Raw genomic sequence first — 50,061 nt, forward strand, 5'->3', positions numbered from 1 at the left:
TAACGCAAGTTAGAGTATGATCTTGCCCTGTCGCTGATATAAGCATTTTAAACACGCTTTAAATGTAAGCTGTTTATTATGTAGATTACCTTGAAACTGCTTTAAAGAAACCTGCGCTTATCGAGTTTAGGCATTATTGATAACTTAATGTAGGGCAATCAATGGTATCGGTAAATCCGAAGTCGCTTTTGGGTAGCAAAATGGTGAAAAGCGCTTACGGTCTTGCTGGGGCGACCTAAAGCATGGCGCACAAATTTTTATGGAAGCCGCTTTCTCAGAACGTTTTGCCGATGTAGAAGGAGATTACTCTGATAATGACCAGCACACCTTTGCAGTACCACATCCGTTTGCCAATGACCCTTTCCATATTAAGATGTTAATTACCGAATTAGACGCCATCATCGCGGCGCATTAACCTTTTGATGCGCTGAAAAATTAGCTTCTCTATTTTACGCTCTGATTGAATAGGCAAAAACTTGAAACACCTTGCTTGTGAAAAGTAGGCCTACAAATTGCTTTAATACTTATTAGTAATTCCTCACAATGTGTGAGGAATTATAAAATGTTGAGATACGTTAGACGAATAATGTAGTTCTTAACATGGAAAAATGTGAGGAAAGCATGCAGTACGATAGCCACAACAAAGTTGCTACGACAACCGTATTTTTACACTGGCTGGTGGGATTAACCATTATCGGGTTACTCGCTACTGGGATCTATATGTCAGAAAATGGCGTTTATACGCTTTATCCATGGCATAAGGCCATTGGCTTTATCATCTTATTTGTCGCGTTAGCCCGCGTTATATGGCGAATGAAGAACGGCTGGCCCAGCGCAGCTGGTGATTACAAACCTATTGAACACAAGTTAGCCACAGTGGTGCACTGGGTTCTGATTATCGCAACGTTAATGATGCCTATATCAGGTCTGATGGCCTCGGTACTCGGTGGGCATGGCTTATCTGTTTTTGGATTAGAAGTTTTTGCGCCTAACTATAGTGTTGATGACCCTGAAAAAACGCTGCCTATCAATTACGAGCTGTCTAAGCTGGGTGGAGCGATTCACTTCTATTTAGGATACATCGTAATTGTCGCTTTATCGCTACACATTGCTGGCGCTCTCAAGCACCATATTATCGATAAAGACGGTACGTTAAAGCGTATGTTAGGTAAAACAATTAGTGAATAATATGTGACGCACTTAGATACGCCGTACTATTGAGTGATTAATAGCGCGAAGATGAAAAAGAAAGCCGAGTTATCTGATAACTCGGCTTTTGTATGTTAGAAAGGCGCAAAACTACCTTTTTTATTGTTGGCCCCCGCGCAGTGAATTAGGCACAAGCGAAGAAGGCGCTAAAATTACAACGCGTAAGGGTATTGAAAGTAGAATGCTAGGAAAGTATTAACATTTTATTCTATATTTTCATCGTCGAGCCGGCATTGGTCGACAAAGATAAGATAGTCGTCAGGTGAGGCTATCTTATTTTGTTTTGCTTTATACATGGCAATATCAGCGAGTTTTATCAATGCATGCATATTGCTACTAGTATTAGGGTAGAAGGAGACACCAACGCTCATAGAGACCACAGTCGGCTTACTATCGTTATTAAAATAAAAAGGTTGTTTAACGCCAGCATTCACTTTCTCTATAACCCGTTTAACAGACTCTTCATCATCCGCTTGCAGTAACAACATAAATTCATCGCCGCCCCAACGTATAGCGACATCGTTTTTGCGTATTTTTTCTTTTAATTGCTCAGCAACAAAAATGAGAACCTCGTCACCCGCATCGTGACCGTAGATATCATTTACTGCTTTAAATCCGTTAAGGTCGATCAGAGCTAACGCAAACTGGTGTTCCTTTCTCATGAGTTTGGCTATGAGCTTTTCACCGCCATTTCGATTGTAGATACCTGTTAACGCGTCAAAATCTGCTTGTAGGGCAAGCTTTTGTAACTCTTGTCTACGGCTCGATATATCATTTAACGTAAGCTGGTAGTAACGTTCACCTTCTTCTGTGAGTAATGGGCTGGCAATAAGTTGGACCCAAATAGCACTATCATTTGAACTACTCTTTAGCTTGTACTCTCCTGTCGCAAACTCGTTTCGCGCGAAGGTTTCTTTAAGTGCAGCTTTCATTGCTTCTGGTGTTTCGAATAGTTCGCCTAACAGTTCGCCATAGCCTTGCTTTATTCCAAGCTCCGTCTTCTCTACCAAATCATTAAATGCGTCGTTTCGAAGCGCTATCGTACCATTCTCGGCCATTAATACTGTTGCAGTTTTGGCGTTCTCAAACAGCATTCTAAATCGCTTTTCAAGAAACTCTATTTCTTCTCTTAGCTGACGTTCCTGCGTGAATTGCTCTTCAACTTTATTTAGCAGTTGATTGGTGTCGTAAACGAGTTTACCTATTTCACTGCGCGAGTGATATTTCGGGATAGGGATCCTCTGCGATGTTCCAGGCGTGATTTGGTGTAGAGAGCGGCCAACTCGTAACATAGGGGAAATAATAATGTAGTAGGTGATTATCAACGCTACTATACCAACTACCAAGGCTTCAGCGTACAGTGAGTAGCTGTTGTCGATACTGGTTTTTTCTGCCTGGTTAATGATGTACTCGAAATTAGGATAAACGTTAACTTCAGCTACTGCCTCTTCCGGCATAAAGGGGTGCCTGACCACAAACACCCGGGATTCAGTGTTTTTGTTGATAGCTTCAGTTACATTTGTTTGGTAGTAAAGGGCGTCGCTTTTTATAGAGGCCGCTAGAATTTTGTCAGTTTTAACTAAACCATTAATGGCTTCTTTGGCTAAGTCTTCATCTTCTAAAAAAGCCGCGATGGATGCGGTTGCAGCTACGGTTTGATAAAGCTCTTCTATATCCCTGTTCGCTTCTTTTATCTCGTTTTCGTAAGTCACGCGATAAAAGAATTCAGCGGTAGTAAGCACTACCAACATTGCAGCTACGACTAAAAATAGCGAGAAACGAAAACCTAGACCTTGTATGTTAATCAAAACGATACACTACCTTCATACTGTTTGTCACAGTCGACTCATATACATAAGCTAGCGCCGACTCATCTTCCTCAAGCCTTAGCTTGATATCGTCAAGAGTTTGCTCTACCGCAGGAGGTTTAACGCGGCCAGAGAATTTAAGTCGTGACCAATACGCATTTACCCTTGCAAGGGGGAGACCTACCAAAGATTTATAGAACTGGCTTTTCAGTTCGGCATCTAATTCTACGTCTATCGGCGTGGCTTCTTTGCCATTTGGAAACGCTGAGTATTTACCCATAAATAGGTCAATTAAGCCTTTTTTGTCCAGTACCTGCACATCATTGTTAAGGTTGGTCACTACAACAATTCTCTCTTGTGATTGTGCCGCAGAAGCCGCGCTATACATAAAAAGCGCTAAGCCTATAATTAAGGGGAAGTGTTTAAACAAACTCATGTTCATTCCCCTTAAAAGCTAAAACTTAAGGCGAGGAATAAGGTGTGTGCTACACCGCCTTCATCGTCAACGACTAAACCATCACGGGCACGAAGCCCTGTCCCTCTAGCTTTTACATCAGTTCGTTCAACTTGTGCTTTAAACGCTAGGTTTTCTCGTAGGTCCCAGCGCCAGCCCACTGAGAATGTCTTCTGTCGGTGAGCCAGTGTGCTGGCCACTTCTTCAACAAACATCGCTAGTTGAGCGGTTGCAGGAATGATGGGAAATTCAGACTGTTCTTCGCTAAGAAAATAGGTATCAGTTTCTGCAAAAGAAAATAGACCGTAAAAGGTATGCGCACCGTAAAGATAACTAATATTTAGAAAACCATTATAAGAGGGTCTTAGTGCGACAGATTCTGAATCAATATGCGAAAGTTCACCGGACACTTCCCAGTCACCTAAATATCTGCTGGCATAAATAGAGGTATATTGAATAGTTGCGTCGCGCAGTCGCAGTGAATCTGAAAAGTCAGCCGCTCCACTCCAAAAAGGTTGTAATAACTCTACAGCAGCGCTGATTTGTGCTATATCGAAATTATCGTTATCAGCTTCAGTGCGTGTGTGTTTTAACGCTACGCTCCAATCAAAAGCGGTTAATTCAATGCCCAGCGTGCGCAAATTTTCAAAGGTGATAGGTTCAAAGTCCCTACTTGAAAAGTCGCTTTCTCCTTGACCCCAAAAACCCTTTACCGATAGGTTGAAGCTATCATAACGTTTTAAGTAACGAATATCTGCGCCGTCAAGGCTTCTAGCCGGGACAATGCCGTAAACTTCCGTGGGTACTTTTACCCAAGGGTAGGCTATAGATACGTCTCTGGTATCACTAAAATGAAAGATATCGGCTGCAAGTCTTCCTGCTCTGACCTGCCACGAAGGCGTTACGTCATAGCGCAAAAAAGCCATCTGCGTTATTGAGTCTATGTCCTGCTCATCTTGCTCTCGATAAACAAATTGCCCTACAAAGTCGAGATTGTTTGACAGGCTGTAATCAAGCTGCACGCCAATAAGGCTTAAAGGCTTAAACGCAAAGCCCCCCTTTTTTGCAGATTCTGCTTGTGAACGGTCGGTGCGAAATTGATAAGTGCGTGTATCTGCTGTGGCCGTTGCAAGCGTACCAAAGCCGCTAATCTTAAGTTTGCTTTGTTCTGCTGCTGCAACGTTAGCTAGCAGCAGGCTGAAGATGGCCGTGAAGAACAAGTACGGCTTTTTCATCATTGTATTACCCAATTTGAAATCTACGTTAAATGTTGCCGAAAAAGCATTGTTTTGACAATTTTACTTTAGTACAAGCATAGTATAGAAACGAGGAAGCTACTGAAAAGTTGGTGTTTTGTTTTGTAAATTAACAGAATGACAAAAAACAGTTCTCTTAGAATGAGATAGTCCTAAGTAACTGTGCCGTTCAGCTTTTCGTCCCAATACGGAGTACCACTAAAACGTTCAGCTAAGAAATCAATGAATGCACGAACCTTAGGCGCTAATAAACGGTTACTAGATACACTGCCCATAATGCACAATCGGTAGCGAGAGGGTAATCCAGCACTATTTGCACTAACTCGTCACTTTCTAAATAAGGGTAGCTGCACCACGTAGCGGTAAGGGTAATACCACAGCCTTGAATACAGGCGTCGCGCACCGCTTCACCATTGTCCATACGCAAGTAATTAGCCGTTTTAATAGAATTGACACCTTGGCTGGCTTTAAAGTCTCACACTTCTAAGCCGGTAAGGCTAACTATTTTGTGTTGTTTCAAGTCGGATGGCGTTTCTGGCTTACCGTATTTTTCATTATGGCTTTTCGACGCCACAATAAAGCGTTTATCATCAGCAAGCAGCGTTAGCACAATTGACATGATGATTCGTCAATCGGGTGCTGAATTAACCTTTTGCTCCACAATTACCTGATGGGGCCCTGGGAATGGACTTCGCGGGCACTGTTGAAGCTGTTGTTGAAGGCGTTACAGACTAAAAAGTAGGTGGGCTGTGCCGGTGGTCTTGGCGATTTACAAGGCTCACTTGCCGAGAAAATGTTGGCCGAGGTTGGTCCCGTAGCACACCTTTCGCCGCAGTAACCTTTACTGTGGCTTATTTTCATTTGTAACTTTTATCTAAAAGAGCCGGATCACAAAAGTCAGTGCTATCTACATAGTGTAAATGCTTTATAATTCTTCCTGCAAAGGAGAGATAAACGTGAACGAATATGCTCGGTTTTTCAATGGCTACCCTTCAACTGTTGTAGAACAAGCCCTACAGCTAATTTCGGACAATCGGTTAAAAAGCTACTTGTTGAAAAAATATCCCAAAGCCCATGATATAACTACAGATAAGCTGCTTTACCAGTACGCGACAGAATTTAAAAAGCAGTTCTTAAAAAATGCGCCACCATTTGGTCGGGCAGCATTTAAGAAACAAGGGGATATGGTTACCAATGCGTTAGGTACGCATACTTACCGTATGCAAGGTAAAACGCGCAAACACGACTTAGCCATTAACAACGATTTACTCTATGCACCAGAGCCTCTGTTAAAAGCACTGGTAGTTCATGAGCTGGCGCACTTTAAAGAAAAGGATCACAACAAAGCGTTCTATAAACTTTGTTGCTACATGGAGCCTGATTATCATCAGCTTGAGCTAGACTTGAGGTTATTCTGCGTGGCGGTGGCCATGGGCGATAATCCATATGTTTGATGTCAATAATCAGCCAGTATCTATTTGAAAATGTTATGTGCCGGACTACTGAGATGATTTTTCAAAGCTAATACCCTGAGCTGAGATACTGAGTTAACGTACCCTGTTAAAATACTGAGCTAATATATTGAGTTAGGGCTACCATTTACAATCGTTTGAGCCTAATGCTAATGCGAAGAAGTAGAGTGAAAGTAAAAAGGAGACTTGATGAGCATTGCCAAAATTATGTCTACTCGTGTAGTCAGTGTGCACATGGACGACAGCTTGCAGTCATTAAGAGAGCTATTCGCAGCAACGGGGTTTCATCACTTGGTTGTGGTTCACGATAATAAGCTTCAGGGCATTATATCTGATAGAGACTTAATGAAATCAGTTAGCCCTTTCGTCGACACGTTAAGTGAGCGAATGCTTGATCGCGCAACGCTTGATAAACGTGCCCATCAAATCATGACCCGCGAGGTGATTACGCTAAATCCCACTGATTCAGTATTCGCGGCCATTGAGCTGTTCAATACATATAAAATATCCTGCATTCCCATCATTGATAAAAATAAGCACCCGGTTGGCATGGTGTCGTGGCGAGATGTAATGAAGTTTATGCAAAGTAGGGTAGAGGCTAAGCGCTAGTTTGCCGCGTTTGCATCAATATCGGCGCGTTTGCGTTTATATCTGCACGTCTGTGTTAATAGTATAAACATAGCTAAAAAAGAAGTGGCCTCTCTACCATCGTACATAAATACTTTGATAAAGAGACCATTAGTTTCTGAGCCTTAGCTTTTGCGATAGCTAACTTTAAACATAAGGCTATAAAGCACGGGCACAGCGATAAGCGTAAGTACCGTGGCGAACGCCAACCCGCCCATAATCGTCACAGCCATGTCAGCAAAGAAGGCGTCGAACAGCAGCGGCGCCATGCCTAAGATGGTCGTGACTGCCGCCAGTGAAACGGGGCGTACACGACTGATAGTCGCCTCTACAATGGCTTGTTGAATGGCGAGTCCTTCTTCTATCTGAAGGTCTATTTCTTCAATAAGTACAATAGCGTTCTTAATAAGCATACCGAACAAGCTCAAAAAGCCGAGAAGCGACATAAAGCCAAACGGCATATCTGTACTAAGAAGGCCTGTAACAACACCTACAACAGCCATAGGTACCACAAGCCAAATGATCAGTGGCTGGCGAGCGTGACCAAACAGCAATACCGAGATAATAAACATGACTAAAAAGCCTGCAGGCAAGCCTGCGCCCAAAGCTTTTTGTGCATCGCTAGAGCTTTCAAATTCGCCGCCCCATTCCAATGAATATCCAGTTGGAAGTTCTATACCCTCAATAAGCGGGCGAATTCTAGCCAAGGCTTTAGCAGCCGTTTCATCATCACCGGGCTCCGCTTCTACGGTAATGGTGCGCACACGGTCGCGACGATGAATACGCATTTCTTCAGTCATTAGCTCTAAGCCTTGTGACACTTGGGTGAAAGGCACGTATTGGCGCTGTTGCGTAGACCATACTTGTGATTCGCGTATTGACTGCAGCTCGGTATCTTCTGCCTTGCCCATCTTTGCGATGATATTGTAAGCGTAGTCACCGTCTTGCACCGTACCTAGCTGAACGCCGCTACTTGCATATTGTATGGTTTGACTAAAATCATTGTGTGACACGCCAGCAATACCTGCGTTGTAGTTATCAAACTGCGTGTTGATGGCAAAACCTTTTTCTCGCCAGTTGTGTCTTACATCTTTAACTTTTCCGTCAGCAAATAGCAGGGCCTTAGCTTGTTCTGCTAATTCACGAAGCACTTCAGTATCTGGACCAGAAAACCTTGCTTCTAGCTTTGCACCAGATCCGGGCCCAAACTGCATTCGTTCCATGTAGAAGTTAGCGTCGAAATCTAGGTCGGTAAGTTTATTTCTAAGCTTCTCTTGAATAGCAGGGATGTTATCCAGTTTATTCGCCCGAACCATGAAAAAAGCATAGTTTTCGTTAGCGCTTTTAGGCGCATAAGTGAGGGTGAAACGGTCTGCACCCTGCCCAATAAAGGTGGTTACAGCCGTGACGTTTTCCATGGCTAAAATACGCGCTTCCGCTTCTTTTGCTATCACTTCAGTGGCACGAATGTCTCTGTCTTGCGGGCCCCAATAATGTACAAAGAATAGCGGCGCATTTGATGGTGGGAAAAAACCTTGCTTTACCATACCAAAGCTTCCATAAGCCACAATAGTGATGACAAAAAGTACACTAATAGTTACCCAGCGAAGTTTAAGTGCACCAAGTAATGCGCTTTTAAACCAGCGCTGCGATGCTGATATTTCGTTGCCTGCAGTCTGACCCATACCTTTGCGGTAGAAATACGCGCCGAGAACAGGCACTAAAGTTACTGCTAATACCCAGCTAATCATTAGGGAAACTAAGACTACGGCAAACAATGAGTAAAGAAACTCGCCGGTGGCATCGTTTGAAAGACCTATGCCTGAAAACGCCGCAATACCGATAACGGTTGCGCCAAGTAGCGGCCACTGCGTGCGCTTAACAATAAAGCTGGCTGATTCTTTAGCTGTGGAGCCGGTGGCCATGCGAAGCATCATGCCTTCAGCAACCACGATAGCGTTATCTACTAGCATACCCATGGCGATAACCATGGCACCAAGGGATATGCGCTGAAGCTGAATATCCATCAGCCACATAACAAGAATCGTACCTAGCACGGTAACAAGTAGCACTGAGCCAACTACCACACCCGAGCGCCACCCCATGAATAAACACAGGGTTAGAGTAACTACGGCGACTGACATGACAAGGTTATTAATAAAGCCGGTTACCGACTCATCAACCACCGAAGCCTGATCATAAATTGGCGTTAGCGTAATACCGACAGGCAGTTCTTGAAGCAGCTTTTCTACTTTTGCGTTAACACGCTCGCCCACATCAACAATGTTAACGTCGGTCAACGCTGATACTGAAAGCGTAAGTGCTTCTTCGCCGTTGTAGCGTACATGAACGGGCTGTATGTCGGCAGGCTCTAACTTTAGCGTGGCAATATCAGCAACCCGAAGGGAACGGTTTGTGCCAGGCACTACCACTGACAGATTAGATATTTCTTCTAGTCTGTCTGGCGCGCGCTCTACAATTAGGCGCACATTTTTTTCGTCAACTTTAATACGGCCGCCGTTGAACGGGCGCAGGTTGTCTTCAAAAAGAGAGGCGAGATCAGGAAATGAAATGCCTAAGCCCGCGAGTTGATAAGGGTTGATATAGGCCACTATCTGTTCTTTTTGAACGCCAGTGACATTTACTTTGGCAACGCCTTCTGTAGTAAGCAGGTCACGTCGAATAATTCGGGCGAATTCTCGAAGCTCCCGGGTATCGAAATCAGGTGCACTTAACGCGTAATAAAGCCCGTAAACGTCACCGAAATCATCAAATACCACTGGGTTTTGTGCACCCGTTGGCAACGAGCTTGCGGTGTCGCGAAGTCGCTTTCTCAACTCATCCCATATCTGTGGTAAGAGGTTACTGTCGTAAGTACTCTTAACTTCAACGGTAATTTCGGAAAGGCCCGGCGATGAAACAGACGTCACTTCTTTTAACTGCGGCATTTGCTGGATGGCAATTTCTAAGCGTTCAGTGACTTCACGTTCTACCTTTTCAGCACTGGCTCCAGGATAGTTGGTGTATACCTTTACCTGTTTGATGGTAAACGCAGGGTCTTCTAAGCGACCAATTTTGCTCATAGCCAAAATGCCGCCTAAAAGCAGGATGACTACCATTAGCCAAATATTGACGGGCTTATCAATTGAATAGCGTGCGATATCCATAAATTACTTCTCTCCTTGGTAAGGAAGTACTTTCATGTCTGCACGCATTTGTGTTGCTCCAGCAGCAACCACTTGCTGGCCAAGAGTGATTTCACCTTGGCTTTTACCTTCGATAATTGCTAGTTCATTTTCAATATGCTTAACATTTACAGCTCGCTTTGTTACTGCATTCGTTTCTTCGTTGTATACCCATACGGCAAAGCCAGAGTCCTTGTTACCCACAAGTGATCTTACAGGCACAACAAAGCCCTCTGGATACAGACTACCTTGTAGGCTGACTTTTACCACTGCGCGGGCGCCTGGCGTTAACGGTAGTTCTTCGCGAGGCTCCATGGCAAACACCACTTCATAAGTTTGCGACACAGGGTCGGGTTGAGTAGAGTGCTCTACATAGTTCACCGGGTACCACTGGCTGCGATTGGTGGCTAATGTGGCGCTGGCTTGTTTTATCCCACGGCCAATATTGGCAGTAAGTAAGCGCTCAGGAACATTTATGTTGAAGTATATTTTAGACACATCTTGCAGGCGAGCAATCGGCGTACCTGCGGCAACAAAACTGTTATTTTCAACAAGTCGTTGAGATACCTTTGCATCAAAAGGAGCATAAAGCTGTGTGTAGCTCAAATCTTGCTCTGCATTTTTTAAGTCGATAACCGCTAGTTCGTAAGATGTTTTTGCAGTATCCAGAGAGCTCTGTGCAACTAGCTTTTGAGCGAACATTTTCTCAATTCTATCAAGCTCTCGTTTAGCCTGATCAAGTCGTGTCGTAGACTCGTCCACGCGTCTTTCGAATGGTTTACGATCAATAGTGGCCAGTAACTTGCCTTTATTGATATCACTGCCTGTCACCAAGTCGGTCTGGATAAGGCGGCCTGAAACTTCAAAGCTTAAATCGACGGTTTTCACTGCCGATACAACGGCAGGGAAGGTGAATTCGTCAAAATCTGGAATGTTGCTAACCGTAGCGAGTTTGACATAACGAGGTGCAACGTTTGCTTGTTGCTCGGCAGGCTCTTCGGAAGAACATGCACTTAAAGTGGAAACCGATAAAACGCTTAAAAATAAAATGTGAGAGAATCGCATCATGGACATAGGTGTATGTAATCCATAGTCAGGGTAATTAAAGTATAGATGTGTAAACCAAGGTAGTGATGATATGCACAACGGCAGCAAAGATAGTCATTACCTAAAGTAAACTGGTGAGTGCATTTTAGTGCGGTCACATTGAAAAGTAAACTGTTCGGTGTAAAATGATCGGGTTAATGTAGCGGATAACTAATTTTGAGAATTTCCATATGGTAGGCAACACACGTACGCGTAGCGACATCAAACGCGAAGCCATTATTCAGGCGGCAACACAGGCATTCCAAGAGTTTGGCGTTAACGGCACAAGCATGGATAAGCTGGCTGAACTGGCAAATGTGTCAAAGCGCACTGTGTACAATCACTTTTCTACAAAAGAAGAGCTGGTGATGCATTTGGTTACGCAGCAGTGGCAAACGGCTATTTTAAATATTAATAAAAAGTACGATGCTACGCTTCCGCTAGACGAGCAGCTAGAAGACCTTATTTTGCAAGACATTGAGTTTATGGTGAGTGAATCACACCTCGATTTAGCTCGGGTTGCGATTGGCCACTTCTTCTACGAGCCGGAAAAGCTAAAAGATGAAGTTGCGCAATTAAAAGCCCAAGAGACGGCTATGCACCGCTGGTTAAAGGATGCCAAAGCCGACAATAAACTCGCGTTTGACGACTTGGATCGGGTTGTCGATGAAATTGATAGCTTAGTAAAAGGGCAGTGCTTTTGGCCTCAGCTGTTCAAAATTGAAGATTCCCTCAGCGATAACGATAAGAAGAGCTTAGCAAAACACACAGTGGCTTTGATTTTAAGCCGCTATGCTGTTGTGTAGTTGGCAGGCTATATCAATGAGTTTGTTCAAGGCTCTTTCAGTATTGAAGGGCCATTGAACTTTTACTTCCCAAACATTTTTTCCGCTTATCCGTCTTCGCGCTAACTTCACAGATCCCTCTTGATTCAAACGGACTACACTTCAGATGATGTAGCCAGTAAATACCTTTTCACTTAGCTGTTTGTTCTCCCTGTCGCTCGTCCTCCGACACCTGCAATATGCTCCTCTACAATCGTACGAAATATATTCACCTGCTTATTCTTTAGTCTATTTTGGTGCAATTTGAGTCTTATTCATCTAATAAATTAAGAAAATTTATAAAGAGTTTTTAAATTTTGTCGCTTTTGCTCTCGTCATTTGTTCTAAATTTTTATAATATCCCGACCAAAAATAACAACTATTATTATTTGCAATTGCAAAATTCGGCAGAAAGCCGGGTCGTGATAATAGGGTTTTACAGATTTTTAAAAGTAAACACACAACACTTACAGAACACTTGGAGAGCAATTTTGAAATTCAAACTTACGAGTATTGCTGCTGCGATAATTCTAAGCCCAGCAACTTTTGCTGCTGATATGGAAGATATTGAGAGACTAACGGTGAAAGGGAAGTACCTTTCGGTTAACCAGTCCAACTCAATTAAAAGCCCTACACCTATTATCGACGTGCCACAGAGCTTGTCGATTATTACGGCTGAAGAAATAACGGCTCGCGGTATTACTAGCATTGGACAAATTATTGACTACGCACCAGGTGTTAATACATCGCAAGGTGAAGGTCACCGCGACTCGGTAGTATTCCGTGGTGTGCGCTCTACTGCAGATTTCTACTTAGATGGTAACCGTGATGACGTTCAATACTACCGTGCACTTTACAATGTTGAACAGGTAGAAATTCTTCGTGGTCCAAATGCATTGCTATTCGGTCGCGGTGGTACGGGCGGTATCTTAAATCGTGTATCTAAGAAAGCGAAAACGAGCGATAAGTTTGTAAACTACAACGTATCTGCTAATACGTTTGGTGCATACAACTTACAGTTAGACACCAATGTTGACACGGGCGATAAGTCGGCCCTGCGCATTAACGCCATGTACGAAAGCTTAGATAATCATCGCGACTTCTTTTACGGAGATCGTTACGGCTTCAACCCAACGGCACGCTTTGAGTTAAGCGATGACACAATTGTTGATGTGTCGTATGAATATATCGACCACGAGCGCTTTATTGACCGCGGTGTGCCAACAGCCAACGGCGAGCCAGTTGAAGCGTTTGAAGAAATCGTGTTTGGCGATCCAGATAACAATTACCAAACATTGGGCGCTGACGTGTTCCGTGCAAACGTTGAGCACACTTTCTCAGATAACCTGAAAGGTAACTTCAACGCTTTTTACGGTGACTATGACAAAGTTTACTCGACCTTTTATGCGGCAGGTTATAACGCTGAGACTGAGCAAGTAACGCTAGACGGATACGTTGATACTACGCAGCGTGAAAACATGATCTTGTCTTCTAACCTAGTTGGCGAATTTGAAACGGGAAGCATTGGGCACACGGTTATCTTCGGTGGTGAGGTTATTAATACCAAGTCAAACCAAGATCGTTACAACCCTGTGTTTGATTCCACTGACGGTGATAGAGAAACGTTTAATATTTCACGTCCGTTAAGCTTCCGTGGTTTAACTGGTACAAATGCTGAAGGCGTAACAGTTACAGCAGACTTCTCTGACTTGAACGACGATACGCATGTAGACTTGGATGTATACTCTTTCTATGTTCAAGATGAAATTGCACTATCAGACAACTTCGACCTTGTACTAGGTGCACGTTTTGACAGCTTCGATATTGAAGTATTCAACGCGGACCCTGAAGTTTTAGAGACACGCAGCAGAAAAGACGAAGAAGTGTCACCGCGTGCAGGCCTAGTGTATAAGCCACAGAAAAATATCTCTATATACGCTAGCTACAGTGAGTCATTCTTGCCACGCAGCGGCGAGCAATATGCGAATATTAATGGCGACGCAAACGCGCTAGATCCAGACACGTTCACGAACCAAGAAATTGGTGTTAAGTGGGACTTCAACGACAGCATGAGCTTTACAGCAGCTATCTTTGAGAACGAGCAGACGTCATTGGATAACGACCCGAATGACCCTGAAAGCTTTGTTGAAGTTGACTCAGATGTATCTGGTTTTGAGCTACAGCTGCAAGGTTATATCACAGACAAGTGGTATATTACTGCAAACTACAGCAACCTTGACGGCGAAAACGCAAGTGGCGTAGAGCTTCGTGAGCTGCCTGAAAATACGATGTCTGTGTGGACAACCTACGAAGTGAATGAAGTATTTGGCTTCGGCATTGGTGCTACATATCAGGACGAAAGTAAGGTATCGACAAGTGCTTCATCGCCTGTACTACCTAGCTATACGCGTGTTGATGCGTCTGCTTACTACACGCTTAGCGACAAAATGCGCCTTCAGTTAAACGTTGAAAACTTGACTGATACGCTTTACTTCCCGAATGCACACTCTACGCATCAGGTAACAGTAGGTGCGCCAATTAATGCGCGTCTATCACTGATTGGTTCTTTCTAAATTAACCGTCAGTTTTAAAATATTGTTTAAAAGCCATTCGCGAAAGCGAGTGGCTTTTTTTATCTTTGCACTTTGTATTTAGAGGCTTTGTGCTCTATTCGCCTTGCTTTGCAAAGTCGATAAGTGTCTGTCCATCCATACGATAGCCTAACCATTCACTCTTTGGTTTAGCGCCAAGTGACTCGTAAAAATCGATAGCTGGTTTGTTCCAATCTAAAACGCTCCATTCGAAACGCCCGCAGTCGTTTTCTACCGCTGTTTTAGCTAAGTGTTGCAATAACGCTTTCCCTGCACCCAGGCCACGTGATTTTGGTGAAACATACAAATCTTCAAGGTAGAGACCATTGCGTCCTTGCCACGTTGAGTAATTAAAGAAATACACAGCGAAACCAATAGGTGCGTCATCGCTTTCACACATTACACAATGCGCGGTTGCGCCTTCTCCGAATAATGTTTTTAATAGCGCTTCTTCATCTGCTTCTACTTCATGCTCTGCTTTTTCATAAATAGCAAGTTCCAGAATGAACTGGCGAATTTGTGAAATATCCTCAGGCGTGGCGGGTCTTATTGAAATGGCGTTGCTCATGGTGACTCCCATCATAAATAATCAAAAAAAATGAGCCAATAAAGGCTCATTTTAAAACAGTTAGGTGTTTGTAGCTTTTCTCAGCGATAAAAGCTAGTCCATCGATGCACTTGGCTGAGGTACATGTGTGTGTGAAGTACTATTGCCGTCGTTATCCTTAGTAGGCTTTTTGCGTACAATCTTGCGCTTAATAAACGTAAACGGACCACGTAAATCAAGCAATATTAAGTACAAGCACGGCACCAATATAAGCGTTACAAGCGTAGCGTAAAGTACTGCAAAGCCGAGTGCTGCAGCCATTGGTACAACAAACGCTGCCTGTAGGCTTGTTTCAAACATAATGGGCAGTACGCCCACAAACGTAGTGATTGAGGTTAACGTAATCGCTCGGAAGCGCGCGGTACCAGCTTCGGTCACCGCTTCTTTAATGCTGTAGCCTTGTGCACGGCGCTGGTTCACAAAGTCAGTCATGACTAGTGAGTCATTGATAACAACCCCCGCAGCAGCGATTAGGCCAAAGTTAGACATCATAGATAAGTCTAAGCCCAGCACAAAGTGGCCGAAGACTGCGCCTGTAAAACTAAACGGGATAACCGACATGATAATAAGTGGTTGCCCATAGCTTTTAAGTGGTACAGCAAGAAGGATATACACCATGATCATGGCAGCTAAGAAAAACAATATCTGCTCATTCTGTTGCGCTTGCTGCTCCTCAATGTCACCACCAAGTTCAGTCATAACCGACGGGAACGACTCTTTTAATTGAGGAAGTAGCTTCTCTCTAATTTCAGTGACCACTTCGTTTGGCTCAATCTTTTCTTCATCGATATTGCCCCAAATGTAAACGCTACGGTATCCACCTTCACGGCGAATGTAGCTTATACCTGGTTTCTCCTCTAAGGCCACAACGTCACCCAGCATAACTTCCTGACCATTAGGCGTGGTGATCAAAGAGTACTTCAAGTCGGCGAAGCGTTCGCGGGTAAGTTCTGGGTAGCGCACCATTACTTTCACTTCTTCACCGTTTCGAATAACACGTTGTGCCTCGCCGCCGTAGAAGCCTGCACCTACTTGAGAAGCGATATTAGATAAAGTAAGACCCAAGTCGTACGCAACTGGAAGCAATGTCATTTGTACTTCTTTGCTTGGAGGGTCGATAGTTGAGCTAACGTCAAACAAGCCCTCTTGCTGCTGCAGCATTTCAATAAACTTAAGACCTGCTGCGTTTAGGGTGTCGATATCAGGGCCAAAGAGTAAATAACCAAATTCGCCGTCATCACCATCACCGTTTACGTCATCAACTACGGTAAATGATTTCATGCCGGTAATTTCAGGAATGGCTTCGCGCCAGCGACGAGCAAGCTCAAACGTGTCAATAGGGCGGTCTTCTTCATTAACTAACGGCGTTAAAATACGGCCTTCAGTTCTGTCATCGTTAAACGCCAGGCGGTCTCTTATCATGCCTTGACCAAACTCATCGATGATTTGTTCTTCAACGTCTAAGATTGTTTGCTCAACAATTTTTAACGCGTTAATGGTTGCTAAATCTGAGACGTTTTCATTCATCTCTATTTTAACGCTTGGGAAGTCATGAGGTACTTTCGGATTGGGGACCATTCTTACGTAATTAGCACCAATAAGCCCCATACTTAGCATTAGCATTGCGACGAACATCATGAGTACAGCCCAGCGCCATTCAATCGCTTTCGCTAGAGAACGCTTGTAAGGACCGTTAACAAAAGCAAAGAATCGCTTGTTAAAACGCGACCGCCAGCTATTTTGTTTAACTGGGGAAAATTTAGTGTGGGCTAAGTGGGCCGGCAGAATGAGCTTAGATTCAACTAGACTGAATGCTAAACACAAGATTACGACAACAGCGATATTATAGAAGAACGCGCCTTCAGGCCCGCTGCTTAGCGTAAACGGAGCAAACACGGCGATAGTGGTTAAAACACCGAATGTGGCGGGCGTAGCTACGCGCTTGGCACCGCGGATTACATTGTCAACACCGCCACCTTTGCTTTCAATTTCGGTGTAAGCACTCTCGCCAATAACGATCGCATCATCAACCACAATACCCAGTACCATGATAAATGCGAACAGCGAAAGGATGTTTATGCTTACACCAAACAAAGGCATTAGCATCATGGCACCAAGGAAACATACCGGTAAACCAACCATAACCCACACGGCAAGCCTAAAGCGCAAGAACAGGGTTAACATTAGCGCCACTAGAATTGAGCCTTGAACCAGGTTCGACAACATCATGTCTAAACGAGCGTTAAGGTAATAGGTCATATCAACCAGAATTTCTAGGCTTACTCCTTGAGGAAGGCTTTCGTTTTTCTGATCAATATAGGCTTTTACGGTTTCGGCTACAGGAATGGTGTTTTGGGTTTTAGTGGCTTTAACGGCAATGTAGATAGCGTTCATGCCGTTGTATTTAAAGTAGCGTTCACCTTCAACAAATCCATCGTTGATATAAGCGACATCGCCCAAGGTTACCTTAGCGCCGCCTGTGCCAATTTTAATAGGGATTTGCTTAAACTCATCGCCGCTGTAGTACTGGTTTTCAACACGTACCGATACGATACCTGAGTTAGTTCTAAGCTGACCTGCGGAAATGTTGGCAGAGTAACTATTAATTGCCTGTGTGACATCGGCAATAGTTAAGCCGTACTTCCTAAGCGTATCAGGTTTAATTTCGATGGCAATTTCATCGTCCGGCGTATTGGCTTCAACCAAAGAGATAGAGCCAAGTTGTAGAAGCTCATCTTCCACCTCTTTTGCCAGTACTTTGAGTTCTGATAAAGGCAAGTCACCGACAATAGGCATTTCGATAACTTGCTGCTGGAACTCTACTTGGGAAACATTAACCGGCTCCATGCCTGCAGGGAAGGTGGCAATACTGTCAACGCGAAGCTTCACCTTATCAAGTACATCTGTTAATTCAGCTTTGGTATCAATTTCCAGTGTAACTGCACCGCCACCGCGAAATGCACGTGAAACCGTACGCTTAATCTCAGTAATGTCTTTTACCGCTTCCTCAACTTTAATGAAAATACTCTCTTCAATCTCTTGAGGTGAAGCTCCAGGGTAGTTGGCTTCAACGGTGATGTAGTTTATTTCGATGTTTGGAAACATCTGACGCTGAATAGTGAAATAGCTCGCTATCCCCATGATGATGATAAAAATCATCAGTAGGTTGGCGGCCACCGAGTTTCTGGCGAACCAAGAAATAATGCCGGTTTGTGTATCGTTGTGGTTTTCCATGACAGCTCCTTAGTTCGCTTTTGCTGTCACAATTTCGGTCGTGGTCTCAATGACCTTAACAGGCATACCGTTTTGAGGATATTCGGGCAAACTCATCACGACTTTTTTGGCATTGAAATCGCCTTGAATAAGGAAGTCGCCATTTTCTTCGCGAACAACTTTAACCTTTTGCGATTTTAATCTGTCTTCGTCATCTAACGTCCATAACAATCTATTGGTTACCAACTCTTGAGGTACGCGGTACACATCGCTAAGGGTTTTTCCTTCAAATGCGATTGTGCTATATGAACCAAACTTCACGATAGGCTTCGACGAATTGATGGCGTAAGGATCTTCAATACGGGCAACGAAATAGCTCATACGCGTGGTGTTATCTACCACACCCGTATCACGGTGAATGGTACCTTTTACAGTAGCGCCCTGCACATCATCTACTTCGATGGCGATTTCACTACCAATGGTGTTGTCTGCTAGAAAAACACGGTCAAAGCCGGCTACAGGGAAGGTTACTTCAGCGTATTCGATGTTGTTAATGACAGCGACTGGCGTGCCTTGAGTTACATAGTCACCAGTGCTGATATCTCTAGATACTATAAGTGCATCGTATGGTGCTTTTACCTTACAGTTGTCTAAGTCACGCTTTGCGATTTTAAGCTGCGCTTCAGCTGATTTTACGCCAGCTTGCGCACTCATCACTTGAGGTTTGCGAAGGTAAAGGTCAGTAACCCGTGCGTTAGGCATCGTTTTCGCTTCTTTGGCAGCGACATCAGCTTGGGCTTGCTCTTGGATAAGCTGTGCTTGCGCGCTAGCGAGGTTAGCTTCAGCCAGCAACAATGCCGCTTCATATGCGTCAGCTTCTATTTCAAATAAGGTTTCGCCACGTCGAACCAGACCGCCGCTCACAAACTTAGGGTTCCAGCGCTCAACTTCTCCCGATACCTGAGCTGCAAGGTTTGTGGTTTCAAGGGGCGTTATTTCGCCATACGAGGTAAGTTGAACGCGCACGTCTTCTGGCGATAAAGCTTCAATAGTCACCGTTGGGCGGGTATCAACTTCTTCTGTAATAGTATTATCAGAGGCAGAGGCTTCGATTCCTTTCATACCTAAGTAGCCTACTAATAAAACACCAATAGGCAGTGCAACTTTCATCCATTTCATGGCTAAATCTACTTTTATAGCGAATACTTTACATAGTGTAGCGCTAAAGTGTTTCAGGAATACAGCGCAAATGTAACTAAACATGAGTCAATTTTGTGTAAAGTCAGTTATCCGTACTGATTTAAACAGGGAAATTGGTTTAGTTTTCCGAAAAAGAGGGGGAGCTCAACGACGAAAATCCACACACGCAATCTCGACCATTATCTTTGGCATAGTAAAGTGCTTGGTCTGCTCGACGAACAGCGCAGGAAATATCTATGTCGGGATTCACTTCGCTCACCCCGAAACTACTCGTTACATGGATCTCGCTACCGTTAATATTAAGCGGTGCGTTGTTCAAAATATCTCGAATATTTTCCAAAGCATTTACAGCACCCGCTTCATCAGTGTCGGTAAAGATGAACATGAATTCTTCGCCACCCCACCGTGCGAGAATATCTTGTCCTCGCAGACGAGAACTAAACACTTTTGAAATCTGACGAAGGACCTCGTCACCTTGTTCATGGCCTAAGGTGTCATTAATACTTTTAAAGCGGTCAATATCTGCAATGGCGACCGAAAATTTACGTTTGCTTCTCAGCATTCTTGCGTATTCGCGCTCTAGACTCTGCTGCGCACCTCGCCGGTTTAACAACTGAGTTAAGTGGTCATGCTTGGCCTGGCGCTCAAACTGCTCACTTAAATAAAGTGCGGTGTCGTAACTCTTTTGTCTACTGTACTCATAAAACGCCGACAGAAATGAAACGGTTAAAAAAGAATACAGTAAACGAGTTTTAAACGCGTAGGTGTAGTTCGCTACAAATGAAGCGTCATTGAAGCCGAACAGCACGATGGCGCTAACTAGCGTGTAAGCAATAAGTGCGATGAGGCCTCTGACAAAGCCTGCAAAAAACATAGTGACTGGCGGCACCAAGTAAATCCAAAGGGGACCGGTATTGTCTTTACCACCGGTAATCAGTAGCAGGAGAGTCAGTACCATTAAACAGATAATGAGAAGTGTTATAGACCATGTACGAGCTTTGGCTGACGCAAACCGAACTTGTAAGCGCTGTGAAATAGCAAATACTACACTGGCAGTATAGAGCGTAGTTGAAAGAGAATATTCACCGTCAATAAAAGCCCTGGAGCCAAGCAAGAACGTGATAGACATACCCACTGCCGCAAAAAGGTTCACCACCATAATGCGTCTGTTGGTTTCATCTTTGTAGTGACGGCTTACGCCACTAAATACGTATTGCTTGAGAGAGCCGAACATGATTAAGCAGATTTTGTCACAGTTTTTCTAATATCTTCTGCGAGTTGTTGGATAGTATTTCTCATTGCTTTGATACTTGGAGAAAATCCATCATCTTCCAGGGGCGTTTTGAATAAAAATGGGTAGCTTTGCGTTTGGCCTTTCACGTGAGTAATCACATATTGTCCAGATAGAATAACTTCCCCTTCATAGGTGCTGACAAAATCATTGAGGTGCAACGCCATATGAATGGCTTCTTCACTTGCGTAGTGATCGGGGCGAAGCAATGACACTTGCTTTGATGCTAACGCGCTGGTTAGCGCCTTAGTAAGCCCTTCGTCTACAGGTTCGGCCCATAAGTGACTGGTTGAGATATGCAAGTTGGTGTCACTGGTTTGGTACACAAGCCCACGGTGTTTGAGATATTCCGGTAGGGTTATCTTATCTATTACAACAGCCGTTGATGCTTTGCTTACGGTATATGCACTGTCACCCGTGGTGTGAAGTAAGTAGTATGTCAGCGAACGAGGCGCGCTACTACACGCCGATAATACGCAGGTGAAAAGCGCAAATACACCGATAAACAGTGCTTTACCTGTAGGTTGAGATGGGAAAACCTTAAACTGCTGTATCATTCTATTTATTCCTTCCATCCTTGTTTTTGGATGTTTCGCTATGGCAATACTGTCAATTGACATTCACTGTAGCGTATTACTTTCTTAATATCGGCTAATTATCAAGGATAAAGAGCATTCATTTTTTACGCCATTGTTGCTCGAAAATTAACCGCGTATTTGTTTGACTCTACTGCGCTAATTCTTCGCTTTAGGTTGAATGTCCGCTTCATCATCCTTTGAAAATATTAAACTATTCGGAGACTGGTTTAGCTTTAACAATAAAGGCTGAATGTTGCGCATGGTTTCTTGCAGCGCATCAACGGTCTCTTTTATCTCAGACTGGTTAAAACCACCCTCGCTGTAATTTTTAAGCAGGCCATCAAGGCTAACAAGAACCTGATTAAGATTACTATTTAATGCTTTCGCATCAATATCAGCGATAAGTACATCAAAGTCGCTGCTCGCCGTTTCCACAGACTCAGCAGCTAAACGCATGTCTTCAACGGCTAACTGCACATTTTCCACCATTTCCTTAAGCGGAAGCTGATTGATTTTGTCTAAAATTGCGTCGGCCTTTTGCGTCAATTGCGTGAACTCGTTACTAACAGTAGGAATTACTTCGTAGCCGTTAATCACTTCAATGCCGCCGTTACTGTCGGCATCAGGTACATGCTGTAAATCTACATACAAACCACTTGTTAATACATTACCCATGCGTAGCGATGCGCGAAGATCTCTTTCTAGCCAGTTTCGAATGGTTTGCTTTATTGCACTAAGGCCTTCTTTGGTATCAGGCTGCCTTGCTTTACCGGGGTAAATATTAATAAGCACGGGGATGGGATAATCTCGCTCCAAAATGTTGCCATCTAAAGCAGGGAAGGAGTTGATAGCAGTTACGTTGCCAATTTCAATACCACGGTATTCAACCGGTGCGCCAACGGTTAGACCTCGCACACTTTCATCGATAAGTAGCAAGTATTCAGCGGCGACTTTATAACGTGCATCTGAGGCGGATGTGCTATCCCCATAAATTGTGAAAAAGGCGTTATCTAGCACTTGTTCACCTTTTGGCACGCCGTCAGGGATCCCAAAGGTAATACCGTTTGCTAATAAGGTTTCCAAGCTGCCTGTTTCAATGCTTACACCGTTCGATTCAAGCAACAATTTAACACCGCTGACATCCCAGAAACGTGTCGTGTTGGTTATGAGTTTATGGTAAGGCGCTTCAATAAATGCGTCGTAATACACCACACGTTCTTCAATATTAAAGGTAGCGTCTTCAAACTCGCCAACTTTAAACCCTTTATAAATAACGGGATCGCCAGGTTTGTAGGCAAATTCGTCGTCACTTTTTAACATAACATGAAGCCCTGGAGTGCCAGGAGGCGTAACCGGTGGGCGTTCAAGTGCCGTAAAATGGAGTTGCTCTTTGCCTTTATCATGGGCCGACATAGCAATATAACTGCCAGATAAAAGCGTGTTGAGCCCTGATACTTCGGAAAAACTTATGCGGGGAGCGACGACCCAAAATTTTGCATTTTCATTAAGAAGGTGAGCGGCGCTTGCGTCAATTCTGGCCGTGACAAGGACACCATCTAAATCAGGCTTGAGCGTTATTTTCTTTACTTGTCCAATATCCAAGTCACGCACTTTTATAGGAGTTTTGTTTACTTCGATACCGGTAGCCGAGTGTAACTCTATCGTTATTAAAGGGCCCTGGTTTTTCCACTGGTAATAAACCATCCAGCCACCGATAACAATAACAAGGATGGGAATAATCCAAATACGAGAAATGGATGAGGTCGGCTTGACCTTTGCTTCATTAATGTTCGGATCGTCTGTGGTCATGGTAATTGCTTCCACTGCTGCCAAATTAGCCTCGAGTCAAACGTCATCGCGGCTATCATCGTTACAAATACAACGGCACAAAAGGCAAGTGCCGCTTGGCCCGGATAAATAGACATGGTGTTCCCCATTTGAATAAGAGACACCAGCACTGCTACAACAAAAACGTCTATCATCGACCAGCGCCCAATCGCTTCGGTGATGCGGTAATAACGTATACGTAATTGTTTTGAAGTGGTTTTCTCACGTTGTACAGAAAAATTAAGCCAAGCAAGAATGATTATTTTCGCCACGGGTACTACCACACTGGCAATTAAAATAATTAATGCAACAGGATACGACCCCGATTCCCACAACGAAATCACCCCCCCAATAATGGTATTTGGTGTTTCTTGGCCAAAAAATTCAGTATACATAATTGGCAGTACATTAGCAGGAATATACAAAATACAAGCGGTTAATAACAGCGCCCAGGTTCGCTGAATACTAGCCTTCGCTTGGTTCTCACAGAGTGGCTTAGGTTGCGGAGGTTGCCCGCGTGACATCCACATAGCGTAACGTGTGGTATCGAATTGGGATATGCAAAGTGCAGTAAATGCCGAGAAGCCAACAAAGGCGTAAAACGACAGGCCGATAGAAACATCGGCCAGCTCGGTAATTTTGATAAGACTAACTAAGGTACCTACAAGAAAAATTTCAGCCATGCTCCAAGGCAAAAGCGCTTTGACAAGTTTGTAGAGCCGAGGCAAATAAAAAGGGCGACGGTTTTGTAATTGGGCTAAAGATAAAAGCAACAGACCTGCTAATACCATACCGGGTAGCAGTAATGTGGCTAAACTGGTTATTATCGCTAACGACAAGTAGTCGTGTTCAATCAGTACGGTTATTCCAGTGGGAAGGTCGATACTGTGCTTTTGCCCGCTCGCTTTGAATGTCAGGAAATTAAAAGGTAGTGAGAGCAATAAAAAGATCAAAGCACTGAAAGCATAAGCGAGTAACTTTTCACTTGCCCCATTGCGATGAGATATAAGCGTGTGGTTGCATACCGGACATACGGCCCGTTGCCTGTGTGCCAGAACGGGGATGTTTACCTGAGTATGGCATTGCTCACAAACTATCGATAACGTATTTGATTCAGCCATAAGCTTTTGCACGACACTTTTTGTATGCTCGTTGTAAGATAAATAGTAGCCTAGAGGTATAACCCGTTGATTTTTAGCATCAACAGCATAGCTTATTGCGAGCATGTCGGGAAGTATAGCTAGCCTTATTTAAAAGTATAACAACAATAATTGACGACTAAGTGATGGAAACAGCAAACGAAATTCGCAGCGTGTATGGAAAAGTAAAGAAGCAGTTAAACCGTTTACTTCTAAAAAGGCGTATTGGCTTTTTACGTTTTTGGGTAAGTATTACCTTCGCTCAGCGTTGTTATTTCTTGGCAACGGGGATGCTTTTACTGCAACTGTTTTTCAGTATCGAAAGCCGGCTTTTTGAGGTCATTATGTTTGGGTTTGCGCTCGCTGGCATCGTGAGCGAGACCTGGCCTAAATTTATGAGCCTTTGGAACAGCTTACCGGGAAAAGCGATTATTTTATTTGTGTACGCCGTTATCGCAAACTTCGCATTAGCGTCCGCTAGTGGGCTAGTAAATAGCATAACCGGCGTTTCCGCAGGCGCGCTGCCCTACAGTCACAATTTCGCGCTCATACTTATGGTGCCAAGCTGGTTCTTTGTCACCACCTTAATGGCACTTGTTGGCGGGATGTTAGTTATCTTTGTTTATGTGTTTTTCCTATTATTATTAAAGCCCTTTGGTGTACAAAGGCTATGGCATCAACCAGGCTATCGTTATGTGTTATCCACCGCTGTTGCAAGGTTTGTGTGGACCCTTGGTGTCGCCCTGCAGCTAGGCGTTTTGGCAGGGCAGGTGGGACTACTATCTGAATTCAGTAATGAAAGCGCTAATGCGTTGATAACAATAGAAAATGAGATTGAAGCCCAGCCTGAAAATGGCGAGGGCAAACCAATCGATGAGCAAGAAGATGAGACTTCTGAGTTGGAAGAAGATTTAACCGCGCTTCTCACCGATGCAAAACAAAAAAGTATTCGTTATAAAAAAACACAGCGCCAGGCACTAGCTAGTTTTATTTATGAGTTTGAAGCAGACTCTCGCTCCCGCTGTGCTCATCCTGAGGGGACGCGCGTTATTGAGCTTAACGACTACGAAATTTTGCAAATCGAGCCAACGCAGGAAGATGACATTGGCTATGCTTACACTGTAGTACCATGTCGCTCAGCTGCCATTGGTATTTCAGTAAATCCATAAATTAGCGCAAAGATACAAGGGTTTAAAAAATAAAAAGCCCGCATGCAGCAGCGGGCTTTAAAAATATAGTAAACAACTGCTTAGAAGCTAGCGTTGCCTGGTGTACGTGGGAATGGGATCACGTCACGTACGTTTTGCATGCCGGTTACGTATGCCACAAGACGCTCGAAACCAAGACCGAAACCTGAGTGAGGTACGGTGCCGTAGCGGCGAAGGTCGCGGTACCACGCGTAGTCTTCTTTCGATAGGCCCATTTCGTCAAGGCGTGCATCGAAAACGTCTAGTCGTTCTTCACGCTGTGAACCACCGATGATTTCACCGATGCCTGGCGCAAGTACATCCATTGCTGCAACAGTCTTACCGTCATCGTTAATGCGCATGTAGAACGCTTTAATATCTTTCGGGTAGTTCTGCATGATAATTGGCGCACCAACGTGCTCTTCTGCAAGATAGCGCTCATGTTCAGAAGATAAATCGATACCCCACTCAACAGGGAATTCGAATTCTTTGCCGCAGTTTTGCAGAATTTCGATAGCGTCTGTGTAGTCCATGCGAACAAAGTCAGAGCTTACTAACTTTTCTAAACGCTCAATGGCGTCTTTCTTAATACGCTGAGCAAAGAACGCCATGTCATCAGGCAGTTCTTCAAGCACGGCCTTACATACATATTTCAGCATGTCTTCAGCAAGCTGTGCAACATCTTTCAATTCAGCAAACGCCACTTCAGGCTCAATCATCCAAAACTCGGCAAGGTGGCGAGATGTGTTTGAGTTTTCTGCACGGAACGTAGGCCCGAAGGTGTACACCTTCGACATAGCTGTACAGTAAGTTTCAACGTTAAGCTGACCTGATACCGTAAGGTAGGTTTCTTTGCCGAAGAAATCTTCTGAGTAGTCAACATTGCCTTTGTCGTCGCGTGGAAGATTCATCATATCAAGCGTTGATACGCGGAACATTTCACCTGCACCTTCTGTATCGCTAGCCGTTAGAATTGGCGTAGAGATCCAGAAGTAGCCTTTCTCGTGGAAAAAGCGGTGAATAGCCTGCGATAAACAGTTGCGAACGCGGGTTACCGCGCCGATAACGTTCGTGCGTGGGCGAAGGTGCGCATATTCGCGAAGGTACTCAATGCTGTGGCGTTTAGCGGCCATTGGGTAGGTATCAGGGTTTTCTACCCAACCTAAAATTTCAACGTCAGTTGCGTCAATTTCAACGGCTTGGCCTTGGCCCTGAGACTCTTTCACTGTTCCGGTAACCGATAATGAGCAGCCTGCTGTTAAGCGCTGGATATCGGCATAATTTGACAGAGAATTTAGCGCAATAACTTGTACAGGATCGAAGCAACTACCGTCGTGTAGTGCAATAAATGATAACCCCGCTTTAGAGTCGCGGCGTGTTCTTACCCAACCCTTTACGGTTACCGATTCGCCAACGGCGTACTTACCTTTAAGTACGTCAACTACGGGCGCATGCGTCATGTTAATTTCTCCGTCTTACTAATTTTATGTTGTTGCTTACTATTGAGTCATTTTCAACAACACAGTGCATTAAACTGTGGATGTAAAAATGCACTAAAATTTGCTTTATAGTCAATGTTTTTGGATTGCCATGCCGATAACTTACTAGAATCTGTATTAGCTTTTCGCTTTTCAAATAGGCATTTCGCAATTCGCTTGGTGCCAAATATAAGCAAAATACAGATCGAAACATGACTTGGTGATGTAAAAATAACCAATGAAATACAATCCAATAGCACGCTAGTATACCCAACATAAAGCGGGATGCCAGAGAACAGAGTGACAAATGGGAAATAAAAATGATTCGAACACGCCAGTGTCTCAGCAAGCACAAGAACCGAGTGCTACGCAAAGTGACGCTGACCGTTCTAACGATGCCGAAAATGAGAGAAGTTCTATGACTTACGAGCAACTTGCAGAGCGACGTTCAACGCCCCGTTCTAAAACGCCTTTTTATAAGGTGATGCTTGGGTTAAACATTGTTGGCTGGGTTGGCATGGTTGTCGTACTCATACTGTTTCACTATGCGCGCCCTGACTTTATCAGTGGCGTGCAGCAGTACTGGGGAATAAAAGGCGATACCAGTTGGTCTGAAAGTCATTTGTCGGCCATGACCATCATGCTGCAGGTATGTTTGATCGTGAGTTTGGTTAGCATAATTATGCGTGCCAGAAGAAATCGTCGTCAAAGCGATAGCTTTGGCATAAACCTATTCATTCTATTTGCTATTGCGGCGATAAGCCTAATCACACTGGCTACCACACTGGGCCTGTAAATAGAGAAAGCGCTCTACTTGCGGTGCACGTCAAAAACATAACTCAAGGGCAAAATGACAAAGCTTTGTGAGTAGCGCTTTCGACAAGCGGTGTTTATGTCACTTGACGGGTTTGCTATGAGCTTCCCATCAAGTGAGCGATGCATAATAAGCGTTATTATTTACAAGGCTTGCGGCAATAACTTAAATAAAAGCAGCTTGGATAAGCCAGTACGTATAGGCCGCGTAGGCCAGCACAAATGCTCCGCCTTCCAGACGGTTTAAACGTCCTTGACGCTTAATGCCAATACAGAAAATGAATAGGGCAATGGTTGATGCGAACATCACCATAACGTCGCGGTATAAAAACTCAGAACCTACAGTCATTGGCTGAATGGTGCCTGCAATGCCCACTACTGCCAAAGTGTTGAACATGTTAGATCCGATCACGTTACCAATGGCTAAATCGTGTTCGCCTTTCTTCACCGCCATTAGCGATGACGCAAGTTCTGGTAACGATGTACCAATTGCGATAACCGTCAACCCGATAATAGTATCGCTAACACCAAAGAAGGTGGCGACTTCTACCGCGCCCCATACCAGCATACGCGAGCTTGCAACTAGCAATAAAAGCCCTGCAATCAACCACATTACGTGGGTTTTTACTGTACCTTCGTTGCTATTAATCTCTTCATCGTATTCGTCGGCAAGGGCGTCTTTGTCGCCTTTCATGCCGTGATAAATACTCCAAGAAAGCAGAAGCACAAACAGTCCTAACAAAGAGAATGCGTCGTCTTTCGAGATATTTAAGTCCCACACCTGCCATGCGGCAAAGAAGGTGATGCCAAGTAAAACAGGCAGTTCTTTCTTAATGATTTCTGATTTAACCGCAATAGGACTAATGATTGCGGTAAGGCCAAGGATTAACAGAATATTGGCGATATTAGAGCCGTAAGCGTTACCGAGCGCTATTCCGGAGTTGCCCTGGATTGCAGCAAATATGGAAACAATAATCTCGGGGGCCGATGTACCAAACCCAATAATGAGCATACCGATGAGCAAGGGGGAAACGCCGAAATGATTGGCTACCGATGCGGCACCACCTACAAACTTCCCTGCGCTCCAAAGCAAAACCGGTAATCCGATTAAAATAGCCAAGCTGGCTAATAACATACGTACTCCTTAAACCATTCGTATCTTGTTTGCTTACTTCAATGTATAGGCAAACTCAATAAACAAAAGTCGTTTCAATCTATTCAAATGCACATTAGTTTTCGTTGTCTTAACGATGAAAAAAAGCCGTGCTGATAATGCTATGCAAATGATGAGTAAAGCGTAAACTCAGCGCTACTTTAATCGTGTTTGTAAATTGAACAAACACGCCCTTAATTGTAACTGACAACACACTATTTAGAAGCGAATTACATGCACAATACACTGATTGTTACTGATGATGTTACTCCTTTTTGTAACACAGCTTTAACCGTGCTGACTTTTCAAGATTATCTTGCTGAGTTTCCAAAGTTGAACGAGCCCAAAACACGCGTTATCAATATTTGTGATACCACGCGTTACTTAAGCGAAGGGTACTATTGTTCACTTTTGGCTCAGGCACGTAATCACTCTGTATTGCCTTCTGTAAATACCATTAACGATTTACGCATGGCGGAAGAGAAAAGTATCGATCGCATCGTCTTCTCTTTGTCGGTATCTCAAGACAATACGGAAATTACTGATGAGCCTATATTAGTACTTTTCGGCGAAGTGAAAGATCAGCGCTTTAAGCGTTTGGCGCGCCAAGCGTTTGAAAAATACCCGTACCCTGTTTTGGTGTTAAGCCCAACGGTTACCGATACAAAAGTGTCGCCTAAAGCCACGGGTAAAGTACAAATTGAAGGCTTTGCAAGCGTACAGGCAAAAGCGTTTAAAGACTTAAACACCAAACAACAAGCGCGTTTCATTGAGCAATTAGAAGCACATACCAAAATACAGTGGAAAGCCCGTAAAACAAGCAAGCGCACGCGCTGGGATATGGCCATTTTGGTTAACCCAGAAGAGAGCACGCCGCCTAGTGACGAACGCGCCATTAAAAACTTTGTGAAAGCAGCTGAAAAAGTGGGCTTTCGCGCAGATGTGGTGAGTCGCCTGTCGCAAGAAGAATTGGGGCATTATGATGCATTGTTCATTCGTGAAACGACAGCAATTGACCACCATACTTATCGCTTAGCCCGTGCCGCCGAGCGAGAGGGGATTGTGGTGATGGACGACACACAGTCAATTCTGCGCTGCTGTAACAAAGTGTACCTGCAGGACGCGTTTGCTTATCAGAAAGTGCCAGCGCCAAAAGCGACCTTCGTATCGAGCGCTACCGATGAAGTATGCGAAAAGCTCATTGCTGACTTTGGTTTGCCGTTGGTGTTAAAGCTGCCAGAAAGCTCGTTTTCTCGCGGTGTGCACAAAGCTGAAAATAAAGAGGCGTTAAAAACGCGCCTAGAACAAATGCTAGCTGAATCGGCGCTTGTTTTGGTTCAGGAATATATATTCACTGAATTCGACTGGCGAATTGGTGTGCTAGGTGGCAAACCTATTTACGCATGTCAGTACTTTATGGTGCGTAACCATTGGCAGATTTACAACCACCAGGGCGATCGATTCTCTTCGGGTGGGTTTGCCACAATGCCAACGTTTGAAGTACCTAAGCCGGTGTTACAAGCTGCTATCAAGGCCGCTAAAGCGGTGGGTGATGGCTTGTACGGTGTAGATATCAAGCAAACCGGCAACGCGGTTTATGTTATTGAAGTGAACGACAACCCTAGTATTGACTCGGGTGTGGAAGATAAGTATTTAGGCAAAGAACTGTATGAACTTATTATGCAGGAATTTGCTGACAGGTTGGAGCAAAGAGGGCGATGAACACATCGGCTGAGCGGGTGATTGAAGTGAATAATGCAAGTCCACAGGAAAGCACAAATGGTGCATATGGCCTGGCTGAAGGTGCGTCGAATACTATTTCGACAAAAAGTGCCCGCGCGCCCTCTACACAGTCGAATGTAGTGCTGCGTGTTGCGACATTACACGACCTTGCTTCGCTTCAGCATATCGAGCAAACCTGCTTTACCACCGATAGGCTAAGTAAAAGCCGCTTCAAATTTTATATTGATGCAAAGCACGCAGAGCTTATTGTGGCCGAGCGTGAGCCGTCGACTTCAAGTTCTAACCTCGACAAAAATAAGCCGAGTATAAATAGCATTGTTGGCTATGGACTGTTGTTGCTACGTCGCGGTACGCAGCTCACTCGACTGTATTCTATTGCGGTATTGCCAGAAGCGCGTGGGCTTGGCGTTGCTGAAAAGCTTATAAACAGCTTGGGGGAGCGGGCGCTTTTGCGGGGAAAGCGATTTATGCGCCTAGAAGTGGCAGTAGGTAATGCTGGCGCCATTGCTTTATATAAAAAGTTAGGATTTAGTCAATTTGGTATGTATACCGATTATTACGACGATCACACTGACGCATTGCGTATGCAAAAAGTGTTGGTGCCAAGTAAGTCAGTTAAGCCAGAGATTTATCCGTGGTACCAGCAAACAACTGATTTCACCTGCGGCCCTTCGGCACTGATGATGGCATTGTGTGCATTGAACAATCGCTATGAAATGACGCAGGAAAAAGAATTATCGTTGTGGCGTACTGCCACCACGATATTTATGATGTCGGGCCATGGTGGTTGTCACCCTGTAGGGTTAGCCCTTGCTGCGGTAAACGAAGGCTATGCAGCAAAAGTGATAATCAATCAGGATGTCCCGCTTTTCGTTGATGGTGTTAGAGGTACTAACAAGAAAGCCATAGTCGAAAATGTTGAATCGCAGTTTATTGAAGAGGCACGTAGAAAGGGGATTTCTGTTGAAATCTCTGACTGGCGAATTGATGTTATTGATCAAACGCTTAAAGCTGGTGGGGCAGTATTATGCTTAATCAGCACATACGCATTCGATAAGAAAAAAGTACCCCATTGGGTAGCGGTGACTAGCTGCGATCCTCACTGCTACTATCTGCACGATCCTGACGCGAGTGAGGGGCAGCCTGTTGAGTATCAACACATTCCGGTCGCCCGCGAAGACTTTCTACGACTTGCCAGCTATGGCACGCGTAAAGTAAGAACATTAGTACTCCTTAAAAAGAAAAAGTAACACAAATTTTGGCTTAGGCCTTAGGCACGACGAATGCTTGAGGCCTTAATGACGGACTTGTGTAACGTTAACCTTTTTATTTAAAGTTTTAAGCTGCTTCACCAGTTGAGAAAGCTCTTTTACCGAACCTTTATATTCGATGTGCTTATTCATTTCCTGGCCTTTCACAGCAGTTCTATAAAGCGCCTCACTTTCAAAACACGCTGTTTGCTCATCTAGCGTATTCCACTCCGCTTTTAGGTCGCTTGGAATACAGTGGCGTTTTGCAATAATTTTGTCTTTTATTTGCAACACTTTCCCGATTAATAATTGTGCATCTGTTGGCATATAAATATCTCCTGTATAACTCTTTGTGTTTAAGCTGCTGTTTATCAAGCGTTTATCTTTTATTCTTGATAGTTGTTTCTTAAAGCCAGCAATCCTTCAACACAACTCTCACAATTAGTGTTGCATCAAGAATGCCAACTCTTATGAAGCAACTTCCTGATGCTCGTACAAGGGGAATTTGATGTTAAAGACGCTGCTAGAGCGAGGAACTATAGGGGCGGTTTAGGCGAGTGCCCGCTCATTGAAATGCGAGAGAGATATGCGCTAAAGCAGGCACAGTTTCATATTTCTACAGGGGGACTCTGATAGGGGGATCCTTACAGGAGCTATCAAGTCAGGCGCTTTGTGGGCACTACCTGTAAGAGTAACGCTTCGGCCTGTCTTTTAATTTCTTAACCTGACAGTAGCAGAAATGCGGTGTCCAAATTAACAGGTTAAGTAATATAGCGGTAACTAAACTAAATACTATTGAGGAAGGTGTTAGCGGCACAGACGGACTGAAATTATCGAGCACGCGTTTAAGCGTTTCATATTGAGAAGGTGAGGCCATAAACACGAGCTTTTCAAAATAATGGCCGTGTTCTAGCTTTCTCATACCTTGTTCTAAAGTAGTGATCTGCGCAAAGCGAGCAGCTTTCATGGACGCGTTTTCGCGCACAACGGGTTCGCTGTTTTTCTGTAAGCTATCAAGCATGGCTTCAACAGAAGAGAAGCCATGCTGTTTTGCCAATACTGAAGAACTAGAAACTTCATCACGCAAGGCGTCGTAATAACCATTAAGGTATTGGCGATAGTGATCCGCCAAAATGGGGACTTGTAGTGTGATGATAAACAAAACTGCAAATACAACTTTATCTAAAACACGCACTATCATTTAAAACTCGCTATAAAGACTCACTATTAAGTACCCGTTTAATATTCGATATATGCACGTTGCATAAAGAGGTTTTCACTTTCAATAAACAGGCGATTCGATGTTAAATCTCTTGTATGGACAAAAAGTAAGTAAATAGCCTAACAACCTCTCTTGTTATTTCAAGGCTGTGTAAATGGCGTGGGTCAACCTACTTAATTGCTCGGAAGATATGATGTACGGAGGCATAATGTATACCAACTTCCCAAATGGACGTATCCACACGCCTTGTTTCACAAAATGGCGTTGAATTTCGGCTACGTTGACTGGATTTGCCGTCTCGACTACCCCTATAGCACCTAACACCCTTACGTCGGTAACTCGCGGTAAGTCTGCACATTTTGCCAATTCGCTTTGTAATTGTTTCTCAATGGCAGGAACTTGTTGCTGCCAATGGTTTTGGTTGATGAGCGATAGACTAGCATTGGCCACCGCACAAGCTAACGGGTTTCCCATGTAGGTTGGACCGTGCATAAAAACGCCCGGCTCACCTTGGCAAACTCCTAATGCCACATCTTCGGTACACAAGGTCGCGGCAAGGGTCATATAACCACCGGTAATCGCTTTACCCAAACACATAATGTCAGGCGAAATGCCTGCATGCTCGCAAGAAAAGAGTTTGCCTGTACGGCCAAAGCCAGTAGCAATTTCATCGCAAATTAGAAGTACGTCGTAGGTATCGCAAAGTTGGCGGCAGCGCTTTAAGTATTCGGGGTGATAAATACGCATGCCTCCCGCGCCTTGAACAACAGGTTCTAGGATAAGGGCTGCCATGGTGTGGTGATGCTTTTCAAAAATCTCTTCAAGTGGAAGAATGTCATCTTCGCTAAACGTTTGCCCAAAGCGAGTTTGAGGGGCGGGCGCAAAAATCTGCTTGCTCAGTACACCCTCAAATAAACTATGCATACCGTTAATGGGATCGCACACGCTCATTGCAGCGAACGTGTCGCCGTGGTAGCCATTGCGCGGCGCGACAATGCGCGACTTCTCTGTGCGCCCTTGGCATGCCCAATACTGAATCGCCATCTTTATCGCAACTTCAACAGACACTGAGCCAGAGTCTGCTAAAAATACACGCTCTAAACCTGCCGGCACCATGTTAAGTAACGATTTACACAAATCTACCGCCGGCTGGTGGGTAATACCGCCAAACATAACGTGAGAAAATGCGTCAATTTGGTTGTGCGCAGCATCGTTGAGTACAGGATGGTTGTAGCCGTGAATTGCAGCCCACCAGCTAGACATGCCGTCTACTAATACTTCACCGGTGGCCAAGGTAAGCTCAGCGCCTTTTGCACCAACTACTTCATAGCAGGGAAGGGGATTAACCGCCGAGGTATAGGGATGCCAAATGTGTTGTTTATCAAATTCTATATTGTTCACAAATTAACCATTGGTAAAGGTTTGAAATTGGTCAGAGTTGACAACTCGATATTGGGGCATAGACTAAGCCTGCAATAATAATTAGTAAAGGACAGTCAATGACGCTGGCTAGTGCGCATTCTGCGCAAACGACAACTATTCGAAACGATTGGACCAAAGCCGAAGTCGAAGCTTTGTTTGCCATGCCATTTAACGATTTACTGTTTAATGCCCAAGTAGTGCATAGACAGCATTTTAATCCGAATGAAGTGCAGGTCAGCACGCTTTTGTCGATTAAAACCGGTGCTTGCCCTGAAGACTGTAAGTACTGCCCGCAAAGTGCCCGCTATGATACGGGCCTTGAGAAAGAGCGCCTGCTAGAAATCGAAAAGGTCATCCAGCGTGCGAAAGAAGCAAAGCAAGTAGGCTCAACCCGTTTTTGTATGGGGGCTGCTTGGCGAAACCCGCGCGACAGAGACATGCCTTACATTTTAAAAATGGTTGAAGAGGTGAAAAGCTTAGGCTTAGAAACCTGCATGACGCTGGGTATGTTAACCCGCGATCAAGCTGTGGCCTTAAAGCAAGCGGGCCTTGATTATTATAATCACAACCTTGATACCTCTCCGGAATACTACGGCGATATTATCACGACCCGTACTTACCAGGACCGATTGAATACGTTAGAGAACGTGCGTGCTGCAGGTATGAACGTTTGCTCTGGGGGAATTGTTGGCATGGGAGAAACGGTGAGCGATCGCGCTAGTATGTTAGTGCAATTAGCAAACCTTCCTGAGCAGCCTCAAAGTGTACCTATTAATATGTTGGTTAAAGTAAAAGGTACGCCACTCGATAGTGTAGAAGACTTGGACTACTTTGAGTTTATTCGCACTATTGCCGTTGCCCGTATTATGATGCCTAAGTCACATGTGCGCTTGTCGGCAGGCCGCGAAGCAATGAACGAACAAATGCAGGCGCTTTGCTTTATGGCAGGTGCGAATTCCATTTTCTATGGCTGCAAGCTGTTAACCACGTCAAATCCAGATACCCATGAAGATGTAATGCTGTTCAAAAAGCTTGGTATTAATACTGAGCGTACAAGGGATTACTCAGACGAAGCACATCAACAAGTGTTAGAAGAAGAAATTGCCCAGCAACAAGAACAAGCCGACGACAGTAACGACTTGTTTATTGATGCAACCAAGCCTAAGGTAGCGCCAAAGAAACAGCATTTAACGGAGGCGTAATGGCCTTTCACTGGTTAGAAGATTCGCTGAGCGCGCGGGCCGAGCAAGGCTTGCTGCGCCAGCGCCACTGCCAACAATACGAAAAAGACAACATTATTTGTATTAACGGTGAGCACTATCTTAACTTTTCAAGCAATGACTACTTAGGCATGCGCCAGCATGAGGGTGTATTGCAAAGTTGGGTTGAGGGGTTAGCGCAATTTGGTGGTGGCAGTGGTGCATCGCCATTGGTAACTGGGCACACACAGGCTCATTTGGCGCTAGAAGCCTACATTGCCGATGGGTTAAACCGAGAAGCTGCGCTGTTGTTCAACTCTGGCTTTGCCGCCAATCAGGCACTGTGCATGGCACTTTTTCCTCACATGTCTCACCCGAATAAAAGCGCGAGAGCAGGGCACATAATTGCTGATAAGCTCATGCACGCTTCGTTTTTAGAGGGAGCGCAATGTGTATCTGATAGCGCCAAGCTTCGCCGTTTCAAGCATAACGATCTAAGTCATTTAGAGAGCATGCTGTCGAGCGTTTGTCAAAGCCAGGTGCCCGATGCGGTTGGTAATTCTGATGCAAACCAGCAAGACATTCTGATTGCCAGTGAAGGTGTGTTTAGTATGGACGGTGACATAGCGCCTTGTGAAGGTATCGCTGAACTGGCCGCTAAATATAATGCATGGTTCATGTTAGACGATGCACACGGTATGGGTGTATTGGGTGAAAACGGCTTCGGCACAGCAGAAGCACTAAACTTAAGCCAGCAACAAACGCCTATTGTTATGGGAACATTTGGCAAAGCAGTGGGCACAGCCGGCGCCTTTATTGCGGGAAGCCAAACCCTAATTGATTATCTGGTGAATTTTTCTAAACACTACGTGTATTCCACTGCCATGCCACCAGCACAAGCGGTCGCGACCTTGTACTCTCTTACACATATCGCCAGTGATACTGCCCGCCGCGAGACGCTACAAACCAATATCACCTATTTCAGAGAGTCGTTTCGAAAACGTTTTGGACAGACACTTAATATAAGCGCGAAAGGCGATGCACCAATTGAAATCACTTTGGGGCAATCACAAAGTGCGATTCAGCCTATTATCGTTGGTAGCCCGGAGCGCGCGATAGCGCTAAGTGAGGGGCTAAAACAGCGCGGCATTTGGGCAACGGCTATCAGGCAGCCTACTGTACCGAAAAACCAAGATAGGCTGCGCATAACGCTTACGTCAAATCATACATCACAAGATATTGACGTATTGCTTGATGCCCTAGAACTTTCACTTAATAACTTTTTGTTAAGTGAGACTTCAGTAGAAAAAGAATCAGACAGCGCTGTGAGTACTCCTGACTCTGTAAGTAAAAAAGAGATGTAACCATGTCACTAAGTCCCGCCGTAAAAGCTGCTATGCCGGCAGAATCGAGAAGTGTCTTCGACGCTAAGCTGTCGCGTGATGAGCCCCAAGCGGCTTTTAAGGCAAAAGGGGCTGCAAAAGCTGAACGCAATAATACTGCTTCAGCAATTAACGAGCAGGACGTTGCACATCGCTTTTCAAAAGCAGCCGCGCAGTACAACAGTATTGCGGGTGTTCAGCGCATTATTGCCAAGCAGGCATTAGCGAACTTACCGATAGACCTACAGGGTACGGCTCTTGATATCGGCTGTGGTACTGGCATTCACACCCAAACCCTTGCAAATAAAGGTGCAGCTGCAACTGGCGTAGACATTGCCGAGGGCATGTTGGCGCAGGCCAGAAAAATGTACTCTGACCCCATTTTCGTAGAAGGTAGCGCTGTTGATTTGCCTTTCTGTAATAGCCAATTTTCAACCGTATTTTCATCTATGGCGCTTCAGTGGGTCAGTGATACTGGGCTTGTTGCTAATGAGATAGCGCGAGTGCTTGAAAAGAGTGGTATTGCCGAACTGGCTATCATGGTGGCGGGGTCATTTAGTGAGCTTAAAACGGCGCGCAAAGTAGCGCAGCTTCCGCAAGCCGAAACTTATATGCCGACAACCGCACAATGGATAAATGGCTTCAAGCAGTCGGGCCTTTCTTTGCAACGGGTGATTACTAAGGACTATGTCGATACTCACGGCGATATTATGTCGCTACTGCGCTCTGTGAAAGGTGTAGGGGCAGGAGAGACCGGCCGAAAACAACCGCCGCTCACCCGTCGAGATATTAAAAAATTAGCCATGGCTTACAGCAATATGAGCGGTGTAGAAAGTAAGTTACCGCTTACCTACCGCGTAAGTCATTTTAGATTGGAAAAACGATGAAGCAGTATTTCATTACCGGTACCGACACCGAAGTAGGTAAAACCTATGTGACCTGCCAATTGCTAAAAGCCGCGCAAAAAGCCTCGTTAAGCGCCATCGGCTACAAGCCTATCGCAGCCGGATGCGAACAGATAAACGGCGAGTGGGTTAACGAAGATGCGCTAAATATTCAGAAAGCGTGCTCCAAAATACGCGCGAATAAAACCATTAAAATTACAGACAATAACCAGCTAAAAAGCGCAAATGAAAAAAACGAAGAAAGTGGACAGACACTTCCTTTGCATCAAATAAACCCAATTGCACTAAAGCCGGCTATTGCGCCACATATTGCTGCCCTTGAAGAAGGTGTTGCGTTAACGTTTGACGAAATAGCTAGAGGGCTTGATGAACTGCACGCCTATCAACCCGATCTTCTGTTAATGGAAGGTGCAGGTGGGTGGCGTTTACCGCTAACGGTAGGTGATGAGTATACGCCCACTTACTATCTTTCTGATGTCGTTAAAACACTCAAAATGGATGTGATTTTAGTTGTAGGCATGCGACTAGGTTGCTTGAATCATGCGCTATTAACGGCAGAAGCAATTCGCGCCGATGGACTTACCATTAAAGGATGGGTTGCGAACGACATCACGGGTAACATGACGCGATACCAAGAAAATCTGCACTCTCTTAAAGCCATGTTACCCGAGCCGCTACTGGCAGAAATTCCCTACCAAGTAGCGCCTAATGATGAGGCGCTATTCGCCGCTATCAAGCAAATAAGTTAAATCATCACCTGAATGAATTGACGTTTTTTCTTCACCTAAAAAGATAAAGCCGTCTTTTTCACCCACTAGGGTAAGTTGATTATGAGTAAGGCGCAGCGCTGTGCCTTCGCGAATAGCAACTACTGGCGTGGTTGGATTAAGCGTGGTGAACTCTGCCAGACGTTGGTCGCGGGTTTCGCCATTGTGGCCCGGCGGCTGATAATCGGTGTAGTGCGGGTTTAACTGAAACGGCACGATATCTAGTGCATCAAAACTCGGCGGCTCGATAATGGGCATGTCGTTAGTGGTTCTAATTGATTGACCACAAATATTCGAACCCGCACTCCAGCCAATATAAGGAGTACAATCGGCGATGGCGTGCTTTATTGGCACAATAAGCGCGTTTGCATACAGGGTAGAAAGCAGGTGAAAGGTGTTTCCACCGCCTACAACAATGGCTTGGCCGTTTTTCTTTGCGTTATTTATAGCAGCAACCGGATCTTCAACGGAATGTAGCCCAGTAACCTTGCACTCTGGCAGGGCGGTAGCAACGGCGTCTACATAGCTATCGTACGTTTGAGTGACGGCGGCATAAGGAACAAATAGAAGGTCGCGAATTTCGCCTAAGTGTGCAAAAATAAGCGCTCTAGCGTGCTCTAAGTAAGCTTCGTCGCCTTGGCGTGAGCTACTTAGCATAAGTACGTGTGCGGTCATACTAACTCCACAATTTTTCTGACGGCGTATCATACGTGAAACTAGGCATAAAGTTTAGTCGCGCTCCGTCACTGTGTTGAAATAGGATTTTGAATGAAACAATCTACATCGGTGTTGTTCGTGTGTTTGGGTAATATTTGTCGTTCTCCAACCGCAGAAGCCGTGTTCAAACACAAGGCTGCACAAGCCGGATTGAATATTGAAATTGACTCAGCGGGAACCCACGGCTATCACATTGGTAACCCGCCAGATAAGCGTTCGCAAGCCGCAGGCGTAGAACGAGGCTACAGTTTCAAAGGGCTAAAATGCCGACGTGTGAATGAAATCGACTTTGAACGATTTGATTTCATTCTTGCCATGGATAACAGCAACCTTGCTAATTTGCATGGTATGTCGCCAAGCCAGTACCACGATAAAATTAAGCTGTTTCTTGATTTTGCAAATGTAGACGATAAGGAAGTACCTGACCCATATTATGGTGGCAAGCGCGGCTTTGAGCTGGTGTTAGATCTTATCGAAGAAGCGTCGGACGGTTTGATTGCGCATATTAAGCAAACCCAACAACAATAAACGTAAGTCATATTTATACACCATCTCGAAAGCCCACGTTGAGAACCCATATTGACAATGACAGGAACTAAACGCACCGCCGTCACTTTGGTTGTAATAACAGTACTTTTGTCACTCGTCATAGGTGTGGTAGGGATTGTTAGCGTGACAGGGCTGTCTGATACGGCGGCTGAACTAAAACAGCATATTATTGTTCAGCTTCAAATACCGCTTATTTTTACTGCGTGTTTAGTAGGGGCGGCACTGTCTACAAGTGGCGCTACCTTGCAAGTAGTGCTGCGAAATCCCTTGGCAGACCCTGGAATTATAGGCATTACGAGTGGCGCAAGCTTGGTTGCTGCGCTTTTGCTACTGCTAACCCCACAATGGGCTACAGCTTATCTGCACTATTTATTGCCGTTGGGGTGTTTTATCGGTGCGTTGTTATCTACATTTATCATCTACCGCTTAGCCAGAAAGCTGCTGGGCTCCTCTACAGCTGTTATTCTTGCAGGCATTGCCATCTCTACCCTTAGCGGCGCCGTTATAGCGTGGCTCTACATGTTCAGTGACGCAAAAGCCCTTCGCAATCTTACTTTCTGGTTAATGGGTAGTTTGTACCAAACTAACTGGTTAATTTTGTCAGTGGGCGGCCCGTTAATCGCTGTTGCTGTCGCATTACAGCTTTATTTCGCTGGTGATTTAAACAAGCTCTATGCCGGTGAACTTGCAGCAAAAAGTAGTGGTGTGGATGTGGAGAAACTCACTGAACGCGCACTCATTGCCTGTGCTATTGCTGTAGGCACTGCGGTGTCTATGGCAGGCTCTATTGCTTTTGTTGGCTTATTAGTACCGCATATCTTACGTTTGATCATCGGGCATAATAATCGCTATTTGTTGCCGTTAAGTGCATTAAGTGGTGCAAGTCTGTTGATGCTGGTTGCGTTAAGCTCTGAAATGACCCGTGCCATTACGCTTCCGGTGTCTATGGTAACAGCTACGTTAGGCGGTCCATTATTAATTTGGGCATTAGTAAAAGGTCAAATAAAAGGGTAGTGGAGGGGAAATGAAATGACGACAAACAACAGTACTACCCACCAACGCCCAGTTTCGACCAGCGATGTAAAAATAAATACAAGTGACCATGCCGCACTTGGTGTTAACACAAAGCAAAACACCAGCAGCAAAAATGGTGTAGGAGAAAGCCCAAGCGAAGCGGATAGCAATAGCCCAGCGAATAGCCATAACCTAGCAGATAGTCGTACCGTTTTAAGCTTACAGCATGTAAAAGTGGCATCGCGACTTTCGGTGGAAGGTTTACGTGCAAAAAAAGGCGAGTGCATTCACATTATAGGGCCAAATGGTGCAGGGAAATCCACGCTATTGCTTACCCTTGCGGGCCTTATTGACGCTGATGAGGGCACCGTCATGCTGCTAGGTAAACCAATGAACGATTGGTCGCTGGCAACACTTGCGAGTGTGCGCACCTTATTAGCGCAACAAAGCGAAAGTGGTTTTCACTTGTCGGTAAAAGAGTACCTAAGCTTTTATGCAACAGCACAGCAAGATGAACTAATTCCTCCGGTTTTAGAAAAAGCCCTCGAAATATCGGGTTTCTTAAACAAAATTCTCACTCAGCTTTCTGGCGGTGAGCGTCAGCGAGTAGAAATTTGTCGTTCGCTTTTGCAAATTTGGCCGCAACTAGAGCGTGGAGAGGGTATAGCGTTTTTAGACGAGCCCCTACAAGGGCTTGATATAAGGCATCAATATGCGCTGGCTAGTTTGGTAAAATTCCTTTGCGATAAAGGGAATACCCTACTTATGACGTCTCACGATATCGCGCTAAGTGCCAACTATTGCGATAGTTTATGGCTTATGCAAAAAGGTTGCATGGTAGCGTTCGGCAAGCCACAAGAGGTGGCCACGCAAACAAACTTAGAAAGTGTGTTTGAATGCCATTTTGCTATAAGCAAGCACGATAACTTTCTAGAAATTCAAGTTTGCGCACCTATTTCCCTAGAATAAATGTGGTAAAGTGCCCCCAGCATCTTTTTAGATTCACATTTTCACATTAGACTGATTAGAAAAAAGCGCTACAGACGCACTGTTAAGCGCGTTACAGTCTTTTTATTCGAAGCATCTAGCTTCAATAAATATTTTCAGTAAAACGTTTGCCCTACGTTTTTTTTATTCAGGAGAACACCGTTGAGTAATTGGCAAGTAGACAGTTGGAGAAATAAACCTATTCTTCAGCAACCAGAGTACGACGACAAAGTACGTTTAAAAGAAGTAGAGCAAACACTGAGTTCTTATCCTCCACTTGTATTTGCTGCTGAAGCCCGTGAGCTTAGACGCCAACTAGGCGAAGTCAGCTTGGGTAAAGGCTTTCTTTTACAAGGCGGCGACTGTGCTGAGTCGTTTGACGAATTTAATGCGCCTAAAATTCGCGATACTTTTAAAGTAATTCTTCAAATGGCCATTGTGCTTACCTTTGCTGGTCGTTGTCCGGTAACTAAGGTTGCCCGAATGGCAGGCCAGTACGCCAAGCCGCGCTCATCAGATTTCGAGACCCGCGATGGCGTGACCTTGCCAAGCTATCGTGGTGATATCATCAATAACTTCGAATTTACCGAAGCGGCCCGTCGACCAGATCCTGACCGTTTGTTGGAAGCCTACCATCGTAGTGCGTCAACACTGAATTTACTTCGCGCGTTCGCACAAGGCGGTTTGGCTGACCTTCACGAAGTCAACCGTTGGAACATGGCGTTCGTTGAAAACAATCCGCTTAAAGAGCGTTATTCTGATATGGCTAACCGTATTCAAGACACCCTTGAGTTTATGGATGTTATTGGTATCAACGCACAAACCAGTTCTACGCTGCATGAAACGTCGTTGTTTACGTCGCATGAAGCACTGCTGTTGAACTACGAGCAGGCGCTAACGCGTATCGATACCCTTACCGGTAAGCCTTACGATTGTTCGGCTCACATGGTGTGGATTGGCGAGCGTACGCGTCAACTAGACCACGCACACGTTGAGTTTTTCCGTGGTATTCACAACCCAATTGGTGTGAAAGTGGGTCCAAGCATGCAGGAAGACGAGCTTATTCGTTTAATTGATGCGCTTAACCCGCTAAACGATCCGGGTCGTTTAACGCTTATTACGCGTATGGGCGCCGATAATTTAGCCGACAATTTGCCACGCTTATTGCGTAAAGTTAAAGCTGAAGGCAGACACGTAGTGTGGAGCTCTGACCCGATGCACGGCAACACGTTCTCGGCATCTAGCGGCTATAAAACCCGTAACTTCGATGCAATTTTGAAAGAAATTAAGCAGTTCTTCCAAGCTCACGAAGCAGAAGGTACTCACGCAGGTGGTATTCACCTTGAAATGACCGGCCAGCACGTAACGGAGTGTACTGGCGGTGCTTATGAAATTAGCGATGAAGACTTAGCGCAAGCCTACAAAACGCAATGCGACCCGCGCTTAAATGCAGACCAAGTACTTGAAATGGCATTCTTGGTGGCTGATCATTTGCGTAATGCGTAATGCGTAATGCGTAATGCGTAATGTTGATAGGTTAACGTAAATCGTATGATTATAAAAAACGGGCAGCGAAATAATCGCTGCCTGTTTTTTACAGAAGCTGCTCTCTTTCTTCCTCACTCAATATCCCAGTGAAGATAGTTTCTCTTCTCAAATTGGCGGTGCGCTCGTCGTCAGCCAAAAGAAGCGCCTTAAATACGTCTGGTTGATGGCGAGCCTCAATTATTCCTTTCCAAAGGAGGTAGCTTCCATAGCGCATCATTTTGTTGTGATAACGGGTTTCTAATGTTTTTTCGACTTCTTCGAATAGTTCTGGTTGCAACATCATTTTGTCGGCAATGGCATTATGTATTTTTTTAATGCGTTCGTTTACGTCACTTCGACGTTGCTTTCTTGGTCTTGCTAACATAAATCATCGTGTGGTTAGAGTTTACTCATTTTAACAATGGGGGACGCTGAGTCCCCTTGTATTGCTAGTCGTCATTTAATAGCGGTTCTACAACAGACTCTAAGCCGTTTAGCTTAATTTCATACATTAAAGCGAGCTGTTCACCAAGCTTGTTTTCTGGAAAGCCTTGCTTGTGAAACCAGACCAAATAGGGTTCAGGTAAATGAAATAGGCGTCTTCCTGCGTATTTGCCAAAGGGCATCACTTGGTTAATAGTGGCTTTGATAAGCGTTGGGTCCATTTACTGACTACCTTTTGAGTTGGAATTTTCGTTGAGATCTTCATCTTCACGCTGCTGTGCTTGCCATAGTGCTGCGTATTCACCACCTTGCTCAAGCAAATAAGTGTGTGTCCCTTCCTCTACAATGGTACCGTTTTTAAGTACAAGGATCTTGTCGGCATCAACAATTGTGGACAGTCTATGGGCGATAACTAAGCTGGTGTGTCCTTTAGCAGCGTCGCGAAGGGCCGCTAATATCGCACGTTCTGACGTGCTGTCTAACGAGCTGGTGGCTTCATCAAAAATCATGATTGGCGCGCCTTTAAGTAAGGCCCTTGCGATAGATACGCGCTGCTTTTCGCCACCAGAAAGTTTTAGGCCTCGCTCACCTACCGTTGTGTCTAGCTTTTCAGGTAGGCTTTCTACAAATGCTTCAAGATGCGCGAGTTTGATAACTTGTTTAATGTCTTCATCGCTGGCATCAGGGTTACCGTAGCGAATGTTCTCCAGCAAGGTAGTGTTAAACAGCACCGTATCCTGAGGGACAATGCCGATATGTGAACGCAGACTTTGTTGCGTAACCGATGCGATGTCTTTTCCATTTATCGTGATGTCGCCCTGTTGTGGCTCATAAAACCGAAAGAGTAGTTTCATCAGCGTTGATTTTCCCGCGCCGCTTTCACCTACCACCGCTACTTTTGAGCCTGGCGGTACATCAAAGCTTAAGCCGTTAAGTATCTGTCGATTATCAGTGTATGCAAAATGGACATTGTTAAATCGCAGTGCGGGGTTCGCACAGGTTAATTCCGTAGCGTCGTGGGCATCTTTTATGGCCGGAGTTTGGGCGAGAAGGTCAAACAGTTTATCGATATTCGCAAGGCTCCCTCGAATTTCACGATACACAAACCCCAAGAAGTTTAAGGGCATAAAAATTTGCATGGTGAAGGCGTTTATCAATACAAAGTCACCTATGGTCATCTCGCCATTCATGACGCCAAAGGCGGCGTTTGCCATCATAGATGTCATGGCGATAGCGATAATGGCAGCCTGGCCGCCATTCAATGCAAATAGCGACAAGCGGTTTTTTCTTCGTGCCTTTTCCCATGCAGCTAAATCCGTATCGTAGCGGTTGGCTTCAAAGGATTCGTTGTTAAAGTATTTAACAGTTTCAAAATTTAGCAGGCTGTCTACCGCCCGGGAATTGGTGGTCGAGTCAGCTTCATTCATCTGAGTAACAAAGCGAGTGCGCCAATCCGTGGCTTTCATCGAAAAGCCAATGTAAGCCACCACGCTAACTACAATAATTAACGCGAAAGATACGCCAAACTGAAACAAGAGTAAGCCTACAACAAGAGTGATCTCTAAAAGGGTGGGAACAATATTAAACACCATAAAACGCATGAGGAAGCTTACGCCGTTGGTACCGCGCTCTATATCTCGTGACAATCCGCCTGTGCGTCGATTTAAATGAAAGCCCAAGTCTAAGTTGTGCAAATGTTTGAAGACTTTTAGTCCAAGGCGGCGCATGGCACGCTCTGTAACCCGTCCAAATAGCGTGTCGCGTACTTCGCCGAGCAAAACATTCAGTAAACGCAGTGTTCCGTAGGCAACGATAAGGCTGATAGGTACTGCTAATGCAAGCGTGGTTAGGTCGCCATTTAAGCTATCGACAGTGTATTTCAATACATAGGGTAGGCCGATACTGGCAAGTTTTGCTGCTACTAGGCACAGTAGAGCAAGAAATACACGTTGCTTGAACTCTAGGAGATAAGGCCAAAGCTGTGAGAGAACGTGCCATTTAACAGGTTCGTCGACATTGGTAGGAAAACGGTTTTTTCTCATTTTATAGTGTGCTTTATTATTGTGTTTACAGTGTTAGGAACGCGCTGATTCAAAAAATCGCTTTTCGTAAATGTTGTAATAGACATTGAGCTAACCTACTCGTGTAGGGCGATTTTCGCTTTTTGAAGTACGTTTTGAAATAGGCTAGAGATTAAAATGGTCTTATTTATAGCGATGAATGTGTTTAATTTTGGTTTCACCGCGCGTACACTAGAGGTAGTTTAATTTAGTTACCTTGTTATTTACTCAATGTTTTACTGACTTTTGTTAGATTGAGAAAGCCGTGAATTGAGTGACTAAGTAGCACAGTATTAAGGAGTTAGTTTGTTAGAAGATAGTTTCGGTAGACAGTTTCATTATTTACGTTTGTCAGTGACCGAAGCGTGCAACTTTCGTTGTCAGTACTGTTTGCCAGACGGATATGAAGGCCCGACGAGCGATCAGTTTATGACGCTAAACGAAATTGATACCTTGCTCAAAGCGTTCGCTAAGCTAGGTACGTCGAAAGTGCGCCTAACAGGCGGCGAACCAACGCTGCGAAGAGACTTTCTTGATATTTTACAGCTAACAAGTAATACGCCTGGTATCGAACGTGTAGCGATGACAACACACGGAGCGCGAATGGAAAAGTTTGCGCATCAGTGGAAAGAAGCAGGGTTACACCAAGTAAATGTAAGTATTGACAGTTTAGATCCCCGTCAGTTTGCTGCTATAACAGGGCAAGACAAGCTTAAAGCTGTACTTCGAGGGTTAGACGCAGCGATTGATGCCGGCTTAGACGTGAAAGTGAACTCTGTCCTACTCAACGATTTTTCCGACAGCCGTCTACATAGGTTTCTTGCTTGGCTAAAAGATATGCCAGTAACGCTCCGGTTTATAGAATTAATGGAGACAGGCGACTTAAACCAGTTTTTCAATAAGCAACATCAAAGTGGTACGCCGCTAAAACGTACGTTGTTAGACATGGGCTGGCAGCCTTTGTTGCGTAGAAAAGATGCGGGGCCAGCGCAAGAGTTTTACCACCCTGACTATGCCGGTAAAATTGGCTTAATCATGCCTTACAGCAAAGATTTTTGTAAAACTTGTAATCGACTACGTGTTTCTGCCCCAGGAAAGCTACACCTATGCTTGTTTAGTGAAAATGGGATAGATATTAGGCATCTTCTTGCTACTGGAAATGTGGATGAGGTGGTCGCTTTTTTACAAGATGTGCTGGGTCAAAAACACGAAACACACTATTTGCATGAAGGTAAAACAGGGGCAACCAAGCACCTTGCCATGCTGGGAGGCTAGTTAATTGGCTCTACGTCAAAGGAAAAAGTAGGGCAAAATAAATGCATCGAATAAGTTTGGTTTGTTGTAAAAATGAGCTATATTCAGCGGTGTAAGTATATTAAGAATAATAACGATAAAGGAAGTATATGCATATCAAGGACAGTGCGCGTCTTTCCTATCATTATATCACCGAACAAGACGCAGACTTTTTATGGGAGCTCGACCAAGATGAGCTTGTTATGAAGTTTATCAACGGTGGCAAGATGTCTTCTAAGGAAGATATTCGGGAAATCTTTGTTCCTCGTTTCCAAGCCTATTCCAATCCAGCTCTAGGGTGGGGACTGTGGCGCGTGGAAACGCTAGTCGAAAAGGAAAGCATTGGTTGGATTTTAGTTCGACCCTTTGGCTTTTTTACTCAACACCCCGAAAGTGACAATATGGAGCTAGGGTGGCGTTTTAAGCGCCATACGTGGGGCAAGGGCTACGCAACAGAGGCTGCGAAGTCTGTTAAAGAAGCGCTGTACGATATAGGTGTTGAAAAATTCTCTGCTATTGCTAACCCGCAAAATAGTGCGTCTATCAATATTATGAAAAAGCTAGGAATGACGTTTAGTCATGAGCTTGAATATAAAGACAAACTCTATCACGAGACAGTAGTCGTCTATTCTAATTAAGTAAGCGGATTGGTATGAGAAGGGCGAGGGGGAATGACTGACGTTATTATCCGCTCTTTAGAATGCTTTTTACGTTCTCGTAGCGTGAATACTGATCTTCTGACAAAGCCGCCGACTCGAGTGTTTCTCTGCATTTTTTGATGGCCGAAAGGGTGTCGGGATGCATGGGCGCGTTCGCTTTTCTTGCCCTTATTATTGCTTGAAGGTAGTTAAGCGCAATAGAGGGATTTTTAGGCATGACGCGGAACGCTTGAGCAAATGTTGTGTAAGACTGCTCTAAATTACCTCGTTTATACTGTGCAACGGCGGTGTTGTTGAGTATTTTAGGGCTTAGCGTAATCGCTTCTTTTTCTTCTTTCTCTTGTTTTAAATAGGTGGCCATGAGGTTTAATTCATCGTTCTCCTCGTCCTGCCTTGAGGAAATGGCGTCTAAAATTGCAAGGGACTCTTTCTTCATTCCTACTTCATGAAGGGCTTTGGCTCTATCAAGCAACGCTTCTGTAGAGTGGTGTTGGGCATGATCAGTGTGAAAATCTGACAACAGCATTTGTGCTTTCACTGTGTCGTCTTTCAAATAATGAAGACGCGCGTCAATCACCGTCAACTCATCGTTTAAAGCTGCTTTCGGGTGGGCCTTTTTCAACTGTCGCAAATACTCATTGGTTTGTTTAACTATGCTATTTACGTGTTCGGGCTCAGATGTCATAGCAAAATCAACGCCCGCTCTTGCCGCGGTTAAATAAATATCTGGTTTATCGTGGATTGAGTTTTTTGCGTAGCGCACGACTTTTTTAGCACTGTTAAACTGACCCTCGTAATCGTGAGTGATACGCGCAAGGTTTATTGCGATCTGATGCCTAGGGACGTTCTGAGGAGAAATATTGCATGCTAGTGACGTGCATTCTAGCGCGTCTTCATACGCTGATTGCTTGATCTGTAGTTTGGCGAGTAAGTCGTAAGCATGTAATGCAGAGTCAGGGCGCAAAGCCAGTTGGATAATTTCTCTCTCGGCGTCATCTAGTTCATTGAGTGCAAGCAGGCATTTTGCTATCCCCATTTTTGCCCAGCTAAAATCTTGAATGTTAATTATCGACTCAAAGAAGGTAATGGCTTCTTGATATCTTTCGGTGAAAATAAGTAAGTCACCTTTGATTTTCATCGCTAGCGGAAAGTGTTCGGCTTGCTCAGGCTGTAATAAAAAGAACTCCACCTCGGACAAGGCTTTTTCGTAGTCATTTTTATCCATAAATGAATAAATATTCTTAAGCGCTTTTTTCCTTGATAACACTCTGGAAAGTCGCCTGTCTAACTCGTTTACCGAAAAAGGTTTAGCGATAAATTCATCCGGCTGTAATTCTACGATGGCGTGAACGACATCTGCTGAGGTATCTGCGCTGGTAAAGATGAATGCGCTGGTAAGAGGTAGTGATTGAGTTTCGTTTAGTTGCTCAAGTAAAAAATAACCGCCTTGTTCAGAGCGCAAATTATAAGAGCAGATAATGGCATCATAATCATGTTCTTGCAGTGCCGAAAGGGCATGAGAGGGCCTATCGACATAGTCCATATTCTTGAAACCTAACTGCTCAAGTGCATAGTGCATATGGCTTTTCGCCAGCACCTGATCTTCAGCAATTAACAACTTAGTATTTCTAGCTAAGTGTAGTTTCATTAATTAGTCGCCTCTGAAACATGAGAACCCTTACTTTTCTTACCATATCACGGTAAGTACACCTTAAGTATAGTTCTTTATGGAGACTAACGCATAATGGAAGCTGCTCGTAGCTGAATTTCAGTACTGGTTATTGATAATGATTGCTGGATTTGGTGTAGGAGTAGCCAAAATGCTTTAACGTGACAACGACTAAACATAGTTAGATTGTTGTGTTTCTGAAGATTGAGATATATTGAGAGGGATGGTGGACGCTACTGGGCTTGAACCAGTGA

Annotated in this window: 44 protein-coding genes and 1 pseudogene; 21 read left to right on the forward strand and 24 right to left on the reverse strand. The window is 44.5% G+C overall.

Annotated elements, in window-relative coordinates; translation table 11 throughout:
• The first annotated feature begins 259 nt into the window (after positions 1 to 259).
• Entirely contained in the window at positions 260 to 415 is a 156-nt protein-coding gene (locus ACX5KA_RS05025; RefSeq protein WP_458730562.1) for a hypothetical protein, read from the forward strand.
• Positions 416 to 621: 206 nt separating this feature from the next.
• Positions 622 to 1,188, forward strand: a complete 567-nt coding sequence (locus ACX5KA_RS05030) for a cytochrome b (protein WP_458730563.1) — start codon at positions 622 to 624, stop codon at positions 1,186 to 1,188.
• A gap of 224 nt (positions 1,189 to 1,412) precedes the next feature.
• On the opposite strand, the gene ACX5KA_RS05035 is transcribed toward ACX5KA_RS05030, so the two are convergent.
• The 5 genes from ACX5KA_RS05035 to ACX5KA_RS05055 all read right to left on the reverse strand — a co-directional run bounded on the left by ACX5KA_RS05035 (position 1,413) and on the right by ACX5KA_RS05055 (position 5,346).
• Entirely contained in the window at positions 1,413 to 3,017 is a 1,605-nt protein-coding gene (locus ACX5KA_RS05035) for a sensor domain-containing diguanylate cyclase (protein WP_039216794.1), read from the reverse strand.
• Entirely contained in the window at positions 3,010 to 3,453 is a 444-nt protein-coding gene (locus tag ACX5KA_RS05040; protein ID WP_039216797.1) for a hypothetical protein, read from the reverse strand. Before ACX5KA_RS05040 ends, ACX5KA_RS05035 begins: the two co-directional genes overlap by 8 nt.
• An 11-nt stretch (positions 3,454 to 3,464) precedes the next feature.
• Positions 3,465 to 4,709 (reverse strand): hypothetical protein, encoded by a 1,245-nt coding sequence (locus tag ACX5KA_RS05045; protein ID WP_039216799.1) that lies wholly within the window; start codon positions 4,707 to 4,709, stop codon positions 3,465 to 3,467.
• A 262-nt stretch (positions 4,710 to 4,971) separates the two neighbouring features.
• Entirely contained in the window at positions 4,972 to 5,154 is a 183-nt protein-coding gene (locus ACX5KA_RS05050; RefSeq protein WP_458730564.1) for a hypothetical protein, read from the reverse strand.
• A 48-nt stretch (positions 5,155 to 5,202) separates the two neighbouring features.
• Entirely contained in the window at positions 5,203 to 5,346 is a 144-nt protein-coding gene (locus tag ACX5KA_RS05055) for a hypothetical protein (RefSeq protein WP_458730586.1), read from the reverse strand.
• Between ACX5KA_RS05055 and ACX5KA_RS05060 the strand changes: the two are divergent.
• The 3 genes and pseudogenes from ACX5KA_RS05060 to ACX5KA_RS05070 form a co-directional block, all read left to right on the forward strand.
• Positions 5,318 to 5,550, forward strand: a pseudogene (locus tag ACX5KA_RS05060) (alcohol dehydrogenase catalytic domain-containing protein); the annotation flags it as partial. The gene ACX5KA_RS05055 and the pseudogene ACX5KA_RS05060 overlap by 29 nt on opposite strands.
• 133 nt (positions 5,551 to 5,683) lie before the next feature.
• Positions 5,684 to 6,181 (forward strand): M48 metallopeptidase family protein, encoded by a 498-nt coding sequence (locus tag ACX5KA_RS05065; RefSeq protein WP_458730565.1) that lies wholly within the window; start codon positions 5,684 to 5,686, stop codon positions 6,179 to 6,181.
• 207 nt (positions 6,182 to 6,388) lie between these two features.
• Positions 6,389 to 6,808, forward strand: a complete 420-nt coding sequence (locus ACX5KA_RS05070) for a CBS domain-containing protein (RefSeq protein WP_039216805.1) — start codon at positions 6,389 to 6,391, stop codon at positions 6,806 to 6,808.
• Between the two features lie 143 nt (positions 6,809 to 6,951).
• On the opposite strand, the gene ACX5KA_RS05075 is transcribed toward ACX5KA_RS05070, so the two are convergent.
• Both ACX5KA_RS05075 and ACX5KA_RS05080 read right to left on the reverse strand, forming a co-directional pair.
• Positions 6,952 to 9,993, reverse strand: a complete 3,042-nt coding sequence (locus tag ACX5KA_RS05075) for an efflux RND transporter permease subunit (protein ID WP_458730566.1) — start codon at positions 9,991 to 9,993, stop codon at positions 6,952 to 6,954.
• 3 nt (positions 9,994 to 9,996) lie between these two features.
• Complete coding sequence (locus tag ACX5KA_RS05080; RefSeq protein WP_061485276.1) at positions 9,997 to 11,079, reverse strand: efflux RND transporter periplasmic adaptor subunit; 1,083 nt, start codon at positions 11,077 to 11,079, stop codon at positions 9,997 to 9,999.
• Between the two features lie 209 nt (positions 11,080 to 11,288).
• Between ACX5KA_RS05080 and ACX5KA_RS05085 the strand changes: the two genes are divergently transcribed.
• Positions 11,289 to 11,903: a TetR/AcrR family transcriptional regulator gene (locus ACX5KA_RS05085; RefSeq protein WP_014976048.1), complete on the forward strand. Its 615-nt coding sequence runs from the start codon at positions 11,289 to 11,291 to the stop codon at positions 11,901 to 11,903.
• 509 nt (positions 11,904 to 12,412) lie between these two features.
• Positions 12,413 to 14,494: a TonB-dependent receptor gene (locus ACX5KA_RS05090; RefSeq protein ID WP_049585922.1), complete on the forward strand. Its 2,082-nt coding sequence runs from the start codon at positions 12,413 to 12,415 to the stop codon at positions 14,492 to 14,494.
• 94 nt (positions 14,495 to 14,588) lie between these two features.
• Here the strand turns inward: ACX5KA_RS05090 and ACX5KA_RS05095 are convergent, their stop codons facing one another.
• The 7 genes from ACX5KA_RS05095 to ACX5KA_RS05125 form a co-directional block, all read right to left on the reverse strand.
• Complete coding sequence (locus tag ACX5KA_RS05095) at positions 14,589 to 15,080, reverse strand: GNAT family N-acetyltransferase (protein ID WP_049585890.1); 492 nt, start codon at positions 15,078 to 15,080, stop codon at positions 14,589 to 14,591.
• Positions 15,081 to 15,173: 93 nt separating this feature from the next.
• Positions 15,174 to 18,353: an efflux RND transporter permease subunit gene (locus ACX5KA_RS05100; protein ID WP_156086138.1), complete on the reverse strand. Its 3,180-nt coding sequence runs from the start codon at positions 18,351 to 18,353 to the stop codon at positions 15,174 to 15,176.
• Positions 18,354 to 18,362: 9 nt separating this feature from the next.
• Entirely contained in the window at positions 18,363 to 19,511 is a 1,149-nt protein-coding gene (locus ACX5KA_RS05105) for an efflux RND transporter periplasmic adaptor subunit (RefSeq protein WP_014948891.1), read from the reverse strand.
• Between the two features lie 139 nt (positions 19,512 to 19,650).
• The gene (locus ACX5KA_RS05110; RefSeq protein ID WP_458730567.1) at positions 19,651 to 20,766 is read right to left on the reverse strand and encodes a GGDEF domain-containing protein; all 1,116 of its coding nucleotides are present in this window, start codon (positions 20,764 to 20,766) and stop codon (positions 19,651 to 19,653) included.
• Between the two features lie 2 nt (positions 20,767 to 20,768).
• Entirely contained in the window at positions 20,769 to 21,380 is a 612-nt protein-coding gene (locus tag ACX5KA_RS05115) for a PqiC family protein (RefSeq protein ID WP_458730568.1), read from the reverse strand.
• A 177-nt stretch (positions 21,381 to 21,557) separates the two neighbouring features.
• The gene (pqiB, locus tag ACX5KA_RS05120; protein ID WP_458730569.1) at positions 21,558 to 23,210 is read right to left on the reverse strand and encodes an intermembrane transport protein PqiB; all 1,653 of its coding nucleotides are present in this window, start codon (positions 23,208 to 23,210) and stop codon (positions 21,558 to 21,560) included.
• On the reverse strand, positions 23,207 to 24,349 hold the full coding sequence (locus ACX5KA_RS05125) for a paraquat-inducible protein A (RefSeq protein ID WP_458730570.1): 1,143 nt from the start codon (positions 24,347 to 24,349) through the stop codon (positions 23,207 to 23,209). Before ACX5KA_RS05125 ends, pqiB begins: the two co-directional genes overlap by 4 nt.
• 164 nt (positions 24,350 to 24,513) lie before the next feature.
• Here ACX5KA_RS05125 and ACX5KA_RS05130 point away from each other — a divergent pair, with 164 nt between their 5' ends.
• Complete coding sequence (locus tag ACX5KA_RS05130) at positions 24,514 to 25,536, forward strand: hypothetical protein (protein WP_039216825.1); 1,023 nt, start codon at positions 24,514 to 24,516, stop codon at positions 25,534 to 25,536.
• Positions 25,537 to 25,616: 80 nt separating this feature from the next.
• Here the strand turns inward: ACX5KA_RS05130 and asnS are convergent, their stop codons facing one another.
• Positions 25,617 to 27,014 carry an asparagine--tRNA ligase gene (gene asnS / locus ACX5KA_RS05135; RefSeq protein WP_014997865.1) on the reverse strand — a complete coding sequence of 466 codons (1,398 nt, stop codon included), beginning with the start codon at positions 27,012 to 27,014 and terminating at the stop codon, positions 25,617 to 25,619.
• Between the two features lie 325 nt (positions 27,015 to 27,339).
• On the opposite strand from asnS, the gene ACX5KA_RS05140 reads away from it, so the two are divergent.
• The gene (locus tag ACX5KA_RS05140; protein WP_156086151.1) at positions 27,340 to 27,828 is read left to right on the forward strand and encodes a hypothetical protein; all 489 of its coding nucleotides are present in this window, start codon (positions 27,340 to 27,342) and stop codon (positions 27,826 to 27,828) included.
• A 183-nt stretch (positions 27,829 to 28,011) separates the two neighbouring features.
• On the opposite strand, the gene ACX5KA_RS05145 is transcribed toward ACX5KA_RS05140, so the two are convergent.
• Positions 28,012 to 28,980, reverse strand: coding sequence for a calcium/sodium antiporter (locus ACX5KA_RS05145; protein WP_049585898.1), 969 nt, complete (start codon positions 28,978 to 28,980; stop codon positions 28,012 to 28,014).
• Between the two features lie 252 nt (positions 28,981 to 29,232).
• On the opposite strand from ACX5KA_RS05145, the gene ACX5KA_RS05150 reads away from it, so the two are divergent.
• Both ACX5KA_RS05150 and ACX5KA_RS05155 read left to right on the forward strand, forming a co-directional pair.
• Entirely contained in the window at positions 29,233 to 30,720 is a 1,488-nt protein-coding gene (locus ACX5KA_RS05150) for a RimK family protein (RefSeq protein ID WP_458730571.1), read from the forward strand.
• Positions 30,717 to 31,991: a GNAT family N-acetyltransferase/peptidase C39 family protein gene (locus ACX5KA_RS05155; protein WP_458730572.1), complete on the forward strand. Its 1,275-nt coding sequence runs from the start codon at positions 30,717 to 30,719 to the stop codon at positions 31,989 to 31,991. The genes ACX5KA_RS05150 and ACX5KA_RS05155 overlap by 4 nt, the downstream gene beginning before the upstream one ends.
• Before the next feature lie 45 nt (positions 31,992 to 32,036).
• Here ACX5KA_RS05155 and ACX5KA_RS05160 read toward each other — a convergent pair whose 3' ends face one another.
• From ACX5KA_RS05160 to bioA, 3 genes are all read right to left on the reverse strand, one after another.
• On the reverse strand, positions 32,037 to 32,318 hold the full coding sequence (locus ACX5KA_RS05160) for a hypothetical protein (protein WP_039216835.1): 282 nt from the start codon (positions 32,316 to 32,318) through the stop codon (positions 32,037 to 32,039).
• A 352-nt stretch (positions 32,319 to 32,670) separates the two neighbouring features.
• Positions 32,671 to 33,192 (reverse strand): DUF2937 family protein, encoded by a 522-nt coding sequence (locus tag ACX5KA_RS05165; protein ID WP_014997871.1) that lies wholly within the window; start codon positions 33,190 to 33,192, stop codon positions 32,671 to 32,673.
• A gap of 156 nt (positions 33,193 to 33,348) precedes the next feature.
• Positions 33,349 to 34,614 carry an adenosylmethionine--8-amino-7-oxononanoate transaminase gene (gene bioA / locus ACX5KA_RS05170; protein WP_458730573.1) on the reverse strand — a complete coding sequence of 422 codons (1,266 nt, stop codon included), beginning with the start codon at positions 34,612 to 34,614 and terminating at the stop codon, positions 33,349 to 33,351.
• Positions 34,615 to 34,712: 98 nt separating this feature from the next.
• On the opposite strand from bioA, the gene bioB reads away from it, so the two are divergent.
• Genes bioB through bioD form a run of 4 tightly spaced genes read left to right on the forward strand, consistent with a single transcriptional unit; the run spans position 34,713 to position 38,870 of the window.
• Complete coding sequence (gene bioB / locus ACX5KA_RS05175) at positions 34,713 to 35,837, forward strand: biotin synthase BioB (RefSeq protein WP_014997873.1); 1,125 nt, start codon at positions 34,713 to 34,715, stop codon at positions 35,835 to 35,837.
• The gene (locus ACX5KA_RS05180) at positions 35,837 to 37,198 is read left to right on the forward strand and encodes an aminotransferase class I/II-fold pyridoxal phosphate-dependent enzyme (protein WP_458730574.1); all 1,362 of its coding nucleotides are present in this window, start codon (positions 35,837 to 35,839) and stop codon (positions 37,196 to 37,198) included. Before bioB ends, ACX5KA_RS05180 begins: the two co-directional genes overlap by 1 nt.
• Positions 37,199 to 37,200: 2 nt before the next feature.
• On the forward strand, positions 37,201 to 38,103 hold the full coding sequence (locus tag ACX5KA_RS05185; protein ID WP_458730575.1) for a methyltransferase domain-containing protein: 903 nt from the start codon (positions 37,201 to 37,203) through the stop codon (positions 38,101 to 38,103).
• Positions 38,100 to 38,870 carry a dethiobiotin synthase gene (bioD, locus tag ACX5KA_RS05190; RefSeq protein WP_458730576.1) on the forward strand — a complete coding sequence of 257 codons (771 nt, stop codon included), beginning with the start codon at positions 38,100 to 38,102 and terminating at the stop codon, positions 38,868 to 38,870. Before ACX5KA_RS05185 ends, bioD begins: the two co-directional genes overlap by 4 nt.
• Here bioD and pepE read toward each other — a convergent pair.
• A complete protein-coding gene (gene pepE / locus ACX5KA_RS05195) occupies positions 38,841 to 39,563 on the reverse strand; it encodes a dipeptidase PepE (RefSeq protein WP_458730577.1) in 723 nt (240 codons plus the stop codon). The two genes, bioD and pepE, sit on opposite strands and share 30 nt — an antisense overlap.
• Before the next feature lie 93 nt (positions 39,564 to 39,656).
• On the opposite strand from pepE, the gene ACX5KA_RS05200 reads away from it, so the two are divergent.
• The 4 genes from ACX5KA_RS05200 (at position 39,657) to ACX5KA_RS05215 (ending at position 43,661) form a co-directional block, all read left to right on the forward strand.
• Positions 39,657 to 40,133 carry a low molecular weight protein-tyrosine-phosphatase gene (locus tag ACX5KA_RS05200; RefSeq protein ID WP_458730578.1) on the forward strand — a complete coding sequence of 159 codons (477 nt, stop codon included), beginning with the start codon at positions 39,657 to 39,659 and terminating at the stop codon, positions 40,131 to 40,133.
• Positions 40,134 to 40,190: 57 nt separating this feature from the next.
• The gene (locus ACX5KA_RS05205) at positions 40,191 to 41,168 is read left to right on the forward strand and encodes a FecCD family ABC transporter permease (protein WP_458730579.1); all 978 of its coding nucleotides are present in this window, start codon (positions 40,191 to 40,193) and stop codon (positions 41,166 to 41,168) included.
• 15 nt (positions 41,169 to 41,183) lie between these two features.
• Positions 41,184 to 42,137: an ATP-binding cassette domain-containing protein gene (locus tag ACX5KA_RS05210; RefSeq protein WP_458730580.1), complete on the forward strand. Its 954-nt coding sequence runs from the start codon at positions 41,184 to 41,186 to the stop codon at positions 42,135 to 42,137.
• A gap of 180 nt (positions 42,138 to 42,317) precedes the next feature.
• The gene (locus ACX5KA_RS05215; RefSeq protein WP_014978802.1) at positions 42,318 to 43,661 is read left to right on the forward strand and encodes a class II 3-deoxy-7-phosphoheptulonate synthase; all 1,344 of its coding nucleotides are present in this window, start codon (positions 42,318 to 42,320) and stop codon (positions 43,659 to 43,661) included.
• 88 nt (positions 43,662 to 43,749) lie between these two features.
• Here the strand turns inward: ACX5KA_RS05215 and ACX5KA_RS05220 are convergent, their stop codons facing one another.
• The 3 genes from ACX5KA_RS05220 to ACX5KA_RS05230 form a co-directional block, all read right to left on the reverse strand.
• A complete protein-coding gene (locus ACX5KA_RS05220; protein ID WP_458730581.1) occupies positions 43,750 to 44,067 on the reverse strand; it encodes a hypothetical protein in 318 nt (105 codons plus the stop codon).
• Between the two features lie 64 nt (positions 44,068 to 44,131).
• Complete coding sequence (locus tag ACX5KA_RS05225; RefSeq protein ID WP_458730582.1) at positions 44,132 to 44,347, reverse strand: DUF3820 family protein; 216 nt, start codon at positions 44,345 to 44,347, stop codon at positions 44,132 to 44,134.
• Complete coding sequence (locus ACX5KA_RS05230) at positions 44,348 to 46,168, reverse strand: ABCB family ABC transporter ATP-binding protein/permease (protein WP_458730583.1); 1,821 nt, start codon at positions 46,166 to 46,168, stop codon at positions 44,348 to 44,350.
• 324 nt (positions 46,169 to 46,492) lie between these two features.
• Here ACX5KA_RS05230 and moaA point away from each other — a divergent pair, with 324 nt between their 5' ends.
• On the forward strand, positions 46,493 to 47,461 hold the full coding sequence (gene moaA, locus ACX5KA_RS05235; protein WP_458730584.1) for a GTP 3',8-cyclase MoaA: 969 nt from the start codon (positions 46,493 to 46,495) through the stop codon (positions 47,459 to 47,461).
• A 128-nt stretch (positions 47,462 to 47,589) separates the two neighbouring features.
• On the forward strand, positions 47,590 to 48,117 hold the full coding sequence (locus tag ACX5KA_RS05240; RefSeq protein WP_039221991.1) for a GNAT family N-acetyltransferase: 528 nt from the start codon (positions 47,590 to 47,592) through the stop codon (positions 48,115 to 48,117).
• 46 nt (positions 48,118 to 48,163) lie between these two features.
• Here ACX5KA_RS05240 and ACX5KA_RS05245 read toward each other — a convergent pair whose 3' ends face one another.
• Positions 48,164 to 49,786, reverse strand: a complete 1,623-nt coding sequence (locus ACX5KA_RS05245; protein WP_458730585.1) for a response regulator — start codon at positions 49,784 to 49,786, stop codon at positions 48,164 to 48,166.
• Positions 49,787 to 50,061 lie beyond the last annotated feature (275 nt).

It is taken from the genome of Alteromonas alvinellae (assembly GCF_902705805.1).

Coding starts and splice junctions, on each gene's coding strand:
- ACX5KA_RS05140 (WP_156086151.1), top strand. CDS start 27,340: ATGGGAAATAAAAATGATTCGAACACGCCAGTGTCTCAGCAAGCACAA.
- ACX5KA_RS05240 (WP_039221991.1), top strand. CDS start 47,590: ATGCATATCAAGGACAGTGCGCGTCTTTCCTATCATTATATCACCGAA.
- pqiB (WP_458730569.1), bottom strand. CDS start 23,210: ATGACCACAGACGATCCGAACATTAATGAAGCAAAGGTCAAGCCGACC.
- ACX5KA_RS05070 (WP_039216805.1), top strand. CDS start 6,389: ATGAGCATTGCCAAAATTATGTCTACTCGTGTAGTCAGTGTGCACATG.
- bioB (WP_014997873.1), top strand. CDS start 34,713: ATGACGCTGGCTAGTGCGCATTCTGCGCAAACGACAACTATTCGAAAC.
- ACX5KA_RS05245 (WP_458730585.1), bottom strand. CDS start 49,786: ATGAAACTACACTTAGCTAGAAATACTAAGTTGTTAATTGCTGAAGAT.
- ACX5KA_RS05085 (WP_014976048.1), top strand. CDS start 11,289: ATGGTAGGCAACACACGTACGCGTAGCGACATCAAACGCGAAGCCATT.
- ACX5KA_RS05145 (WP_049585898.1), bottom strand. CDS start 28,980: ATGTTATTAGCCAGCTTGGCTATTTTAATCGGATTACCGGTTTTGCTT.
- ACX5KA_RS05100 (WP_156086138.1), bottom strand. CDS start 18,353: ATGGAAAACCACAACGATACACAAACCGGCATTATTTCTTGGTTCGCC.
- ACX5KA_RS05130 (WP_039216825.1), top strand. CDS start 24,514: ATGGAAACAGCAAACGAAATTCGCAGCGTGTATGGAAAAGTAAAGAAG.
- ACX5KA_RS05200 (WP_458730578.1), top strand. CDS start 39,657: ATGAAACAATCTACATCGGTGTTGTTCGTGTGTTTGGGTAATATTTGT.
- ACX5KA_RS05025 (WP_458730562.1), top strand. CDS start 260: ATGGAAGCCGCTTTCTCAGAACGTTTTGCCGATGTAGAAGGAGATTAC.
- ACX5KA_RS05220 (WP_458730581.1), bottom strand. CDS start 44,067: ATGTTAGCAAGACCAAGAAAGCAACGTCGAAGTGACGTAAACGAACGC.
- ACX5KA_RS05115 (WP_458730568.1), bottom strand. CDS start 21,380: ATGATACAGCAGTTTAAGGTTTTCCCATCTCAACCTACAGGTAAAGCA.
- ACX5KA_RS05040 (WP_039216797.1), bottom strand. CDS start 3,453: ATGAGTTTGTTTAAACACTTCCCCTTAATTATAGGCTTAGCGCTTTTT.
- ACX5KA_RS05045 (WP_039216799.1), bottom strand. CDS start 4,709: ATGATGAAAAAGCCGTACTTGTTCTTCACGGCCATCTTCAGCCTGCTG.
- pepE (WP_458730577.1), bottom strand. CDS start 39,563: ATGACCGCACACGTACTTATGCTAAGTAGCTCACGCCAAGGCGACGAA.
- ACX5KA_RS05225 (WP_458730582.1), bottom strand. CDS start 44,347: ATGGACCCAACGCTTATCAAAGCCACTATTAACCAAGTGATGCCCTTT.
- ACX5KA_RS05155 (WP_458730572.1), top strand. CDS start 30,717: ATGAACACATCGGCTGAGCGGGTGATTGAAGTGAATAATGCAAGTCCA.
- ACX5KA_RS05110 (WP_458730567.1), bottom strand. CDS start 20,766: ATGTTCGGCTCTCTCAAGCAATACGTATTTAGTGGCGTAAGCCGTCAC.
- ACX5KA_RS05165 (WP_014997871.1), bottom strand. CDS start 33,192: ATGATAGTGCGTGTTTTAGATAAAGTTGTATTTGCAGTTTTGTTTATC.
- ACX5KA_RS05185 (WP_458730575.1), top strand. CDS start 37,201: ATGTCACTAAGTCCCGCCGTAAAAGCTGCTATGCCGGCAGAATCGAGA.
- ACX5KA_RS05230 (WP_458730583.1), bottom strand. CDS start 46,168: ATGAGAAAAAACCGTTTTCCTACCAATGTCGACGAACCTGTTAAATGG.
- ACX5KA_RS05080 (WP_061485276.1), bottom strand. CDS start 11,079: ATGATGCGATTCTCTCACATTTTATTTTTAAGCGTTTTATCGGTTTCC.
- ACX5KA_RS05030 (WP_458730563.1), top strand. CDS start 622: ATGCAGTACGATAGCCACAACAAAGTTGCTACGACAACCGTATTTTTA.
- ACX5KA_RS05180 (WP_458730574.1), top strand. CDS start 35,837: ATGGCCTTTCACTGGTTAGAAGATTCGCTGAGCGCGCGGGCCGAGCAA.
- bioD (WP_458730576.1), top strand. CDS start 38,100: ATGAAGCAGTATTTCATTACCGGTACCGACACCGAAGTAGGTAAAACC.
- ACX5KA_RS05075 (WP_458730566.1), bottom strand. CDS start 9,993: ATGGATATCGCACGCTATTCAATTGATAAGCCCGTCAATATTTGGCTA.
- ACX5KA_RS05205 (WP_458730579.1), top strand. CDS start 40,191: ATGACAGGAACTAAACGCACCGCCGTCACTTTGGTTGTAATAACAGTA.
- ACX5KA_RS05210 (WP_458730580.1), top strand. CDS start 41,184: ATGACGACAAACAACAGTACTACCCACCAACGCCCAGTTTCGACCAGC.
- ACX5KA_RS05160 (WP_039216835.1), bottom strand. CDS start 32,318: ATGCCAACAGATGCACAATTATTAATCGGGAAAGTGTTGCAAATAAAA.
- ACX5KA_RS05150 (WP_458730571.1), top strand. CDS start 29,233: ATGCACAATACACTGATTGTTACTGATGATGTTACTCCTTTTTGTAAC.
- asnS (WP_014997865.1), bottom strand. CDS start 27,014: ATGACGCATGCGCCCGTAGTTGACGTACTTAAAGGTAAGTACGCCGTT.
- ACX5KA_RS05095 (WP_049585890.1), bottom strand. CDS start 15,080: ATGAGCAACGCCATTTCAATAAGACCCGCCACGCCTGAGGATATTTCA.
- ACX5KA_RS05055 (WP_458730586.1), bottom strand. CDS start 5,346: ATGTCAATTGTGCTAACGCTGCTTGCTGATGATAAACGCTTTATTGTG.
- ACX5KA_RS05105 (WP_014948891.1), bottom strand. CDS start 19,511: ATGAAATGGATGAAAGTTGCACTGCCTATTGGTGTTTTATTAGTAGGC.
- ACX5KA_RS05125 (WP_458730570.1), bottom strand. CDS start 24,349: ATGGCTGAATCAAATACGTTATCGATAGTTTGTGAGCAATGCCATACT.